The following is a 40,419-nucleotide window of genomic DNA, read 5'->3' on the forward strand; positions in this document are numbered from 1 at the left end:
TGGTTGCTGCCGCCCCCCGGGCCGGGGCGCAGACGGCCGGCCCGGCCCGGGGGGCGAAACGAGGCCGGCGCAAAGGGCGATTGCCCACGTGGCCCGGCACCGGCCCGTCTGCCGGATGCAACCTATCATGCGACAGGGCCTCGCGCTGGCCAAGGGCTCTGCGTCGACCCGGCTGGACGGCGGCATCGACGGTCGGCCGGTCCATCCCGCCGCCCCGGTCGATCGTCACACTGCGTCGGGTCATATCGCGCTTTCCGGATCCGGTCCCTCCCCGGTAGTGCCCTGGTTGTGGAGGCCGCCGTCCACGCCGATGGCCTTCGCCGTGATGTGGCAGGCGCCGGAGGAGGCGGGGAGCAGATAGGTCGGCGCCGGGTCGACAGGGGGCCCCGGCGGCCAAGCGGCCTGCGCCCCGCATCAATTCGGCGTGGGCCGTATTGCCCGCCCGGCAGCGCGATGACCGGCGCATTGAAGCCGGTGTCGACCCACCCGGGGCAGACCGTGTTGACGGTGATCCCGTCGGGCGCAAGTTCCAGCGCCAGTGCCAGCTCCGTCCCGAACGCGATCACGCCGCCCTTCGATGCCGAATAGGCGGTGCTGCCCGGCCCGCCGCGCTGACCCGCGATAAAGGCCGTGTTGATGATCGCGCCGCGAGCGGAGCGCCGCAGGTGGTCCACCGCCGCCCGGCACATCAGAAAGGTCCCGCGCAGGTTCACCGCCATCAGCCTATCCCAGTCCTCGACGGTCGTCTCGGTGACGCGCCCCACGACCTGCAGCCCGGCGACATCGACCAGGCAATACAGCCCGCCAAGCGCCGCCGCCGCGTCGCCCACCATTCGCGCCACATCTGCCCCGGACGAGATGTCGCCCCGGGCCCAGTGCCGCGCCCCGATGGCCTTCGCCGCCGGTTCCACACGGTCGGACAGATCCACCGCCGCCACCTGCGCCCCGGCCGCGCCGAAGATCCGGGCGACCTCCTATCCGATACCCGAGGCGCTGCCCGTCACCAGAACCCGCAGCCCCTTGCGGTCATCATCGCCCATCACCGCCTACCTGCGCACGGTGAAAGGGCGGCCGGTCGCGTCCGCCTCGTAAAGCGCGGCGATGAAGGCAAAGTTGAACCGGATCCCGGTTTCATCGAGCGCGGCGGACGGCCGCCCGGCGATCCGGTCCAGAAACGCCAGCAGCGGCTGGTGATGGAAATGCGGATGATCCCCCCATCGGAATGCGCTCGACCTCGGCCGCCACGGCGCCGCCGGTGTCGACATAACGGGTGACCTCGGTCCGGTCGTCCTCGTAGGGCGGCAGCCCGCGCCAGCTGACCCCGCCCTGCGTCCCCTCGATGCTGAGCTCCGACAGGGCCGGGCCGTTCACGCCATTGCCCCGCTCGTAGAGCAGCGGCAACAGGGTGCCTTCGCCCAGATCCAGGGTCATCATGGCGACCACATGGCTTTCGACCTCGACCGGAACGTCGGGCGGGTCGTCGCGACCAGCCACGCGCCGGGTGACCGAGCGGTCGACCGTGACCGCGACCGGCGCCAGGACATCGAACAGCATGGCCAGATCATAGACGGACCAGTCCATCGCCAAGCCGCCACCGGCCCGCTCTCGGCTGAGGAACCACCTGCTCCGGAGTTGGTACTCCAGCCCCGGTCGGACCCGCTGAATGCGGTGGATCATCCGCGCGAGGCCGAGCGCGCCCAGCGCCTGCCGGCCCAGCATCTCGCGCACCCGCGCCGCGGCCGGCTGATTGTTGAACCGGATGGCGCAATCGCCCAGCAGCCTGCCCACCCGGGCGGCCGCTTCCAGGATAATTTCGACCTCCGACAGCGTCCGGCCCACCGGCTTTTCGCACAGGACGTGGTATCCGGCCTCGAAGGCCCTGACGGCCATGGGCGCGTGCAGCCAGGGCGGAACCGCCACGATTGCCACGTCCTGCCCGCCGGCCCCGGCCGCCCCCAGCATCGCGTCGACATCCGCGAAAAGCTGCGCCGTCGGATGCTCGGCGGCAAAGCTCTCGCGCGCCGCGTCGGCGGGATCGGCTGCCAGGACCTCCAGCCCCTCGACTGTCGCCGCCGCGGCCGCATGGTGACGCGCGATCGCACCCGCGCCGATGATCAGAACCCGTTGTGTCACGTTGTCCTCACGCCGCAAGCTCGCCGAAAAGCCCGGCGACATAGGCCGCGCTTGCCCGGTGCGTCTCGACCGGGTCGCGCTCGAACGGGGTCGCCTCCTCGTAGCAGTTCTCCAGCACCATCAACGGCGTCACCCCCGCAGCGGTCAGGTGTGCGACGATGGCCCCGTGGTCGATATCGCCGTCCTCGAAGGCCTCGGCCCAGACGCCACCGTGGCTTTGCCGCAAGTGCAGCTCCGACACGCGCGGCCCGTAGAGCCGGATGATATCCTCCAGCGCCACCTGGGAATCGCCCGCGCCGCGCCAGACCCAATGCAGGTCCAGGCACAGCGACACCGCCCCCGGATCGGTCGACGCCAGCATGTGGTGGAACTCCCGGGCCGAGGCCCGCATCTCGGGGGCATGGGTGTGATAGAGCAGCGCCGCCCCGCGCTCCCGCAGGGACCGGCCAAGCGCCTCGAGCGCATGGGCCTGGGTCCGCAATTGCGCGTCATCCTTGAGGGCCCCGTCCGGCAAGGGGTCGGGGTTGAAGATGAACCGGGTCACGCCGTGGGGCATCAACGCGTCGCAAATTGCCAGGGCGGAGTCGGTCGAGGCCTGCGCCAGCACCTCGGTATGGAACGCGCCGAAGACATAGGCCGACCGCATTTCGAGCCCGGCCGCCGCGGCATCCCGCGCCAGGTCCGGGACCTGATCGGCGGAGCGCACCGCGTCTTCCCAGCCGGTCAGGCCCGCGGCCCCGGCCTGGGCCATGGCCTGCGGCCGATCATAGTCCTGCCCTCGCAGCCGGGCGATCTGGGTCCAGCCGTAGACATTGGTGCCGATGAACATTCAGGGGTTCCTTCTTGTGTGGACGCCGCCCGGGGATCGGGGCTGACCGGGGCCGCCTTTGCCGTCTTGGGACGTCTGGTGACTTGCTGCGCTCGGGCGCGTGTTCGCCGGACCGGACGCGGGGCGTCCGGGGGCATGGCTCAACCCTGACGCCGCGGCCCTCGCCGCGATCCGCGTCCTGCGCCATGCCGTCCCTGCATTGGGCATCGTCATCTTTCGTGTCGCCGTTGCGACGGCCCGCCCGGCCCTCAAATCCTGGCCCCGTCGTCCGGGTCGAACAGCGAGACGCCCTCGATGTCGAACCCGACATGAACCCGGTCATCCAGGGCACCGGCGATCTCGGGGTTGACCCGCGCGGTCAAAGCCTGGCCATCGAGGTCGAGCAGAACGAGCGTGTCGGCACCGTGCGGCTCCAACCCCGTGCGCCGGGCCTCGAGAGCCTCCAGGCCCGCGGCCTGCCCCACAAGCACCCGCTCGGGCCTGACCCCGAGCGTCACCGGCCCGGGGGACGGTCCGGCGCCCTGCGCGAACTGGTAGCCGTCCAGCCTGACGCTCTGCGTGCCGATATGGGCGACCGGCGCCCCATCCGCGGCCGTCTTGAGCGTCGCGTCGAGAAAGGTCATCGCGGGCAGGCCCACGAAATCGGCCACGAACCGGGTCGCGGGCCGCCGGTAGAGCTAGTCCGGCGTGCCGATCTGCTGAATGACGCCGGCGTTCATGACGGCGATCCTCGTGGCAAGCGTCATCGCCTCGATCTGGTCATGGGTCACGAACACGAAGGTGACGCCCAGCCGCTCGTGGAGCGACTTGATTTCCTTGCGCATCTCGGTGCGCCGCTTGGCATCGAGGTTCGACAGGGGCTCGTCGAACAGGAAGAGCTTGGCGCGGCGCACCAGGGCGCGGCCGATGGCGACGCGCTGGCGCTGCCCGCCCGACAATTCCCCCGGTTTGCGGTCCAGCAGATGCCCGATCTGCAGAAGGTTCGCCGCCCAGGTGACGCGCTCTTTTATCTCGGCCTTGTCCGCGTGCGCGACCTTCAGCGCAAAGGCCATGTTGGTGCGCACCGTCATCGTCGGATAGAGCGCGTAGGACTGGAACACCATGCCGATTTCCCGGCGGCTCGGCTCCAGTTTCGTCACGTCGCGACCGTCGAAAGAGATCCGCCCGCCCTGCACGTCGTCGAGCCCCGCGATGGCGGACAACAGCGTGGACTTGCCGCAGCCCGAGGGGCCCAGAAGAACGATGAACTCTCCGTCCTCGATATCGAGAGAGATCCGGTCGAGGACCGTGAGCGCACCGTAGCGCCGAACCAGATTGTCGATGTGAACCTTGGTCATGGATCAACCCTTCACCGCGCCGGCGGTGACGCCGCGCACGAAATACTTGCCGCTGAAGAGGTAAAGCAGCAGCGGTGGCAGCGCCGTCAGCAGCGTCGCGGCCATGTTGACATGATGCGCAGGCACGCCGGTGGCCGAGGTCGACGTCAGGGACGCGACGGACACGGTCATCGGCTGCCAGTCGGCCCCGGCGAAGATCAGGCCGAGCAGGTAATCGTTCCAGACCCCCGTGACCGAAATGATGCCGGCGACGATGATGACGTTGAGCGACATCGGCAGGATCACCAGGAAGTAGATCTGGAAGAAACTCGCGCCGTCGACCCGCGCCGCCTTCACCAGCTCTGCCGGCAGGCCGAGGTAGACGTTCCGGAATATCAGCGTGAGGATCGGCAGCCCGAAGAGAACATGCACGATCACCAGGGCGGTCAGCGTCTGGTGGATGCCGCCCACGGCGAACATGCGCACCAGCGGATAGATCACAATCTGGTAGGGCACGAAGGCGCCGACCAGCAGCAGCGCCAGCACGATGCCCGCACCCCGCAGGTTCCACATCGCAAGCGCGAACCCGTTGATCGACGCGATCAGCAGTGACACGGAGGTGGCCAGGACGGTGATGACCACCGAATTCCAGAACCGTCCGCCGATGCCGGTGCAATCCCGCCCGATGCAGGCGCTGGTCCAAGCCTCGACATGGGCCTCGAAGTCGGGGGTCTGCGGCAGCACGAAGATCGAGCCGGCCCGGGCCTCGTCCAGGTCCTTGAGCGAGGTCAGGAACACGATCACCAGCGGGATCGCGAAGAACAGCGCGGTCGCGATCAGGAAGCCATAGAGGCCCAACCGGCCGATCAATGCCGGAGACTTCATGTCGCCCTCCAGTACCGCCGGATGACGGAGATCAGGCCGAAGATGGCGATCACGGTCAGCAGCAGGACCGTGGCCGCGGCCGACGCCAGCCCGATACTCGACCGTTCGAAGTAATGGTCCACGATGAACTTGGCGGGGACATCGGTCGAGAAACCGGGCCCGCCGCCCGTCAACGCGACGACAAGGTCGTAGCTGCGCACGACGTTCATCCCCAGAAGGACGAGGCAGGTCGCGATGACCGGGCCAAGCATCGGCAGCACGACATTGACATACATCCGCCACTTGGGAATGCCGTCCACGCGCCCGGCCCGCCAGATCTCGGGATCGATCGCCTGAAGGCCTGCGAAGATGATGACCATCGTCAGCCCAGAGGAATGCCAGACCCCCGCGATCACCAGCGTGAAGATCGCGAGGTCCGGGCTCGACAGCAGGTCGAGGGTGAAGGTCTCGAAGCCGAGCCCCTGGACGAAATCCTGCAAGCCCGTCGTCGGGTTGAGCAGCCATTTTCACACAAGCCCGGTCACGATGAAGCTGAGGGCGATCGGGTAGAGAAAGATCGTCTGAAAGAAATTCCGGCCGTGAATGCCCTGGTCGAGGGCGACCGCGAGCAGCAGACCGAAGGCAAGGCCGACCGAGATGTACAGCCCGCCGAAAATGAACAGGTTGGCATAGGCGACATACCACCGCGCGGTCGAGAATAGCCGCTCGTACATGTCGAACCCGACCCAGCGGTTCACCGGCAGGATCCGCGACGGCGTGAAGGACAGGCCCACGGTCCAGAGGATGGACCCGTAGTAGCCGACCACCGTGAACAGGATGGTCGGCAGCAACACGAAGCGCGCAACGGTCTGGGGGCGCAGGATCATCTTGAATGGCCTCGTTGAAATGTCCGCGCAGCGCGTCGGCCGGACCGATCCCTGTCCGTCCTGTCGATGCGCCGCCCGGACAGCCGGGAGGACCTCAGAAATCGTCGAAGACGATGGAGGTATAGTTTTCGGCCGCATCCTGCGGCGACACGCCGGGGTCCGACCAGAAGTTCATCAGCAGGTCGCTGATCTGCCCCTGAGCGTCACCGCTGAGCGTCGCGTTCGGATTGGGCACGCCGCGCCCCTCCTGCATCCCCTGCGCGATGGCCTGCGAGCATTCGGGAAGCTCGATCGAGCTCGCCGAGGTCAGGGACGGGATCGAGCCCTTCTCGATCGAGAATTGCACCTGCACCTCGGGCGTCAGCAGGGCGCGGATGAAATCGTCCTGCCCTTCGGACGGCGCCCCGAGATCGGGGAACCTGAACCCGGTCGCCCCCGCGATCCAGGTATCGCCACCGGCGATGTTGCAGCCCCAGTCCGTCCCGTATTCCTCGCCCATGGCGACCAGCTCACCGCCGGCCCAGGTCCCCATCACGAAGATCGCCGCCTCGTCGTTGGCAACGAGGTTGAGCGTGTCGGTCCAACTGCGATTGACGTTGCCGTCATCGGCGAGCTCGGACAGCGTCCGTATGATCTCGAACGCCCGCGTCACGTCGGCCTCATCGAAACCGTCGCGATCATGATCGAAGTAGAACGCACCGAAGCCATCGACACCGAGCAGCGAGGTCTGGATCGAGTATTGCAGAAGATTGAGCTGCCAGCCCTGCGCGCCCACGGCAATCGGGATGATACCGGCGTCCTGCAGCGCAGGCGCCTGTTCCAGAAAGCCCTCCCAGTCCGTCGGCGGCTCCAGCCCGGCCGCCTCGTATGCGCGGACCGAGTACCACATGACGTTCTGCGTCTCGACGGCGATGGGCACGGCGTAGAGTGCGCCGTCCGGCCCGCTCGCGATATCGACGGCGAATTGTGGAAGGGCGTCGATCGGCCCCTCGTCCGCCACGAAACCCGAGATGTCGCGCAAGACCCCCTGCTCGCCCAGGTCGGCGGCTTCCTTGCCGATCGACAGGAACATGGCTCCGGGCGGGTTGCCACCGCCGATGCGGGACGTGAACAGGGCCCGCGCACCCGACGCGTGGTCCGGCGGCACGATTTCAACCCAGGTGGTTCCGAGCGCCTCGACTCCGTTGGCAAGGGCCTGGACGGCCGCGGCCTCCGCGCCCGAACTGAGCCAGTGAATGACCTCGACCTCGTCCGCCTGCGCCAGCGGTGCGCCGAGCATGACCGCCGCGACACCGGCGCATCCCATCAGTCTTGTTTTCGATTGCATGACTTCCTCTCTTCGAGCGCGAGCGCCCATCCCGGCAGTCGTTGCTTCTCTCCGTCTGCCGGCCCCGTGTTGAAGCCGGATCATTCCCGCGACAAATGGGTTTCACATCAAAAAACATCGGATTTGCGCATTTCGTGGGGGTGCCGTGGGAAATCCCTTGGAAATCGGTCGATTTTCCGGGGCATGCACATCAGTCTTGATGTGAACCGCATCAAGGCCTTTAGACGCCGGGCCGGCCCGCGGCCAGCCTTCGGCGCCAATTGCCGTCCGCATCCGGGACCCGGTCGGAATGCCGCTGCCGGTGGTTCCTCGGCCCTCTGTCGAACATGAAAAGATCGGCGGCTTGCAAGCCCGCGGCCCCCGAACACTGGCCGAAAGGCAAGGGGTCTGCGATGACACGTGGCGGAAGACGAAGAGCGACGATCCCAGACATCGCCCAGCGCGCCAATGCCTCGACCGCGACCGTCGACAGGGTCCTCATTTCCCGGGCCGGGGTCAGCAACGCCAACCGCCAGCGCGTCCTGTGCGCCGCGAACGACCTGGGATACCTGCCGGTGGAAGACCAGATCGTGCTGCCGGCACGCAGGTCGCGGTTGGAGTTCTTCCTGCCCAGAAGCACGCAGACCTTCTTCGGCGAGGTGAAAGTCGCGATCGAGACATTCGCCGCCACCCTGCCGCTGGTGTCGTCGGTCAGCGTGCACGAGTTGGACAATCTCGACCCCCGCACTCTCGAGGCGGCCGTCAACGAGTTGTCGGTCGAAACGCTGGGCGTCGGCATCGTCGCTGTGGACCACCCGCTCACGCGGCAGATCATCCGCGATCTCGACAGGTCGAACGTCAAGGTCATCACGCTGGCGTCCGACCTTCTGTCCACGCACCGGGCGGCACATGTGGGGCTGAACGACCGGGTCGCGGGTCGGACCGCGTCGCTGGCAATGGGCCGGTTCGTGCGTCGCGCGGCCGGAACCGTGGCGCTGTTCATCGGAGATCCCGCGTTTCACGGCCAGCGAGAGCGGGAACTGGGCTTTCATCTAGTCATGGAGACGGATTTCCCCGGCCTGACCATCCTGCCCGCGATCGCGACGAAATCGGACAGCGCCCTGAGCGCCCGGATTACACGGGGGCTGCTCGAAGAGCATGACGACCTCGTCGGCATCTACTGCATGGGCGGCGGCCGCAGCGGCATCGCCTCGGTCATCGAAGAGCTGCCGCCGGCGCGCAGACCCTGCGTCATCATGCACGACCTGTCAGAGCCGATCCGGCGCTATCTGGCCAAGGGGGTCATCGACCTGATCATCGACCAGAACGCCAAGTTGTTCGGCGAACAATCGGTCATCCGCCTGCTCGGCACGATCGCCGCGACAGAGCCGTTCCTGCCCGAACACTACATAGAACCGCGCCTGATCATGCGCGAGAACATCCCCGCCCCCTAGAGTGCCGAAAGGGCCCCCGGAAGAGGGCTTCGCGCCGCGTCCGTCCCAGGGCCACGCGTTTCGGTGAAACTCCTCTTGCCGTCCGCGCCGGCGCGGCTTGACGGGATCCTTTTCCGACCGACGGATCCTGCGGCGCAGGTCCGGGCCCGGCGCCTAGAAGTCGATGATCCGCCTGGCTTGATCGACGATCTCGCGGACGATCTCCTTGGCCGGTCGGGATTTGGTCACCAAGCCGACACCCTGGCCTGCCCACATCGGCAGCGGCTCGATCTGGCCTTTCAGCCCGGCGAACGCGACGGCGCTGGCGTAGCGCGGGATCTCGACACCATCGGGACGCGTGGCCAGAACATCCCCTTCTCCAGGGCGCTCGCCGAGCGGGGGCCGCCCGGCCGCCTCCCACAGGTCGGAGGTGCTGTTCTTCAGGGCCCTGTGGGGCGCGTTTGGCCAGACGAGATCGTAGAGGTCGTCGTAATGCGCGGTATCGTCCTCGGACGCGGCGAGCAGGCGCTCCAGGTACACCGGATGCGTCTGCGCCTCGGCGGCGGCCAGGAAACGGGTGCCGATCCAGGCGGCGGACGCGCCGAGCGCCATGGCGGCGGCGAGCCCGCGGCCATCGGCGATGCCGCCCGCTGCGATGACGGGAACGTCTCCGACGGCGTCGACCACGGCCGGCACAAGCGCCATGGTCGAGACCTTTCCCTCGACATGCCCGCCGGCTTCCCAGCCCTGGGCACAGATCGCGTCCGCGCCGAGGGCGGCGGCCCGACGCGCCCCGGCAGAGGTGCCGACCGTGATGATGACCTTGGCCCCCTGCGACTTTGCCCGCCGGGTGAAATCTTGCGGGTCGCCCCAGAAGATGGAAATCACCTCGACGCCCTCTTCCAGGCAGACGTCAAGCTGCGCGTCGTCGCGGAAGTCCATGTTCAGGTTCACCCCGAATGGCTTGTCGGTCAGCGCCCTGATGCGGCGGATCTGCGCCCGCATCCTGTCGGGCGCATCGGTCAAGAGCGGCGCCAGCCCAAGCCCGCCCGCGTTGCTGACAGCCGCGACCAGCTCGGGCGGGGCGACGCGGCCCATGGGCGCGAGAACGATTGGCTGACTGACGCCAAATCGAGAGCAGAACGCGTTGGCCATGACAGATCCTCCGGTGCGCGACAGGGCCAGTATCTGCGGGAATGCCCCCGCGGGGCCAGAAATTTCAAAGGACCGTCCCCTTGGGCCGCGCACCGGTCATCCCCGGAAATGCCGGACCATCGCGGCGACCCCCTCGGCATAGGAGGTCGGCGCGAACTCCGGAAAGCGGGCGCGGAATTTCGCATCCGACATGACGTAGTCGGTCCTGTATTGATAGCTCATCTCGTGGACCTCCCGGATCAGCGGCGCCACCAGCCCGAGGCCGCGCAGGACGATGCCGGGGATTTGGGTGACCTTCAGCGACGTGCCCAGCGCCGCGTTGAAAAGCGCTGCCATCTCCGACACCTTGACCGGCGGCCCGACGGGCAGGTGGAATTCCTGGCCGAATGCGCCTTCGTCCTGCCCGAGCAGGGCCAGGGCGCGACCCATATCCCTGGAATAGGCGTAGGTGTGGACCGGGCCCTCGGGCATCGCCACCCTGGGGGGCCTGCCCTGCAGCATGTTCTCCAGAAAGCTGATGTAGAACGGCGAATTCACCGCGCCGGGTCCGTAGAAATCCGCGGCGCGGCCCACGGTCACCGGCACCCGGCCCGCCCGGTCAGCCGCCATCACGATCTCGACCGCGGTCTTGCGGGCCCGGCCCTTTTTCGACGGCGGACACCGGGGGGTGTCTTCGTCGAACGGCACCGGAAGGGGCGCGGGGCCGTAGAGATAGACGTTGTCGAAATAGACGATCCGGGCGCCCACAGCCTCGCATGCGCTCACCAGCGCGGTCGAGATCGCGGGAAAGCCCGTTGTCCAGAGGGCCGCGTCGTAGGGCAACCCGACGCAATCGTAAACGACATCCGCCCCGTCGAGGGCCCTGACGAGGGCCGCGGCGTCGGTGGCGTCGGCGTCGGCCCGGGTCAGCCGGCGGGCGTCGAGCCCCTCGGCGCACAGGGCGTCCGCCGTGGCGCGGCCGATGGCGCCGTCACCGCCCAGAACAGCGTGAAAGCCCATCTCAGGCCTCCTTTCCGAAAAGCGCCATGCCCACCATCATGAAGCCCGCGGCGAACAGCCAAAGGTGGATCGACAGGGTGGAGATGAAGATGCTCGCCTCCATCCCGAACAGCTCGATCACCGGAGAGGCCAGGATCGGGGCCACGAAAAGGCCGCTCCAACCGAGGATCCGGGGCAATCCGCCATTGCGCAGGATGATCAGCGAGACCACGACCAGCCAGCCCACCGTGAAAAGCGAGACGCCGAGGATCTCGCCGATCGCACCGCCCCAGGCATTCACGGACGACTGGATCAGGTCGATGGTCTGGCGCATCTCGGGTGTCGCAGCCGCATAGGTCTCCGCAAGAAAGGTCGACGCCGTCAGCCACCGGATGATCCCGATCGCGCGGGCCAGCGCCCAGGCGCAGATCAACCCCACCGCCACGACGAAGAGCGGCCCGACCTGCTTGTCCCGTCCCAGCGCCAGCCAGGCGATGGCGGGTCCGATCAGGACCCAGGCCAGGGAATAGACCAGGTAGATGCCGTAGCCGAGGCGAACCTGCCCGAGTTGCCCGTCGATCAGTGGAAGCGCCTGCGACGGCGCAAAATCGAGGCTTTCGGGCCAGTTGATGGCCGCGCCGAGGATTGCGACGGGAACGAACAGCAAGGCCGCCTCGGCGAGCACGAGACCGCCGATGACAAGATATCCGCGAGAGGTGTTCATGGCCGTGCTCCGAGTGTGTTGCGTTGCGCTTTATCCCTGCTACCATCCATCAAATTTGCAACGATACAGCCAATATCGCAATCAGGAGTTCCATATCTGAAATGGCGCGACCGCAAAGGCTTCCCAAGCTCCAGCTCATCCAGTCCTTCGCCCAGGTGGCCGAACACGGCTCTCTGGCGGCGGCGGCCAAGGCGGTCGGCGGCAGCCCCGCGACGCTCAGCCGCCATGTCTCCAGCCTCGAAGCGGAGCTTGGGGTCACCCTGTTCGAGCGGCGTGGAGACGGGCTGGCGCTGACCGCCTCGGGCGCGGCGCTCTTTGCCCATGCGGCGGATGTCACCGCGGCGGCCAATCGGTTTGCCGCGGCCGCGTCCGGCCAGGATCAGGGCCTGGACGGGACCATCCGCATCTAGGCGTCCCGGGGCGTCGCCGGCTTCGTGCTGCCACCGATCCTTGCCGACCTTGCCGCCGCTGAACCCGGGATCGACTTCGACCTGGTGCCGAGCGACAGCGAAGCCAACCTGCTGCGGCGCGAAGCCGACATTGCCGTGCGGATGTTTCGACCCAGGCAATCAAACCTCATCGTGCGCAAGCTCGGGAACCTCGGCTTCGGTCTGTTCGCGGCGACCTCCTACCTGGAGCGCCGGGGCATGCCCGAAACCGTCGCGGACCTCGCGGCCCATGACATGATCGGCGACGATCGAAACGGGCAGGTCGTGTCGGCGCTTCGCACCCTCGGCCTGGAGATGGACAGGGAAGGCCTTCGCTACCGGTGCGACGACCGCTACGCGGCCTGGCAATTGCTGAGGTCCGGCTGCGGGATCGGTGTCGCGCAACTGGCCCAGGGCACGGCGGAGCCCGGCCTTGCCCGGGTCCTGCCCGAGACGGCCGTCTTTTCCATGCCCGTCTGGCTCGCGTCCCACAGCGAACTCAGGACCAGCGCCCGGGTCCGCCACGTGTTCAGCTTTCTGGCCGACCGGCTGGCGCGCGCCCTGATAAGCTGAAGGCGCCGCCCAACGGTGCCGCGTCTTGGCTGTCGCCAGGCCCGCGCCCGGACCGCGTCGGCCCTGCCCCCGCCCCGACGGACCAGACCATTACGACCAGGGCGTGACGAGGTATTTCTCCCCCGTCTTCATTTCCCGGTAATCGGTCACGGCCTCCCTGGTCAGCATCTCTTCGAGATTGACGCTCTGCTTGTAGTGGCTCGCGAAGGTCGTCGTGAGGTTGTCGAGCACCCGCTTGCGCATCCGGCCCACCGTCTCGCCCCCGGCGGATTGAAGGAACGGGAACAGCAGCCAGCCCGACAGGGTCCAGCCGAAGCCATAGCTCGGAGACAGGATCGTCTGGCCGGTGTCCAGCCGACCATAGATGAACATCCGCTTGGGCTGGTTGGAGCCATAGCGCGAATAATCCGTCATCCGGCTCACCGCCACCTGCTCCATCGCCCTGAAGGCCGTGTCCACCGACTTGCCACCGCCGATGGGGTCGAAGCCGTAGAAGGCGCCCGTGTCGTCGATCGCCGAGACCAGCCGGCTCATGAAGTCGTCCTTCGAGGAATTGACCACATGGGTGGCCCCGAGCCCGCCAAGCAGCTCGGCCTGGCTGTCCCGCCGGACGATGTTGACCAGGCCGATGCCGTCCTCCTTGCAGATGCGGGTCAGCATCTGGCCCAGGTTGGAGGCGCCGACCGTGTGCAGGATCGCGTCCTGCCCGTCGATCTTCGCGTTCTCGACAAAGCCCAGGGCGGTCATCGGATTGACGAAGGCGCTGGCGCCCTCCTCGGCCGAATGATCCCCCAGCGGCAGGCAGGCAGAGGCGTCGGCGATGCAGTACTGGCTGAAGGCGTTGCCCGGGACACAGGCGACGCGCTGTCCGGCCAGCGCCTGCGCCGCGTCCCCGTTCCCGGCCGCGACAACCGTGCCGGCACCTTCGGTCCCGGCCGGCAGTTTCATCCCGTGCCGCGCCTTGGACCCGGTATTGTAGGGTTCGGGCACGGACGCAACGAACTTGCCCTCGGAAAAACTGGCGTTCTCCAGGTCCGCTCCGCCGACCAGGATCGCCAGGTCGGTCGGGTTGATCGGCGCCGCCTCCATCTTGACGAGCACCTGGGTGCCCGTCGGATCGGGAAAGCTCACCTCCTCGACCGCAACGGTCAGCGTTCCGTCGGCCTCCAGTGTCGTGAACAATTGCTTGCCGGTGGTTGCCATTTCGGGGTCTCCAGATTTCCGTGTCGCGATGTCAGGATCCCGGCAGGTGCCAAGATCGGAACCTCGGTCCTGATCACCCGTATACCGCGTCACCTAGCCCCATTGAATGGTCCGTCGAACCGACGAGTGCCATCTACGCGTCCTGCAGTCAGCCGGTCCGCGCTGCCGATGCGTCCGGTCACCGAGCTGCGCCGAAGACGCCCCATGCACCTGCCCGTTCGAAGCCGCCGGCCCCGCCCGACGCGGACCTGTCGACGCACCAGTGGTGTGGTGCGGCAAACGGCGCCGCGGTTTTTCGCGCCGCGCACCTGTTCACTTGGAGGGGTCTCGACAATGCCAACACACTCGGATCTCGATTCCAGGCGCGCGGGGCAAAGCCACGAGCACGACAGGGGCCGATGGAGTCGGTTGATCGCAAGGGAATTCCTCGACTGGCTTGCCCCGAAACACGCGGCCGATTGGCTGGAGATCGTTTGCGGATCCGGCGCCCTGACCTCGGCCATCCTGCAGGGGCATGCGCCCAATTCGATCCTCGCAACCGACGCGTCCGAGGACTTCGTCGCCCACGCGCGCAAGACCGTCACCGGCCCCAGGGTGCGTTTCGAGACGGCCACAGCCCAGACCCTGCCTCCGGAGGATGACAGCGTCGACATCGTGACATCGGCCCTCGTCCTGAACCTTGTGCCAGACCGTCGTGCGGGTCTGGTCGAAATGCAGCGTGTTCTGAAACCCGGGGGTGTTCTGTCGTTCCATGTCCGGGACCATCCGGGCGGAGGCATCGGTTTCATCGACGCTTTCCGGAAGGCTGCGGCCTCCCTCGATCCAGACGCGGGCGGGTTCGACGGAGGGTGCACGATTTCCCTTCTGCACGCCCGAGGCCCTGCGCGATACGTGCTCGGAAGCGGGTCTGCCGGATGCCGTGATAGCCCCGATCGAGATCGTGACAGAGTTCCAAATTTTGAAACGTTCCGGCACCCTTTCAGCTTGGGTGCGGGCCCTGCGCCCGGCGATTGCATGAGCATTGCCGAAGACCATCGCAACGCGCTCGGGATGCGCCTTGCCGAAAGGCTCGATCACGGCGGCCCTGTGCGAATGGCCGCGCGGCCCTGTGCGAATGGCCGCGCGGGCATGGGCGATGGCGGCAGGGACTTGAGGGGCGCAGTCCTGCCGGGACGCGTCTGCCACCGCCCGTCATGCGCCCCAAGACACCGGTCCGCCCCCTGGTCTCACAGCAAGAGATCGTAGTCGTAGGCTCCGATGATGCCCGCCTGGTCGAACACGAAATAGTCCACGGTTTCCGAGGTGTGCCACATTTCGGCATCCAGACTGGTTTCCTCCTGCACCGATACGTCGAACGTCATCGCCGTGCTGCCGTTGCCGCGCACCCAGGCCGTATCCCTGCCGGCGAAGCTCGACAGCATGGCGATCGCGTTGACCCCGCCGGCCGGGCCTTGGCCAAGGTCGACCGTCGCGTTCAGGTGGCCGACACCGGACGTGCTGCCCGCTTGCCAACCGACATCGCCGGCCGTGCCGCTGCCCTGCTCCATGGCGAGCCAGCCGATCGTCTCGGTCGCGTGAGTGTCGTTGAGGGCCTCTTTCTCCTGCATCGTCAGCCGGAAACCGTCCGCGTCGGCGTCGCGCTGGCGGGTTGTCACGAAGGCGGTGTCATTCGCCGTCTGGACCTGGCTGAGGATGACAGGGGCCTCGTCGAATTCGGCGTCGAAGGTGACCGGCTCGAACCCCTGCCAGGACAGCTGGCTGCTTTCGAGGGTGCCGGCCTCGAGGATCGTGCCGTCCGGCAGGATCCATGTTCCCGCCTCGATCACGATGTAATTCACCGTCTCGTCGGCATGCCCCCCACCCGCGGAGGTCGGTTCCTGCAGCTGAAAGGTCAGTTGGTTGCCGCTGACGTCGCTGACGCGCACGTCGACCGGATCCGCCGCGTTCTCGGTCGCGACGAAGGCGATCACGACCGGGTTCTCGTAGCTCCGCTGCAGCGTCAGCACCCGCACCTCGTCCGACAGGGCGAAGGTGCCGGTCTCGGCGACATTCCGCAGCGGCGCCGCAGAGAGCGCACCCGCCTGGTCGAAGACGAAATAGTCCGCGGTCTCGGGCACGTGGTCGGTTTCGGGATCCCCGCTGGTGTCCTCTTCCGCGGACAGCTCGAAGCTGGTGTTCGTGCTGCCGTTGCCGCGCGCCCAGGCCGGATCCTTGCCGGCGAAGCTCGTCAGCATGGCGATCGCGTTGGCCCCGCCGTCCAGGCTTGCGCCAAGCTCGACCGTTGCGTTCCCGTCGCCGACGCCCGACGTGCGTCCCGCGAGCCAGCTTACCTCGCCGGCCGTGCCGCTGCCCTGCTCCATGGCGAGCCAGCCGATCGTCTCGGTCACGTGCCTGTCGTTCTGTGACTCTTCCTCCTGCATCGTCAGCTGAAAGCTGTCCGCATCGGCGTCGCGCTGGCGGGTTGTGACGAAATCGCGGCCGTTGAACGTCTGCACCTGCGAGAGGACCACCGGCGCGCTGTCGAACTCGGCGTCGAAGGTGATCTGCTCGAAGCCTTTCGATGAGGTCTTGTTGCTTTCGATCGTGCCGGCCTCGAGCAAGGTGCCGTCCGGCACGATCCATGTCCCCGCCTCGACCACGAGGTAATTCACCGTCTCGTCGGTATGCCACACGTTGAGGAAATTCGGCTCCTGCAGCTGCAGGGTCAGCTCGTCGGCGCCGACGTCCCGCATGCGCACGTTGACCGGCTGCATGCCGTTCTCCGTCGCGACGAAGGCGATCACGACTGGATTGTCGTAGCTCCGCTGCAGGCTCACCGTCTGCAGGACATGGGTCAGCGACAGGATGCCGGTCTCGCCGAAGATATCCGATTGCGCCTCGACGGCGCCGATGCCGGGTGCCCCGTTCATGACGCGAGTCTCAAAGCGCACTCGACCGGACGGGCCTCGGTTGTGTCCTCGTCGCGGTCGAGGTCGACGCCGTCCGACGAACCTGCGCCGATGGATCCCGCATCGGTCAACGGGCTGTCCTCGATGGGTTTCATTGCCCTGACCAATCCGCCATTGCTCACAAGCGGCCCCGGCATCGGGACGCCGCTGTCCCCAGCTTCGTCGCCGCCCGGATCGTTGTCCATCTCGGCCTTTGTCCCGAGGAAACCGGCCTCGCAGAGATGGACACCCCCGCCCGCGCCGAGAGGGGCCCCGCTTTCGCGCACGGTCGGGTCGAAGAGGTAGACCGACACCCCGTCCATGGCGATGATCGTCCCGCCACTGCCCCCGGACCCAAAGCCCGGCATGGCAGAGTTCGCGGCATTCCCGCCGTTCAGCTTCAGGCCACCCGGCCTCACGTTCGAACCGGACAAGGCGCTGGCTGATCTGTCCGGCCTCATGATCCGGCCTCATGATCCGGCAGAGGGGGTTGCCGTCGATCGTGACCTTGGCCCCGGCGGCAACGACGATCCGGAAACGATCGCTGATCTCCAGCTGGCCGTGTTGAGGGTCGATGGTCGCGCCCGACACCGAAACGGCAAGATTGATCCCGTCGCTCTTTGTTGAACACGCGCTTGGGGGGGAGGGTCGAAAAGATCCCGATCGCCTCGCGCAGGGACCTATCGCAGAGACCTATCGCAGGGACCTCGCGCAGGCACAGGCGCCCGCTCGCGAGATCGATCCTGGATCCGATCGGCGGCGGTCGGTCTCAGGTCCCGATCGGCGTGGGGCCGGTTGGCATCGTGCCGCCGGGCGTTGCCGGGGCGTCCCCTGCCGTGGGCGGATTGGCGACGATCCGGAAGGCCTTCGAGGCCGGCAGATCGCGCCAGAAGGCGAGCGTGGAATATTTCTCGAACAGGTCGGGCGGCAGGATCGTCGTGCGCGGGCGCGGCGCCACTTCGGGATGCACCCGGTGCAGCCCGTCAAGCCCCAGCCCCGAATCGAATGTCGGCGCGTCGAAGTCCACCGCGCTGAAATCGTGCTCGAACGGCTGCTCGCCGAGGAAATCATAGACGAGCTTGAAGACCTCGGCCGGCCTGTTGACGAGCAGGTCGTATTCCAAGATCACGATCCGCTCGGCATAGTCCGAATAGCACGCCTCGCGCAGCGCGTGCCACGGATAGCCCACAAGCCGGTTGGCCCCGGCCAGGGCCTCGACCCGCGTGTAGACCGTCGAGCGTTCGCCGGGCGCGTTGAACAGCCGGGTATGCTCGAACGCGTTCTGGCGGAACTGCCGCTCCATCGAATCCATGATCCACGAGACATCGCGCACGAGGCAGATCACCCGCGCGTCCGGAAAGACCTGCATCAAGGCCGGCAGGTTGGCCGTCCAGGCGCGGTTGGTGTCGAAGATCACCTCCTCTGTGTGCTCGGCGTAATAGCTGTCGAACAGGCCGCGCAGCAGCCGTGCCCGCTGCGTATGCGTGACCGTCGTCGACAGTTCCGTGCCGGCGGACACCTGCGAGATCATCCCGTCGAAGAGGCTGGCGATCGGGCTGGACATTCCGGCATGAAAGCGCGGGTTCTGCCGAAGGATCGCCGCGGTCAGCGTGGAGCCAGACCGCGGCAACCCGGAAATGAAGTGGTATCGGCGCTCTGGCATGGTGTCTCCCGGGGTGCACCGCCCGAGTCTTGGCGGCGCGACGTTCCCCCGTCAACAGCGCAGGGCCGGATCTCGGGCGGCCGGCCAGTTGAATCAATCGGTTGGTGAAGACCTTGCGGATACGCGCACGACCGATCCGACCAGCGGCCCGGCCGGGCATCGCGCCGCGTGTCTGTCACAGGGACGTCGCCGCGCGTGGCCCGGCACCGCATGCTTGCATTGTCCCCGGCTGGGGGCGCGGGCAGGTCGTGCCCGCCCGGCGAGGCCCACGGGCCGGTCGCGCCAGACGGCTTGTCAGCTGAAAAGGACCGTGGGGAGCCATGTCACCAGCCCCGGAAAGATCATGATCAGGACGATGAGCGACAGCATGCATGCGATGAACGGCAAGACCCCGAATATGACATCCCGCACGTCCGAACCGGGCTCGCGTATCCCCTGGACGACATAGAGGTTCATGCCGACGGGCGGCGTCACCAGCGACAGTTCGCACATGACCACGACGAAAATGCCGAACCAGACCGGGTCGATCCCCTGCGCCGCGACGATCGGAGCGACGATGGGCACGGTCGTGATGAGCATCGACAGCGTTTCCATGAAGCATCCCATGGCGAGATACAGAACGACAAGCAGCAGGATCGTCGCCACCGGCCCGCCGGAGGTCTGTTCGACCCATTGCGCCACGGCCTGCGGAATGCCGATCAGCCCCAGGATGAAGTTCAGGAAGAACGCGGCCACGATCAGCAGCGTCACGATGCCGGTGATCCGGACGGTCGAGACGAACGCAGCGGACAGGACGGCCCACGTGAGCCTGCCCCGCAGCGCCGCGAGGACGACGGCGGACACCGTCCCGAGGGCCGCCGATTCCGTCGGCGTGGCGAAGCCGGAGTAGAGCCTGCCCATCACCACCGCGAAGATCGCGCTTGCGAAGACGTTGGTGTGGACAAGCCCGCCGGGCAGCCGCGCCATCCAGGCGGCGAGGGCGGCATAGAGCCGGTCGGTAATACCCGATCGAAGGAGGAGTTCCCCCATCAGCACGAAAATCGGCATCGAGACGAGCAGGTAATTGTTCGACGTGGACCACGCGAGATCGCCGATGTTCATCACCACGGGCGCCCCGAAGGTCAGGAGCGCCCCGGCCACGCCCAGCAGGGCCATGACCGCGGAAACGTGCAGCCCAAGAAGCGAGAAGCCCACGAGGCACCCGATGTAGATGGCGGCGAGCATGGCGGGATCGATCATCGCGGCGGCTCCCGGCCCGACTGCCGCACGCGGGCCGCCTCGATCTCGGCGGCGGTCTGGGACCTTGCGCCCGCGATCTCGACCAGTTTGCCTGCCGCGTCGACCCGGCCGCGGGACAACAGATACAGGACCGAGCCCAGGCGCCACAGGATCGTGGCCGTGAACGCCGCCAGAAGGACAAGCCAGATCCCCTGGGGAATGACCAGCGGTGTCCGCAATGGCGTCGGGGCGAGTGCGCCCAGCTCCCAGGATCGCAGCCATTGCGCGGTCGCCCGCCAGGTCAGAAGCCCCGCGAAGGCGGCCAGCGCGAGGTGGGACAGGATGTTGACGGCAAGCCTGGGCAAGCGGCCCACGCGCGACAGGACCAGATCCACCCGGATATAGGCGTTCGCCGAATAGGCCGCGATGAAACCGACTGCCGACACGATGGCATAGACATAGCCACCGATCTCGTCGACGCCCGCCAGGGAATGGTCGAAGACCTTCCTCAGAAGCACTTCCACCGCGGTCAGGAACGCAAGGCCAGGCAAGGCGGCCCCGGCGGCAATCGAGACGAGTTCAAGTGTCCGTTTCACGTCTCTCTCCGCCGGGGCCGGGTCATCATCATTCGATGCTAAAGCCGGTCGTCGCGCCCACGGTCTCGTTCCAGATCGCCGTGCAGCCCGGGTAGGCCGCCTCGCATTCCTCGGCCCAGCCCGGCAGGACGACCTGTTCCACGGCCTCGATCAGCAACGCCTCGTCCGCGGCACCATACTCCGACAAGGTCATGTCCGCAGGCGTCCCGATCTCGCAAGGCTCTGCGCCGGTGGAGCAATCGACACCGTCCTGCGTCGCTTGTTCGGCGACCGACCACATCCGGGCCTCCATGTCGGCGAAGAGAGCGGCCATCTCCGCCTGCTCATCCTCGGACAAAGCCTCCCAGAAATCGCCATTGGCGACATGCAGCTGGATCGCCCAGCTCATCGGCAGGGAATAGAGCGTGTCCGTGACCTCGAACCAATTGGCCTCGTTGCCTGACAGCGAGGCGGTGACCGCGCAGTCGATCACGCCACGCTGGAGGCTGGGATAGACCTCCGAGAAGGCCAGCGTCACACCGGTCGCACCGAAATGCGATACCAGGTCATTGAGCGCGGAGGAAAAGACCCGGACCTTCTTGCCTTCCAGGTCCTCCAGCCCGTCCAGCGGGCCGCTGCAGAACAGCATCTGCGCCGGATAGGGCCATATCGCGAGCACCTCGCCGTCGAAGCGTTCGCGCACCCGCTCGGTCAACGGGGCGCGGTAGGCCTCGATCGCGGCATGATCCCCGGAAGATCCAGTCCGAGGACGAAAGGATCGTCGCCCGAGACATATCCCGGCGAGATCGCCATCACCTGGAAGGCGCCCGATTGCAGTTGCCGGAACGCGTCGAACCCCTGCAGACCAAGCTCGTTTATCGACCGGAACCGAACCTCGTAAGCCCCGTCGGTCGCCTCACCCAGCCCCTCGAAGAACGGCTTCTCGATCTGGCTGTTCTGGTATTGGTTGGAGAAGCCGCCGATGGCGTTCAGCGCCGTCTGTGCGACGCCTGCGGCCGGTGCCAGGGCCAGACCGGCAACGAGGCAGGTCGGAAGGGTATGAAGTTTGCGCATGGAATATCCTTTCGGGAACGTCATTTCGGCAGGCGTGCTGCCGGTTCGGTGATCTGGTCGAGAAAGTCCGCGAGGGCCCGGTCGAAGGCCGCAGGATCCTCGAGCATGGGGGAGTGGCCGCAGGTCTCGAACACCACCAGACGGGCGTCGGGCAGGCCCTCGCGCAGCGCCTCGGCGTGGCCGATGGGGCGACCGACATCCTGACGGCCATGCAATATGAGCGCGGGCGCGTGGATCTCGCCGAGCCGCGGCAGCACGTCCGTGTCCATGAGGCTCTGCTGCACGTCGATCATGGCCTCAAGCGGCGCGGTCAAGGCTCTGGCGACATAGGCGTCGAAGAAGCCGGGCGGCGGCGGCCTGTGAAACCAGTTGGCGCTGATATCCGTCATCAGGCGGGTCGAGACGCCCTCGCTGCGCAGCCGGTCCAGCAGGGTCTGCCCCACGCCATGCTGTTTCATCGAGGGACCGGTGCTGACCAGGACGACCCCGCCGAACGCGTCCGGCGCTTCCAGCGCGGCCAGCTGGCAGACGACCCCGCCCATGGAGTGGCCGACGATGACGGGCCGGACCAGCTCCAGCTCCGCGGCGAACCGGACAAGCCGGCGGGCAAAGCTGGCCACGGTGTAGCCGTCCGGAGGCGGCTCGGAGCGCAGGAAATTGTTCAGGGCATAGCCACGGTAGCGGTCGGGCAACCCCTGCATCGTGACATGCCAGAGCTCCGAAGGGCTGCCGAACCCGCCATGAACAAAGATCACGGCAGGCCCCTGCGTTCCGGTCCTGTCAAAGCAGACGCGGGCGCAGTCGATGTCGATGGTGCAGTCGGTTTCCATGCTGTCCCTGTCGTCCTGGGCATTGATCTTTTGCAGTGTCGCGCATTTTCAGTCTCACGAGGGTTCCAAGTTCAGCGAAAACCGAGAATTATGGAGACCGATTATCACTGAATGAGACAGCTGCCGCGATGGTCGAACGCAGGGCGAAACGCTTTCCCGAGATCGGCGACCGCCTGCGGGCCTACCGCGTCGCCACCGACCGCAGTGTCGACGACATCGCCAACCGGCTCGGCGCCAGCCGGGCAGCCGTCTACCGTTATGAAAAGGGCGAGGTGGTCAAGATCGAGACGATCGAGCGGCTCGGTCGCCTCCTGGGGGTTCCGCTGACGGTTCTGCTGGGCGTCGAGATCGAATTCGTCTCCAACGGACAGGTCTTCTTCGAACGCCTGAGGCAGATCGAGGAACAGGCCCTTTCAAAGGTCGTGGTCTACGGACCGGTCGCCTATGTCCTGACCTCGGACGAATACGACGACGTCCTGCGCCAGGCCCTGCGGGAAACCTACGCCGAGGAGGCCGCCGCCACGCCGCAGGGCCTCGACAGGCTGATGGCCTGCCTCAAGCAACGAAAGCAGGCCTACAGGGGACACCGGACCGGGATCGTCAGCATCTCTTCGCTGGCGGAGATCGAGCGTTTCCTGGCCACGGGGCTGGTGGCGCGGACCGGGGTCCGGTCCAATGTGTCACGCGCACGCCGCGCACACGCCGTCCGCGAGGTCCGGCACATGGCCCATCTGCTGCGTCATCCGCCAATGGGTGTTCAGATCGGCATCCTGACAGGCGGGCTGCCGGTGAGCGGGTTTCAGATCGTGCGTCAGCGCGATCGGATCCGTGTCGTCACAAGCCCGTTCCGGATCGGCGACCTGCCCAACATCCGTGTCGGGGTCGCGTCGATCAACGACATGCCGCACGTCGTGCAGATGCACGAGGAACTGGCCAATGAATTGTGGACAGAGGCAATGATCGGCGGCCCCGCCGCGGACATTCTCGAAGACCTCGCCGAAGCGGCCGAACGGGATGACCTTGCCCGGAACTGATCGCGCTCAGCGGGGCCGGTGCCGGCCGGTCGTGCCAAGGCCCTGCCCTCTCGGTGACGGTCATTGCCCCCCTCGCCTAGACCCGTCCGACCCCTGAAAAACGGTCAGGCCAGGCACGAGCGGGACCTGCCCGAAGTGCCGCCGGCGCGGCGGAGGGCGTCACGCCCCGTCGCAGGAGTGCCGTCTTCCCCGCGGGGAATACGCACGCTCCGCCAGCGGTTTACGCAACACCCCGCCGCATGCCCCCTCGATAGGTCCGGGATCGGCCCGGCAGGGTCCGGCACTGGACGTCAGAACGATACTTACCCAAACAGCTATCTTTTTCGTTGACCAAGGCGCGGGTCGCCATTACTTAGCCATATGGCTAGCAATCTCGATCACTTCTTCTCCGCCCTCGCCGATCCCACCCGGCGCGCGGTGATCGCCCGGCTGACATCCGGCCCCGCCTCGGTGTCGGAGCTGCACGCGCCCCACGACATGGCCCTGCCCTCCTTCCTCAAGCACCTCGGCAAGCTCGAATCCGCGGGGATGGTCCGGTCCTTGAAGATCGGCCGCGTCCGGATGGTCCATATCGAAGCGGTCCCGATGGCCGAGGCCGAAGACTGGCTCAAGACACAACGGCGCATCTGGGAGGGCCGCCTCGACCGGCTGTCCGCCCTCGCCGAGCACCTCGAAAGGAACGGCGACCATGGCTGACTACGAGACCCTCACCCTGGACCGCGCCATCCGCTGCGCCCCCGACCGGCTGTTCCACGTGATCACCGACCGCGACCTGCGCCAGAGGTGGTCCGGCCCCGACGACGAGAGCGTCGTGATCATCGACCACTACGATTGCCGGCCCGGCGGGCGCGAAGAGACCCGGTGCGGGCCGAAAGAGGCCCCCGAGTTCAACACCACCAGCCTGTTCCACGTGGTCACGCCGGAGTTCATCTCGCTGACCGAGACCCTGGCCGTGGGCGGCGAGACGATGTCGATCGCGCTGTGCGGCCACGAGATTTCGGCAAGCGCCACGGGCAGCGCCCTGCGCGTGACCTTGCAGATCACGAGCCTGGTCGGGGCGGAGCTCTACGACGATTATCGCGGCGGCTGGTCCGGCGCCCTGGACAAGCTCGCGACGCTGGCCGCGGACCCCGACCGGGTCTGACGGGCCGGGCCGGGATGGCGGAACGCATGTGCGAGGGCAAGTGGCGGAGGGGCTGGACCTTGCGCCGACCCTGCTCCACACCGGCCAGGATCCTTCTATCAAGACGCCTGGAACGTGCGCTCCGCGATGAGCGCACCCGCCAGCCACGTGGCCGCCCGCACACCGTCGATCAGCCTGACTTTGGTCGTCCGCTGCAAGATCTCTCGGTGGCGGGACGTGCCGGCACAGCCGAGGATGATACTGTCCGCACCAGCCGCCTCCAGGTCATCGATCCTTGTGCGCACGCGGGCCAATGTCGCGTCTGAGCCGTCTTCCAGCACCTGTGGACTGAGACCGCAGGCCATAACCGGCAGCGAGACTTCGGCAAATCCGTTCTGACGGATGTTTCCTTCCAGGACGGGTATCGCCACGTCGACGGACGTCAGCACGGCAAAGCAGGTGCCTTGCAGCGCGGCGAAGTGATACGACGCCTGCCCGATCCCCAGGACCGGGCATTGCGCCCGTGCTCGGACCTCGGCAAGGCCGGTGTCATCGAAGCAGGCGACGATCATGGCCTGGGCCCCCCAATCCGCTGCGGTCGGCACCATGTCCGTCAGCCAGGGCACGACGGCGTCGCCATCGACTGGACCCTCTATCGTTGCGGGTCCGGTCGTGTTCGTCCAACCGACGATCTCCGCTTCGGGAAAGACATCCTGTGCGGTGGCATCGATGCTTTCGGTCATCGAACTCGAAGAGTTCGGGTTCATGAAAACGATCCTCATGGCGCTAACGCTCCACTTTCGAGATCTGCAATTGATTTCAATGAGGTGACGCTTTCTCGCGTGCCAGTTCGTCTGCGTATCTGCCGATGCCGGAGAAGATGTCCGTCCGAGGGCGCCAGCCGAGATGCTGCCTTGCCACGTCGATCAGCAATCGTGCGGACAGGGCGTCGTCCGGCGGCGGACCGGTGCCGACGCTGCTCCGTGCTTGCCCCAATCGGGCTTTGACGATCCCGGCAAGATCCTCGAACCGCGGACAGAGGCTGTCGGAAAGGTTGAAGGCCATGCCCGATACCCCCCGGGCGGTCAATGCAGCGCAGACCGCGTCGGAAACGTCGTCGACCCAGACGAACTGACGCGTCCATCCGCTGCCATACTCAAGCCGCGTCTGCCGACCTTCCAGCGCGTCGGTGATCATGCTCCGGATGACGCAGGGGTCCGCCGCCGTGGTCCATAGACCCAAGCGGGGCGGAGTATGACGATGTCCAGGCCGTGCTCGGCAGCATAGCAACGTGCGACGAGTTCGCCGCCGATCTTCGAGCAGCCGTAGGCGTCCCTCGCGACAAGCGGGGCGTCCTCGCCGACCGTCGGCCCGGTCGCGTTGCCATAGACCGACGCGCTGGAGACCAGGACAATGCGCCCGACTCCGGTCAGCCGAGCGGCCTCGAAGAGGTCGAGCGTGCCGTGTTCGGACAGGAAGCGCGCGATCCTGTCGACGCCGCCTACGTCGAGAATGCGGGCCGTGAAGGCCGCATCCGCGGGGCGGTCGGCCAGGAGGTCGGTTGGAACGACGGGCAAGCCGCCGGCCTGCAGCGCAAGAGTGACGCTGTGTCCGATCAGACCGTAGGCTCCGGTCACCAGGACCGGCTCGTTGCTGCGCAGCTCGGTCATGGCCGGATGTCCCCGGGCATTCGTTTCATAGAAACACGTCCCCCCCATTCGGCGACAGGGTCTGCCCGACGTAATAGTCGCCGCCCGACGACGCCAGAAGGACAGCGGTGGGGGCGATCTCGGCCGGTTGCCCGAACCGGCCGATGGGCAGTTGGGCCATCTTCCAGGCCTGCCATTCCGGCGACAGCGCGTCGGTGAGAGCCGTCTCCACAGGACCGGGAGCGATGGCATTGACCAGAATGCCGTCCTTGACGACTTCCGCGGCCAGCGCGCGGGTGAACCCCACAACCCCGGCCTTCGAGGCGCTGTAATGGGTCAGGCCGGGGGCCCCTTTGTAGGCGAGCTGGGAGGCAATATTGATGATCCGGCCCCAGCGGCGCCGTCGCATCCCGGCCAACGCCAACTGGGACAACAGGAACTGCGCGCGCAGGTTCACCGCGATCATCTTGTCGAAATCGGCCACCGAGATTTCGTCGAACGGCTGGTCACCGCCGGTCCCGGCGTTGTTGACGAGGATGTCCACTGGCCCGAATGCCGCTGCCGCCTCCCACAGCCGTGTCAGGGCAACCGGGTCGGCGACATCACCTTGAACCGAGGCCACGCGACGGTCGAGCGCCGCAATCCGGGATTCGACCAGGCGCGCACCCTCCGGGTCGTCATGATGACAGAAGACGACGTCTGCGCACTCTTCTGCGAAAGACACGGCGATCGCTGCTCCGATGCCGCGGCTCCCGCCGGTGACAAGGGCAGTCCTGCCCTTCAACTTCTGCGTCAAGTCATCACCTCCGATCGCTTTCCGGCATCCATTCAAGCGCACGCCGGATCAGGTGCCGGACGAAGACATTGCTTGCGGCGGCCAGCGCGAGCACGATCAGGGTCACCAGCGCCATGCGACCCGTGTTGCTCATGAACTGTGCAAAGGTCAGGATCCGGCCAAGGCCGCTGTCGATGCCGATGTATTCGCCGGCGATGACCGCGGACCATGCGAGGCCAAGCACGAGCAAGGCACTCGACATCATCTCCGGCAGGATCGCCGGCACGATTACGCGCGCAAAGATCTGGAGCCGGCTCGCGCCCAGTGTCCTGGCGTATTCGACATAGCGGGCCGGAACGTTCGACACGCTGTTGACGGTGCCGACAAGCAGCACCGCGCCGGTGGCCATCGCAACGAAAGAGATGACCCCTGCCGTGTTCGTGCCGACCCAGAACTGAAACAGCGGGATCATCGCCAACAGCGGCACCATCCGCATGACCCCAAGAGGCATGTAGGCAGCCCGGCGCACGAACGGCGACCACGAGAGCACAAGCCCGAGGCCAACCCCGAGAACGGTGCCGAGGAACACCCCCGCGAGAAGCCGAAGGACGGTAAGCGAGGTGTGCCAGCCCAGCGCCAGGAACGCGCCGAGATAGGTCTGCTCGCCGCCCAGGGAGGTGATGGGAGCCCAGAACGGAAACTTCCAGTAATCGGACATCCCAAGCAGGCTTTCGCCAAGAATGTTCCCGAAAGACGGCACGAGGGGTGTCTGGGCCAACACCGTCTTGGGGCTGAGCCACGCGGCGATCTCCCAACCGGCGACCAGCAGGACGACCGTGGCAATGCCAATGCGATGTGACCGCAAGAAAGCGCCCATGCCGGTCATGCCGGTCATGCCGGTCCCTCCGGCGTCCCGGCCGACAGACCGAGGCGACGAACGATCTCGCGGGTGATGGCAAGCGCCTCGGGCGAACTCCTCTCGTCCTCGAGGCGCGGACGCGGCAACGGACAGTCGAGATCGGCGAGGATCCCACCATCCGAAACGATCAGGATCCGGTCGCCGAGCACCAGCGCCTCTTCGATGTCATGCGTGACAAAGACGATCGTGGTTTCGGTTTGGCGCCAGAGATCGAGAAGGACCGAATGCAACACGGAGCGGGTCACGAAATCCAGTGCGCCGAACGGCTCGTCCATGATCAGCGTCTCGGGCTCGGTCGCGAAGACCGTCGCAAGCGCGACACGCTTGCGCATCCCGCCGGAAAGCTCACGGGGCCATTTGCCCGCAGCATCGGCAAGACCGACGGCGGCAAGCCATTCCTGCGCCTTCCGGCTCCGCTCCTGCTTGGGCATCGAGCGTGCGCGCAACCCGAATTCGACGTTGTCCTGCACCCGAAGCCAAGGAAAGACCGTATCCTCCTGAAAGACCATTCCGCGGTCTTCGCCCGGCCCCTCGACCGCTTTGCCACCTACCGTCAAGGATCCCTGGCTGGGCTTGACCAGCCCGGCGAGCGTGCGGACGAGCGTGGATTTTCCGCCCCCCGACTTGCCGACGATGCAGACGAACTGGCCGGCCGGGATCCGGAGCGTGATGTCGTTCAGCGCCAGCTCATCGACATTCGGGTCATACCGGACCGATACGCCGTCAAGATTGATGCCGTCCATGCTCATCTCGCGGCTCCGGACAGGTTCGCCACGCTGGCCCACCTGAGCAGCCGGGCCCGTATCGCCAGCAGGGTTCCATCGACCAGAAGCGCAAGAACCGCGAGCAGCGCGACCACCGCCATGATCCCCGTCAGGTCATAGACCGAGCGCAGTGCGACGATGACCCGTCCCGAGCCGTATTGCCCACCCAGCATCTCGGTCGCGGCAGCGATGCCCCAGTTGCCGGCAAAGGCGATCCGCAAGCCGCCGAAGATCTCTGGCAGCGATCCCGGAAGTCGGACCCGAAGAAAGCGTGTTGTCGCGGATGCGCCGAGCGTCGCCGCGTATTCGCTGAACGCGGGTGACAGGTTGTTCACACCGCGCAGCGTGAAGACATAGAGGATCGCCGCCGAATAGATCGCCACCTGGACGACCTGTGCCGTGCCGGACAGGCCGAACCAGATCAGGAAGAATGGCGCCAGAACGATGATCGGCATGGTCCCGAAGAGCGACATGATCGGCCCCAGGACCTGTCCGATTTCGCGCCTCTCGGCGCTTGCCAGGCCCGCGGCAATCCCGACTGCGACACCGATGACGCCCCCCGTCAGGACATTCCTTGCAGTGAAGAGGAGGTGGGGAAGATACCCCCCGCTTGGCAATCCGATCCCCGGCAAACGCTCGCTCGACACAAGATTGAAGATCGCATTGCCCGCAACCTGGTGGGGCATGGGCACGCGACTGCCGACAATGAACGAGATCAGGTACCACCCGCCAAGCGAGACAAGGACGCCGAAGACGACTGCCGGATCGACAGCGCGTCGGTATCGCCTTGTCCTGCTCAGCAAGCGGTTTGCCCGGGATCGCGAAGGGGAGATGAGTGCCGTCTCCATCTGATTAGGTGAGCGAAGCTTCCAGGAAACGCACGGCGTCGAGGAAGTTGTACTTCGTTGCCCAGGATTTTCCTGCCTCCGCCAGCACCAGCTTGTCGCCGCTCAGACCGGCCTGATCCGCTTCGACGGCAAGCATCGCGGCCCTGGCTTTCAACTCCACGGCCTCCTGCCAGAATTCCTTGGCGACGAACAACTCGTCCAGGTCGTACTCGCCAGGCGCGATCGCGCCATCCGCGATGAACTTCTCGATCTGGTCCCGATAGACGTTGACGTAGTTCAGCGCATAGTCCGGATCGGTCCAGATGCGTTCTTGAGCCTCCCATGTGAAGAAGGGGTCGAGCTCTTCGAAGATGAACTTGATGGCGTCCGCATCCAGGGAGGACCCGTTCGCCGCGTTCACATAGGGCACCTGCTTGTTCAGCTCGGCCATCTGGTTCGGGCCGAAAATGTCGGCCGTCGTCCGGTACATGACCGAGTTGAACCGATGGATCGCGTCGCGGTTGGCATCAATGTAATCGGTGGTTGCGGCGAAGCCGTCGAAGTTGAGAAGTTTCTTGACCACCTCCGCGCCTTCACCGGTCGCCAGCCGCACCATTTGCCGGGTGCTGATCAGCGGGCGCCAGTTGGCCTGGAACTGAAGCTGATAGATCTGGACCGCGCCAGCCGGGGAACTGAACGGGACACCGCCCGAGACTGCCAGCTGTACGGCGTTGGGATCCTCAAGGCTCACAAGCTCGGAATCCTCCAACGTCATGTCTCCGAAGGCGTAGACGAATTCGAGCCATGGCCGGGTCGAGATCGTCGGCGGCACGGTCAGTTTCTGGCCCCGCAATTGATCGACCGTCAGCTTGGCCGCTTCGAGGAATTCGTGCCCCTCGTCGACAAAATCGTCGAGCGTCTTGAACCCGGAATCAGGGCCGGTGAGGATCGTATTGCCCTGCCAATAACTGTGGATGAGGAAGGGCTTGATGTTGATGATCTTGTCGAGCGCCGGCGTCAGCACACCCACGAAGATCGTGCTGATGTCGACCTCGTCGTTGTCGAGAAGCGGTACAGTCTGGTTTTCGAAGACGATGCGCCCGTCGGCGGGGTCGAGGTCGATGCCGACCTCGTCGAAGTAGCCGTTCCGGACACCGATGATCGGCCAGGTATGGTTGGTGTAGGACACCATGGAGAACCTCGCGGTGACCGCCGGAATCTCGGGAGCCAAGGCCAGCGCTTGCCCGACCGTCCCCGGCAAGAGGTTCAGTGCTGCCGGCGCGGCCACCGATCCGCCCAGAAGCCGAAGCATCCTGCGACGGTCGAGCATCTGGGGCTTTGTATATGTGAACATGTATATTCCCTTTCCTCCTGATCGGTTGCGTCTCGCGCGATTTGCATCGCTGGCCACGGCCCCTGCTCCAGGGACCAAAAAACCCGTTCTGATGGCTTGCCGCTCAGTCAGGATGGTTTTCAGCATTGGGTCAATCATCATGATTCATATGATTTTTTTGGTGGTTTTGACCGGTTTTCGGAAATTGTCGTGTCAATGAATCAGCCTGCGATCCGATGTCGGTTTTATCCGACCAAACGACCTGCCACGCCCGAAACCGGGCAAGAACAGAAAATTCCGACACGTCCGCGGATGCGCAAGATATAGAAGATTCTTGCCCCCGATCCCATTTTTTGAGCGCAAAGTGGTCGAGGACGGCCAGTGGTCGGCTTGCAGACAGGGTCGAACGGGCCGCTGCTCGGCATCCTCGCGGATCAGATCCCGGGGCGGAGTTGGCGAAAAACATGCTCGAAAATTTGCCGACCCGTTCAACAAATGTGCTTCTGGTCAGAGTTGGCCAAGGACCCGTCGTCAGTCGTTGCAATACCAGGGCAACTGTTCCAGCTTTCCTGTGTCGAAAGATCAGGTATTGGCGCACGGTTGAAAAAGGACGTCTCGAAATCGATTGCTGCCCCAGTCGCAGAGTCTCTTCAGCGGCTTGGCAACGATATGCGCATCGCCCGTCTGCGACGGAAGCTCACCTTGCGGCAGATGGCGCTGGACCTCGGCGTTCACCGCACGACCTACGGCAGATTGGAAAACGGCGACCCCGGCGTATCCATGGGCTTGTATTCACAGGCGCTGTTCCTGCTTGGTCTCGGCACGCCATTCGATGACCTCGCCGATCCGAACAATGATACGGAAGGCCAGAGGCTGGACGTGTCCAGGCTGCCCCGGATCCGGGACGCCGGCCTGTCTGCAGCGCGGCTCCGCCCAGCCATCGGGTCGTCTGACGAGCCTGTGCTGCGTATCGGTGTCCTGGGCGTCATGTCCGGGCCGGCTGCTGCCTGGGGGCTCGTCAGTCGCTACTGCGCCGAGGCGACGGCCGAGATGTACAACGACGCCGGCGGTGTCGAGATCGGCAAGCAGAAATACCGGATCGAAATCGTGAGTTTCGACGACCGATTTGATCCGTTCCGATCAACCGCCGGGGCACGCTGGCTGACCGAAGAGAAGGGCATCAAGTATGTGATCGGCCCGAATGTCGAACAGACGATCACCGCCGCGATTCCCATTGCCGAGCGCAAAAGCGCGATGCTGTTTCCGTATTCCTTCACCCGGTCGCTCTACAGCCTGCCACGAGAAAACTCGGTGCTGGCGCAAGTGGCGGGGTATCAGGCCGTTCCGATCATCTACGACTACCTGAAGCAGACCAAGGGCGCGGAGTCGATCAGTATCGTCGCCCCGAGAACGCCCGAGGGGCTGCGCCAACGCAACGACACCGTGTCGATCGCCGGCCAATGCCGATTGCGCATGCTGTCCTGCGAGGGCACTTATGTTTCCGGCAGCGCCGATATCGAAGAGGCGCTCGGCAGGGCATTGAGAACAACCCCGGATATCCTGGCGCTTTCGAATGTCGCGCCAAACGACGCCACCCGGCTGATACGCCGCGCACGCGAGCTGGGATTTGGCGGGTATATCACCACGGAATCCGCGCAGGACGTCGACTTGCTGACCCGCACGGTCGGATCGGATGGGGACGGCCTGATCATGCTTGGCGGCGCAAGCCCGCCCGACAAGCGGACCCAGCGGATGCGGGACTTCATTGCGCGGTTCAATCGCCTGGCGGGGGCATGGAATGACGAGGCGGGAACCAAGGCGCACACGCTCGAGATCATTCTTGGCACGTTGCAGATCGCAAGCGAACGGGCACTCCATGATACGAGCCTTTTCAAGGCGGCGATTCCCGATTTCTCGTCAGACAACCCTTTCTTCTCGGGGCGGACACAACTCAACTACCGGGGCAGTTCGCACTTCAATCAGAAACGACAGATCGCACTGCCGCTGGTCGTCAACGAGATCAGCGGAGGCAACCTGAAGACCTTGTTGGTGCGTCAACCCGAGGAATACATGGTCTGACGTGGTGTCGGGGACCCTACTCGACCCGAGCCGTGCCGAAACTGACCTGCCACGGCGTCTTTCCTCCACCATCGATCGGAGGCCGGCCGCGGCGCCGAGCCGCGCAGGCCCCAACCGCGATCCGGTCGGGGCTGGTTGAAGGGTCAGTGGCAGGTCAGGACAGCGACCCCGTGGTTGCGGTCCTGCCCAACATCCCGACCACCGGCCGACGGGAACGGGACCGAGCTCAGCGACCTTCTCCACCGTCGGTGAAAACGACGAAGACCTTTCCAGCCTGCACCTCGACCCGATAGGTATTCAGGTTGATGCACGCGGGCGCGCGTTTGGCCGCTCCCGTTCGGATGTCGAAAACGCCGTTGTGGCGCGGGCACTCGATCTCAAAACCCTGAAGCAGACCATCGGCGAGCGAGACGTTCTCATGCGTGCAAAGGCCGTCGGTCGCAAAATATTCATCGTCTTCGGTCCGGTAGACAGCGATCACCTGACCGTCGTGGGTCACCTCGAAAATATCGTCGAGTTCGATGTCGCCGACCGTACAAACCTCCAGGCGCTGCTGCTCTGCCATCTGTTTCTGGTCCTTCTGGTTCATCTTGCCTTGGGAAATCTGTGCAAAGATCGGATCAAGCAGCCGTTTGAGCGGCGGCCGGCAGGGGCCGCACGACCCGGTAGCTCGGGTCTTTCAATTGCCTCAGCAAGGTTGGGACGATTTCCCGATACGTGGCCAGGACGCTTGGGTAGGCCGGCGGGCAATCGTGCGCGATCGCGCGATGAAGCGCAGGCAGATTGTAGTAGGGCACCATCGGATACATGTGATGCTCGATGTGGTAGTTCATGTTCCAGTAGATGAACCGCCCCACGGGGTTCATGTGAAACGTGCGACTGTCCAGCCTGTGATCCAGCACATCGTCAAGCAGACCCGCATGTTGGGTCAGCGCCAGCGCCTGAATCAGCCATACACCGTAGATCCTCGGCAACCCCACAAGAAGCGCCGGCACGACCGATCCGGTCGCGAAACATGCAATGACGACACCGGCCAGGATCAGCGTCCAGACGATTGCGGTCCGCTGCACCAGAGGCCGCTCCATTTCGGGCACGAAGACCTTTTCCTCGTCCGACAGGTGGCCCGAGGCATGGCGCAGCATGTCATATAGGCTGGTCGGAAATTCGATCAGCCCAGCAAAAGCGATGATCTGACGGGCGATATCCGGGGGCCGATGATACACCTGTTCCGGGTCCAGACCGACAATGTAGGTGTCCGTGTGATGGCGCGTATGCGACCATCGGGACACGACCGGATTGCGCATTGCCAGGAAAGACGAAATCTCGAAGAGAATCGCGTTGAGCTTTCGGTTCTTGAACGGTGTCCCATGGAGGCATTCGTGCCACCGGGCTTCGCCGGCGGACGCATAGAGAACGCCGTAGACCGCGAAGAGCGGGATCGCCAGCCATGGCTGGTCAAGAAAGGCCACGCCCATCCCCCCGGTCAGCAACAACAGACCGAACCAGATCATGGTGTCACGCACACCCGGCCAATCGCGCCGCTTCATCAACTCCTTCAGCTGCTTGCGCGGCACTGGGGTCCGGTACCAGTCCGCACCCGCAAGTCCCAGCTCGCGCGCCTCTTCGCCACGCGGCCCGACCACGGAATATTCGCTCGCCCTGATCGGTCCTTCCAACTGCCTCGGCACGATCGCGCCCTCCAACTTCACATTTATCAATCTTAGATTAATAACTGAACCGACCGACGTCAAACTTCAAGAAGCTACGCGAAGATCACGCGAAATGTGATCCTTACCACATGTCCGGTCCGGCAGACGAGAGGATTTTTTACACTTCTTTTCATGTGTTTGGGGATTTTTCCCGCTGCGGGTCGCCTCGACCTGGCACGTCGGGACAAGCGCCATGGACCGAGAATCATGTTTTACAATTTACTTTTATTAAGCATCGCGCTACCAAGTTCCCGAACATCAGGGAGGTTCACTATGACAGCTATCTTCAAGGGCGCGGTCTGCGCCGCCGCCATGGCCGCCAGCCTGCTTTCGGCCGGCATCGCGGCTGCGCAGGATCGGCCAATCGTCGGGTTCATCACCAAGACGGAAGGCAACCCCTTCTTCGTCGCGATGCGCCTTGGTGCGGAACAGATGGCCGAAGAGCTCGATCTTGATCTGCGCTCCTTCGCGGCACGCAGTTCCGATGACAACGAGAGCCAGGTTCAGGCCATCGAAAATCTGATCGCTGCTGGCGCCATCGGCATTGCAATCGTGCCCAACGACGAAGCGGCGATCGTGCCGGCTGTCGAGCGCGCCCGCGAAGCGGGGTTGCTCGTCATATCCCTCAACACCGCGCTGGTGCCTGCCGAGGCTGCCGACGCGACATTCACGACAGACAACCGGGCGGGCGGCATCCTGATCGGCGAATGGGCACGGGCCCATCTTGGCGACGCGGCCGACACCGCGCGGATCGCCATGCTTGACGCCGCCGAGAACCAGGGCCTCGTCGATGTCGAGCGTGACCAGGGCTTCATGGAAGGCTTCGGGATCGACGTGAAAGACCCCAACCGCTGGGGCGATGAGGAAGACGAGCGCATTTGCGGTCACGCGATGACTCTGGGGTCAGAGGCCGGTGGCCGGACCGCGATGGAAACCCTGTTGCAGCAATGCCCGGACATCACGGTCGTCTATACGGTCAACGAACCTGCCGCTGCCGGCGCCTATCAGGCGTTGCGTGCGGTCGGAAAGGATGACGGGTCGGTGACGATCGTGTCTTTCGACGGTGGCTGCCCCGGTGTTGCGGATGTCGCCGACGGAGTTATCGGCGCAACCACACAGCAATATCCGCTGTTGATGGCCTCGATGGCGCTCGAGGCGATCAAGGAGTTTGCTGAAACCGGTGAGCGGCCCGAGCCGACACCAGGGCTTGATTTCTTCAACACCGGGACGACTCTGGTCACCGACGCACCCGTGGATGGCGTAGAGTCGATCGACACAACCGCCGCGATGGAAATCTGCTGGGGCTGAATCGACCCCGACCCGGACAGGTCGGGTCGAACAGGACCAATCTGACCGGGCGTGGCGTCAAACGCCGCGCCCGGTTGCTTGCCAATCCAGCGAAAACAGGTGGAGCGACCGTGACCATGAGATGCGAAAAGCAGACGAGGCAGGGGTGGTGATGGAGTTTCAACTTCAGAGAAAAAGCAAGACACGTGCCTTCCGCAACTTCCTTCACCGCTATCCGACTGTCATCCCCGCCGTCACGCTGGCAATTGCTGTCGGCCTTTTTGCCCTTATCGTCGGCGAGCGGTTTTTCAGCCCGTTCAACCTGACCCTTGTCATGCAACAGGTCACGATCATCGGCCTGCTCGGCATTGCCCAGACACTGGTGATCCTGACCGCCGGCATCGATCTTTCCGTCGGCGTGATCATGATCCTGTCCTCGGTCGTCATGGGCCGCGTATCGGTGACCTATGGCCTGCCCGTCGAACTGGCGCTGTTTCTGGGCCTCGCCACAGGGTTCCTGTGCGGGCTTTTCAACGGCCTCCTCGTCGCGTTGATCCGCCTGCCCCCGTTCATCGTCACCCTGGGAACCTGGTCCGTCTACGGCGCGATCATCTATCTTGTCTCGCGGTCCGAAACGATCCGCGCCCAGCAGATCGAGGACACCGCACCGTTCCTTCAGTGGACGGGCAACATGATCAGGCTCGAAGGCGGCGCGGTGATCACCTACGGCACGATATTGTTGCTCGTGGTCGCCGCGGCGGTCTGGTACCTGCTGAACCGCTCCTCCTACGGCAGACACATCTATGCGACGGGCGACGAACCCGATGCCGCGCGGCTGGCGGGGATCAAGACCGCCCGAACGCTGATTTTCGTCTACGTCCTTTGCGGAGTTCTTTGCGCACTGGCCGGTTGGGTCCTGATCGGGCGCATTGGCGCGGTGTCGCCCCTCGGCAACCAGACAGCCAACCTCGATGCCATCACGGCGGTCGTCATCGGCGGGACCTCCTTGTTCGGCGGCCGGGGATCCATCATCGGAACGCTCATGGGGGCGCTCATCGTCGGCGTATTCCGCAACGGCCTCGCGCTGGCCGGGCTGGACGTGCTTTGGCAGGAATTCAGCGTGGGCTTGCTGATCATAGCCGCGGTCACAATCGACCAATGGGTCAGAAAGATGTCGGCATGAAACCGCAAGCGATCCTCGAGGCCCGGTCCCTTGAAAAGTATTACGGCAGCGTCGTCGCGATGGACGGCGCGGATTTCGACCTGTACCGCGGCGAAATTCTGGCGGTGATCGGCGACAACGGTGCAGGCAAGTCCACCCTGATCAAGGCCCTGAGCGGCGCAGTCATTCCCGATAGCGGGCAGATCCTGCTTGATGGCAAACCGGTCCATTTCCGCTCGCCTCTCGATGCGCGCAACGCGGGAATAGAAACGGTCTACCAGACGCTCGCCCTCTCCCCGGCGCTTTCGATCGCGGACAACATGTTTCTTGGCCGTGAATTGCATTCCGGCGGGACATTCGGGCGCATGCTGGGGAACATGAACATGCGACAGATGCGCAATCAGGCGCGTGACATGCTCAATGAATTGGGGCTCACCACGATTCAGGACATCAATCAACCGGTCGAGACCCTGTCAGGCGGCCAACGCCAAGGCATCGCCGTGGCCCGGGCGGCCGCATTCGCATCACAGGTCATCATCCTGGACGAACCGACTGCGGCCCTCGGCGTCAAGGAAAGCCTGCTGGTCCTGAAACTGATCCGCGATGTGCGGGATCGCGGCATCTCGATTGTGCTGATCTCACACAACATGCCCCATGTGTTCGAGATTGCCGATCGCATCCACATCCACAGAATGGGTCGACGGGGTGCCGTCGTAGACCCGAAGAAGATCACCATGTCCGATGCCGTCGCGATCATGACCGGGGCGCTGACGGTAGACGACACCGCCGAGAAGCAGGCCTGACCGCAAGGCCGCGAAGAGAGTCCAGGCACTATCCGGCGGACCCGGCGAGAAACGGCAAGGTCTGGCTGCCGTCGGCCGGATCCACATCGGGCTCGGACGTGTCGTCAGATGTGGACCAGATCCGGCGTGCAAACGGCACGATGGCGGCGCCGACCGCCCTTGCCTGATCGCCCACCTCGCCCGTGTGAAGCTCTGGCACAACGAGGTATCGATCAGGGTGCTCCCGCATCAGGGCGCGGATTTCAGCCACGACAGCGGCAAGCAAATTCGTTGGCAAGGCGCCGTCGATGATCACAGCTTCAACGTCGATGATGCTGGCGATCCCCACGATTGACTGCATGATGGCGTCAGACGCATCATGTTGCCATTCGTCAATGAGATAGCGAAACTTTTCGTCAAGACCCGCGAGATCGCTGACCCGGGTGACTGGCGCACCTCCGGACTGCATGTGTCGGATCAGCCCGTAGACCGATGCCCGGCGGACAAGACTTTCAAATCCGTCCGGATTTTTTTCGACGGATGAAAGCCTGGAGGGGGTAACCGGAAACGGACCATAGTTCGCAGCCAATCCCTGTGGCCCGGGCAGCAGATCTCCATCCAGAATGAGACCCCCACCGATAAATGTTCCAATAAAGACGTAGAAGAAATTTTCGACTGACTTGCCAAGACCGATCTCGTTCTCGGCCAAGGCAGCAGCGTTGGCGTCGTTGGCCTCGAACACCGGAAAGTCATGCCAATCCTCGAACAGTCCACGGGGATCAAACTTTGTCCATTCTTTCGCAATCCATGCTGGATAGCCCAATTCCTCACCACGGAAACCAAAGTACTTCGGACTGCAGATGCCGATACCGATAACTCGATCTTGACGCACCTCGGCGAATTCGGAAATCCAGGTTGAAATGCGCTCCCGGATATATTCCATGATCACATTTACTCGTGGAATATCATAGGGAATCGTCTCGGACCGGACCACATTGCAGTTCAAGTCAAGCATCACGGCCTGAACGGACCGTCGGCCAATGTTGATGCCAAAACTGAAGGCCGCGTCGGGTGCGATACCGTAAAGATTCGACGGGCTGCCTATGGCGCCCCTCCGTTTTGCCTTGACTTCGAGATACCCCGCCTGAACCAGCTCTCGCACGATTGCACTGCTCGCCGGATGCGACAGGCCCAATGTGCGGGCAATATCGGCGCGGGACAGAGCGGTGCCGCGCCGGCAAAGATTGAGGATATTGCGCGCGTTGGAGATCCGCGTGCGCTTTGGGTTTTGCCCCTTGGTTCTTTTCCTCAAGTCCGCCTTCCCACGACCTCCGCCTTTCGGCCGATGATCGTCTTCAACTCCTGCAAAGCGTGAACACCGGGCGGCTACAAGCGAGAATTGCCGGTGGGCCCGGTTGAGGGACTCTGCTCAATCCAAAGCCGCTGCGACAAACGCGTCAAAGGCTTCGTCCTCAATAGGTACCGTATGTTCGAGCGCAGGGTAACCTTTGTTGTCAACGTCTTCGCGAAACGCCCGGAATGCGGCGATACGCGCCTGCTGTATCCTGTCAAGCTCCGGTCCCAGGTCGCCATATGACTTTGCGTGGCGCGGCTTTCGGTTCACGCCATACCCGCAGACATCTTCGGTGAACAGATACTGGGCATCGGCATACGGTCCGGCCCCCATTCCGAACAGCATCAGCGACGTGTGCTCTGACAGGAATTTGGCTATTCGGTCCGGAACCACTTCAAGTTCAGCGCCGAAAATGCCGATCTCCTCCATCCGTTTCGCATGAGCCCAAAGGGTCAACGCTTCTTCAGTCGTCTTGCCAACCGCCCGCCACCCGGTCCAGGTTATGTAGGACGGAACAAGTCCGATATGTCCAACCACCGCCAGGTGATTGTCGCAAAGCGCTTTCTGGATGTCGTATGAGGCGACGCAATAGAAGCAATCAGCCCCAATCGCAGCCAGGTCGAAAGCCTCGCGCAGATAATCTTCTGCCGTCACCAATCTCTTGCCCGGGTCGCCCAGAGGCCCCAACGGCAGCCCGACCTGCACGAAACAGCACCCGGCCGCCTCCCGCATTTCAGGCGTCCACCGGCGGCCCTCGATCGACAATATGTGGATCCCGGCCGCCTCCGCCGCCGCCGCTTCCTCTGGTGTGGCAACATAAAGCATGGACAGTTGCTGTCCTTGCGCCTTCATCGCCCTGATGTCCTCGACATGAGGGCGGTCGTGGAAAAGGTCCATCGCTTTCTCCTAAGCGCATGCTGTGCCGATCCAGGCCCCGATTGAGCGTGCGCGACGTATGGCGGCCCGACAGGTGCGGGGCAAGCCTGGCCAAATTGCACCATTATCCCGCTCCTTGTCCATGAAAGTGATGCCCGTAGCAGGACCTGCGACGGAAATCGGCGAACGCGAAAAGCGAAGCATGAGCGCCTGTCGCTCATCCGGATCGTCGAGAAGCTGCGATCCCAGGGCAACACCCGCGGTCATGATGCTGTCCGGCGACAAGCGGCCTTGCGGAACTGGGCAGAGCGAGAGGCGTCTGCGGCGCCCTGCGGCCCACTGACCGTTGATCCAGGCTGTCAATCAGCATCTGATCGTGGTGCCCCCTCATCGGCGTCCGGTATTGATCCCTCCGGAGCTGAGCTGGTCCGGCGCTGCGCAGTCCTCGTGTGACGCAGCGATGCGTCGGGCGGTCGAGGAGCGCAGCGGTCATCTTCGCGTCGCCGAAGACGGTCGGCCATTCGCCAAAGGCGGGATTGGTCGTGGCGATGATCGAGCTCCGCTCGTGGGGCTTGCCGATGAGGTGGCGTGACGCGGGTTCAGGAAACGGTCCACTGGGCCGTTTCCCCG

At 65.0% G+C, this 40,419-nt stretch carries 44 protein-coding genes and 2 pseudogenes; 12 read left to right on the forward strand and 34 right to left on the reverse strand.

Annotated elements, in window-relative coordinates:
- Positions 1-125: 125 nt before the first annotated feature.
- The 9 genes from ROA7023_RS14100 to ROA7023_RS14130 all read right to left on the reverse strand — a co-directional run bounded on the left by ROA7023_RS14100 (position 126) and on the right by ROA7023_RS14130 (position 7,356).
- Entirely contained in the window at positions 126-962 is an 837-nt protein-coding gene (locus ROA7023_RS14100; RefSeq protein ID WP_085879681.1) for an SDR family NAD(P)-dependent oxidoreductase, read from the reverse strand.
- 169 nt (positions 963-1,131) lie between these two features.
- Positions 1,132-2,133, reverse strand: a complete 1,002-nt coding sequence (locus ROA7023_RS14105; RefSeq protein WP_159458522.1) for a Gfo/Idh/MocA family protein — start codon at positions 2,131-2,133, stop codon at positions 1,132-1,134.
- A gap of 7 nt (positions 2,134-2,140) precedes the next feature.
- Positions 2,141-2,962 carry a sugar phosphate isomerase/epimerase family protein gene (locus tag ROA7023_RS14110; protein WP_085879683.1) on the reverse strand — a complete coding sequence of 274 codons (822 nt, stop codon included), beginning with the start codon at positions 2,960-2,962 and terminating at the stop codon, positions 2,141-2,143.
- A 248-nt stretch (positions 2,963-3,210) separates the two neighbouring features.
- Positions 3,211-3,612: a TOBE domain-containing protein gene (locus ROA7023_RS25560; RefSeq protein WP_306372494.1), complete on the reverse strand. Its 402-nt coding sequence runs from the start codon at positions 3,610-3,612 to the stop codon at positions 3,211-3,213.
- Between the two features lie 27 nt (positions 3,613-3,639).
- A complete protein-coding gene (locus ROA7023_RS25565) occupies positions 3,640-4,299 on the reverse strand; it encodes an ABC transporter ATP-binding protein (RefSeq protein WP_306372495.1) in 660 nt (219 codons plus the stop codon).
- A gap of 3 nt (positions 4,300-4,302) precedes the next feature.
- Positions 4,303-5,163, reverse strand: a complete 861-nt coding sequence (locus tag ROA7023_RS14120) for a carbohydrate ABC transporter permease (RefSeq protein ID WP_085879684.1) — start codon at positions 5,161-5,163, stop codon at positions 4,303-4,305.
- Complete coding sequence (locus ROA7023_RS25155) at positions 5,160-5,642, reverse strand: carbohydrate ABC transporter permease (RefSeq protein WP_234992235.1); 483 nt, start codon at positions 5,640-5,642, stop codon at positions 5,160-5,162. Before ROA7023_RS25155 ends, ROA7023_RS14120 begins: the two co-directional genes overlap by 4 nt.
- 27 nt (positions 5,643-5,669) lie before the next feature.
- Positions 5,670-6,029, reverse strand: a complete 360-nt coding sequence (locus tag ROA7023_RS25160; protein WP_234992237.1) for a carbohydrate ABC transporter permease — start codon at positions 6,027-6,029, stop codon at positions 5,670-5,672.
- A gap of 94 nt (positions 6,030-6,123) precedes the next feature.
- Entirely contained in the window at positions 6,124-7,356 is a 1,233-nt protein-coding gene (locus tag ROA7023_RS14130; RefSeq protein WP_159458523.1) for an ABC transporter substrate-binding protein, read from the reverse strand.
- A 392-nt stretch (positions 7,357-7,748) separates the two neighbouring features.
- Here ROA7023_RS14130 and ROA7023_RS14135 point away from each other — a divergent pair, with 392 nt between their 5' ends.
- Positions 7,749-8,789 carry a LacI family DNA-binding transcriptional regulator gene (locus ROA7023_RS14135; protein WP_085879686.1) on the forward strand — a complete coding sequence of 347 codons (1,041 nt, stop codon included), beginning with the start codon at positions 7,749-7,751 and terminating at the stop codon, positions 8,787-8,789.
- 153 nt (positions 8,790-8,942) lie between these two features.
- On the opposite strand, the gene ROA7023_RS14140 is transcribed toward ROA7023_RS14135, so the two are convergent.
- The 3 genes from ROA7023_RS14140 to ROA7023_RS14150 form a co-directional block, all read right to left on the reverse strand.
- The gene (locus ROA7023_RS14140; protein WP_085879687.1) at positions 8,943-9,923 is read right to left on the reverse strand and encodes an NAD(P)H-dependent flavin oxidoreductase; all 981 of its coding nucleotides are present in this window, start codon (positions 9,921-9,923) and stop codon (positions 8,943-8,945) included.
- 96 nt (positions 9,924-10,019) lie between these two features.
- Positions 10,020-10,922: an NAD-dependent epimerase/dehydratase family protein gene (locus ROA7023_RS14145; protein ID WP_085879688.1), complete on the reverse strand. Its 903-nt coding sequence runs from the start codon at positions 10,920-10,922 to the stop codon at positions 10,020-10,022.
- Position 10,923: 1 nt separating this feature from the next.
- Positions 10,924-11,625 carry a DUF4386 family protein gene (locus ROA7023_RS14150; protein WP_085879689.1) on the reverse strand — a complete coding sequence of 234 codons (702 nt, stop codon included), beginning with the start codon at positions 11,623-11,625 and terminating at the stop codon, positions 10,924-10,926.
- A 101-nt stretch (positions 11,626-11,726) separates the two neighbouring features.
- Between ROA7023_RS14150 and ROA7023_RS14155 the strand changes: the two genes are divergently transcribed.
- Together ROA7023_RS14155 and ROA7023_RS14160 are read left to right on the forward strand one after the other, a co-directional pair.
- Positions 11,727-12,035: a LysR family transcriptional regulator gene (locus tag ROA7023_RS14155; RefSeq protein WP_085879690.1), complete on the forward strand. Its 309-nt coding sequence runs from the start codon at positions 11,727-11,729 to the stop codon at positions 12,033-12,035.
- A gap of 21 nt (positions 12,036-12,056) precedes the next feature.
- Positions 12,057-12,626: pseudogene (locus ROA7023_RS14160) on the forward strand (LysR substrate-binding domain-containing protein); the annotation flags it as partial.
- A gap of 90 nt (positions 12,627-12,716) precedes the next feature.
- Here the strand turns inward: ROA7023_RS14160 and ROA7023_RS14165 are convergent.
- Entirely contained in the window at positions 12,717-13,829 is a 1,113-nt protein-coding gene (locus ROA7023_RS14165) for a zinc-binding dehydrogenase (RefSeq protein WP_085879692.1), read from the reverse strand.
- A 333-nt stretch (positions 13,830-14,162) separates the two neighbouring features.
- Between ROA7023_RS14165 and ROA7023_RS25685 the strand changes: the two genes are divergently transcribed.
- Positions 14,163-15,074 (forward strand): class I SAM-dependent methyltransferase, encoded by a 912-nt coding sequence (locus ROA7023_RS25685; RefSeq protein ID WP_370739230.1) that lies wholly within the window; start codon positions 14,163-14,165, stop codon positions 15,072-15,074.
- On the opposite strand, the gene ROA7023_RS14175 is transcribed toward ROA7023_RS25685, so the two are convergent.
- Positions 15,056-16,738: a hypothetical protein gene (locus tag ROA7023_RS14175; RefSeq protein WP_085879693.1), complete on the reverse strand. Its 1,683-nt coding sequence runs from the start codon at positions 16,736-16,738 to the stop codon at positions 15,056-15,058. The genes ROA7023_RS25685 and ROA7023_RS14175 overlap by 19 nt on opposite strands.
- Positions 16,735-17,124, reverse strand: a complete 390-nt coding sequence (locus ROA7023_RS14180) for a hypothetical protein (RefSeq protein WP_085879694.1) — start codon at positions 17,122-17,124, stop codon at positions 16,735-16,737. The genes ROA7023_RS14175 and ROA7023_RS14180 overlap by 4 nt, the downstream gene beginning before the upstream one ends.
- Between ROA7023_RS14180 and ROA7023_RS14185 the strand changes: the two genes are divergently transcribed.
- Positions 17,123-17,383 (forward strand): hypothetical protein, encoded by a 261-nt coding sequence (locus ROA7023_RS14185; protein WP_085879695.1) that lies wholly within the window; start codon positions 17,123-17,125, stop codon positions 17,381-17,383. The genes ROA7023_RS14180 and ROA7023_RS14185 overlap by 2 nt on opposite strands.
- A gap of 142 nt (positions 17,384-17,525) precedes the next feature.
- Here ROA7023_RS14185 and ROA7023_RS14190 read toward each other — a convergent pair whose 3' ends face one another.
- The 6 genes from ROA7023_RS14190 to ROA7023_RS14215 form a co-directional block, all read right to left on the reverse strand.
- Positions 17,526-18,419 carry a sulfotransferase family protein gene (locus ROA7023_RS14190; protein ID WP_085879696.1) on the reverse strand — a complete coding sequence of 298 codons (894 nt, stop codon included), beginning with the start codon at positions 18,417-18,419 and terminating at the stop codon, positions 17,526-17,528.
- Positions 18,420-18,713: 294 nt separating this feature from the next.
- On the reverse strand, positions 18,714-19,658 hold the full coding sequence (locus tag ROA7023_RS14195) for a TRAP transporter large permease subunit (RefSeq protein ID WP_085879697.1): 945 nt from the start codon (positions 19,656-19,658) through the stop codon (positions 18,714-18,716).
- Complete coding sequence (locus ROA7023_RS14200) at positions 19,655-20,233, reverse strand: TRAP transporter small permease subunit (RefSeq protein ID WP_085879698.1); 579 nt, start codon at positions 20,231-20,233, stop codon at positions 19,655-19,657. Before ROA7023_RS14200 ends, ROA7023_RS14195 begins: the two co-directional genes overlap by 4 nt.
- A 28-nt stretch (positions 20,234-20,261) precedes the next feature.
- A complete protein-coding gene (gene dctP, locus ROA7023_RS14205) occupies positions 20,262-20,927 on the reverse strand; it encodes a TRAP transporter substrate-binding protein DctP (RefSeq protein ID WP_085879699.1) in 666 nt (221 codons plus the stop codon).
- Positions 20,924-21,286 (reverse strand): type 2 periplasmic-binding domain-containing protein, encoded by a 363-nt coding sequence (locus ROA7023_RS14210; protein WP_085879700.1) that lies wholly within the window; start codon positions 21,284-21,286, stop codon positions 20,924-20,926. Before ROA7023_RS14210 ends, dctP begins: the two co-directional genes overlap by 4 nt.
- A gap of 20 nt (positions 21,287-21,306) precedes the next feature.
- A complete protein-coding gene (locus tag ROA7023_RS14215) occupies positions 21,307-22,116 on the reverse strand; it encodes an alpha/beta fold hydrolase (protein ID WP_085879701.1) in 810 nt (269 codons plus the stop codon).
- 128 nt (positions 22,117-22,244) lie between these two features.
- Here ROA7023_RS14215 and ROA7023_RS14220 point away from each other — a divergent pair, with 128 nt between their 5' ends.
- The 3 genes from ROA7023_RS14220 (at position 22,245) to ROA7023_RS14230 (ending at position 24,294) form a co-directional block, all read left to right on the forward strand.
- Positions 22,245-23,150 carry a helix-turn-helix domain-containing protein gene (locus tag ROA7023_RS14220; protein WP_085879702.1) on the forward strand — a complete coding sequence of 302 codons (906 nt, stop codon included), beginning with the start codon at positions 22,245-22,247 and terminating at the stop codon, positions 23,148-23,150.
- Between the two features lie 360 nt (positions 23,151-23,510).
- A complete protein-coding gene (locus ROA7023_RS14225; protein ID WP_085879703.1) occupies positions 23,511-23,846 on the forward strand; it encodes an ArsR/SmtB family transcription factor in 336 nt (111 codons plus the stop codon).
- A complete protein-coding gene (locus ROA7023_RS14230) occupies positions 23,839-24,294 on the forward strand; it encodes an SRPBCC domain-containing protein (RefSeq protein WP_085879704.1) in 456 nt (151 codons plus the stop codon). The genes ROA7023_RS14225 and ROA7023_RS14230 overlap by 8 nt, the downstream gene beginning before the upstream one ends.
- A 98-nt stretch (positions 24,295-24,392) precedes the next feature.
- Here the strand turns inward: ROA7023_RS14230 and ROA7023_RS14235 are convergent, their stop codons facing one another.
- The 8 genes from ROA7023_RS14235 to ROA7023_RS14270 form a co-directional block, all read right to left on the reverse strand.
- Positions 24,393-25,055, reverse strand: coding sequence for an aspartate/glutamate racemase family protein (locus tag ROA7023_RS14235; protein ID WP_085879705.1), 663 nt, complete (start codon positions 25,053-25,055; stop codon positions 24,393-24,395).
- Between the two features lie 37 nt (positions 25,056-25,092).
- The gene (locus ROA7023_RS14240; RefSeq protein ID WP_085879706.1) at positions 25,093-25,470 is read right to left on the reverse strand and encodes an NAD-dependent epimerase/dehydratase family protein; all 378 of its coding nucleotides are present in this window, start codon (positions 25,468-25,470) and stop codon (positions 25,093-25,095) included.
- Positions 25,467-25,943 carry an NAD-dependent epimerase/dehydratase family protein gene (locus tag ROA7023_RS14245; RefSeq protein ID WP_159458524.1) on the reverse strand — a complete coding sequence of 159 codons (477 nt, stop codon included), beginning with the start codon at positions 25,941-25,943 and terminating at the stop codon, positions 25,467-25,469. The genes ROA7023_RS14240 and ROA7023_RS14245 overlap by 4 nt, the downstream gene beginning before the upstream one ends.
- Before the next feature lie 25 nt (positions 25,944-25,968).
- The gene (locus tag ROA7023_RS14250; protein WP_085879708.1) at positions 25,969-26,718 is read right to left on the reverse strand and encodes an SDR family NAD(P)-dependent oxidoreductase; all 750 of its coding nucleotides are present in this window, start codon (positions 26,716-26,718) and stop codon (positions 25,969-25,971) included.
- A 4-nt stretch (positions 26,719-26,722) separates the two neighbouring features.
- Positions 26,723-27,592 (reverse strand): ABC transporter permease, encoded by an 870-nt coding sequence (locus ROA7023_RS14255; RefSeq protein ID WP_085879709.1) that lies wholly within the window; start codon positions 27,590-27,592, stop codon positions 26,723-26,725.
- Positions 27,589-28,365: an ABC transporter ATP-binding protein gene (locus ROA7023_RS14260; RefSeq protein WP_085879710.1), complete on the reverse strand. Its 777-nt coding sequence runs from the start codon at positions 28,363-28,365 to the stop codon at positions 27,589-27,591. The genes ROA7023_RS14255 and ROA7023_RS14260 overlap by 4 nt, the downstream gene beginning before the upstream one ends.
- Entirely contained in the window at positions 28,362-29,066 is a 705-nt protein-coding gene (locus tag ROA7023_RS14265; protein WP_159458525.1) for an ABC transporter permease, read from the reverse strand. Before ROA7023_RS14265 ends, ROA7023_RS14260 begins: the two co-directional genes overlap by 4 nt.
- 166 nt (positions 29,067-29,232) lie before the next feature.
- Positions 29,233-30,561: an ABC transporter substrate-binding protein gene (locus ROA7023_RS14270; RefSeq protein ID WP_085879712.1), complete on the reverse strand. Its 1,329-nt coding sequence runs from the start codon at positions 30,559-30,561 to the stop codon at positions 29,233-29,235.
- Between the two features lie 579 nt (positions 30,562-31,140).
- Here ROA7023_RS14270 and ROA7023_RS14275 point away from each other — a divergent pair.
- Positions 31,141-32,619 (forward strand): ABC transporter substrate-binding protein, encoded by a 1,479-nt coding sequence (locus ROA7023_RS14275; RefSeq protein WP_159458526.1) that lies wholly within the window; start codon positions 31,141-31,143, stop codon positions 32,617-32,619.
- Between the two features lie 226 nt (positions 32,620-32,845).
- Here the strand turns inward: ROA7023_RS14275 and ROA7023_RS14280 are convergent, their stop codons facing one another.
- A complete protein-coding gene (locus ROA7023_RS14280) occupies positions 32,846-33,184 on the reverse strand; it encodes a Rieske 2Fe-2S domain-containing protein (RefSeq protein WP_085879722.1) in 339 nt (112 codons plus the stop codon).
- Positions 33,185-33,239: 55 nt separating this feature from the next.
- The gene (locus ROA7023_RS14285; protein ID WP_200812520.1) at positions 33,240-34,322 is read right to left on the reverse strand and encodes a fatty acid desaturase; all 1,083 of its coding nucleotides are present in this window, start codon (positions 34,320-34,322) and stop codon (positions 33,240-33,242) included.
- A gap of 279 nt (positions 34,323-34,601) precedes the next feature.
- On the opposite strand from ROA7023_RS14285, the gene ROA7023_RS14290 reads away from it, so the two are divergent.
- The 3 genes from ROA7023_RS14290 to ROA7023_RS14300 all read left to right on the forward strand — a co-directional run bounded on the left by ROA7023_RS14290 (position 34,602) and on the right by ROA7023_RS14300 (position 37,580).
- Positions 34,602-35,636, forward strand: a complete 1,035-nt coding sequence (locus ROA7023_RS14290; RefSeq protein WP_085879714.1) for a substrate-binding domain-containing protein — start codon at positions 34,602-34,604, stop codon at positions 35,634-35,636.
- Positions 35,637-35,787: 151 nt separating this feature from the next.
- Positions 35,788-36,798, forward strand: a complete 1,011-nt coding sequence (locus tag ROA7023_RS14295) for an ABC transporter permease (RefSeq protein WP_200812521.1) — start codon at positions 35,788-35,790, stop codon at positions 36,796-36,798.
- Positions 36,795-37,580: an ATP-binding cassette domain-containing protein gene (locus ROA7023_RS14300; RefSeq protein WP_200812522.1), complete on the forward strand. Its 786-nt coding sequence runs from the start codon at positions 36,795-36,797 to the stop codon at positions 37,578-37,580. Before ROA7023_RS14295 ends, ROA7023_RS14300 begins: the two co-directional genes overlap by 4 nt.
- Before the next feature lie 28 nt (positions 37,581-37,608).
- On the opposite strand, the gene ROA7023_RS14305 is transcribed toward ROA7023_RS14300, so the two are convergent.
- From ROA7023_RS14305 to ROA7023_RS14315, 3 genes and pseudogenes are all read right to left on the reverse strand, one after another.
- Positions 37,609-38,871 (reverse strand): ROK family transcriptional regulator, encoded by a 1,263-nt coding sequence (locus ROA7023_RS14305; protein WP_085879717.1) that lies wholly within the window; start codon positions 38,869-38,871, stop codon positions 37,609-37,611.
- A gap of 117 nt (positions 38,872-38,988) precedes the next feature.
- Entirely contained in the window at positions 38,989-39,810 is an 822-nt protein-coding gene (locus ROA7023_RS14310; RefSeq protein WP_085879718.1) for a 3-methyl-2-oxobutanoate hydroxymethyltransferase, read from the reverse strand.
- A 433-nt stretch (positions 39,811-40,243) separates the two neighbouring features.
- Positions 40,244-40,419 (reverse strand): annotated as a pseudogene (locus ROA7023_RS14315) (ATP-binding protein); the annotation flags it as partial.

The organism is Roseisalinus antarcticus (assembly GCF_900172355.1).
Classification (GTDB): domain Bacteria; phylum Pseudomonadota; class Alphaproteobacteria; order Rhodobacterales; family Rhodobacteraceae; genus Oceanicola; species Oceanicola antarcticus_A.

Excerpts from the sequence above, each read along its gene's own strand:
- ROA7023_RS14155 (WP_085879690.1), top strand. The coding sequence starts at position 11,727 with ATGGCGCGACCGCAAAGGCTTCCCAAGCTCCAGCTCATCCAGTCCTTC.
- ROA7023_RS14290 (WP_085879714.1), top strand. The coding sequence starts at position 34,602 with ATGACAGCTATCTTCAAGGGCGCGGTCTGCGCCGCCGCCATGGCCGCC.
- ROA7023_RS14150 (WP_085879689.1), bottom strand. The coding sequence starts at position 11,625 with ATGAACACCTCTCGCGGATATCTTGTCATCGGCGGTCTCGTGCTCGCC.
- ROA7023_RS14220 (WP_085879702.1), top strand. The coding sequence starts at position 22,245 with ATGGTCGAACGCAGGGCGAAACGCTTTCCCGAGATCGGCGACCGCCTG.
- ROA7023_RS14185 (WP_085879695.1), top strand. The coding sequence starts at position 17,123 with ATGGCAGAGTTCGCGGCATTCCCGCCGTTCAGCTTCAGGCCACCCGGC.
- ROA7023_RS14295 (WP_200812521.1), top strand. The coding sequence starts at position 35,788 with ATGGAGTTTCAACTTCAGAGAAAAAGCAAGACACGTGCCTTCCGCAAC.
- ROA7023_RS14310 (WP_085879718.1), bottom strand. The coding sequence starts at position 39,810 with ATGGACCTTTTCCACGACCGCCCTCATGTCGAGGACATCAGGGCGATG.
- ROA7023_RS14270 (WP_085879712.1), bottom strand. The coding sequence starts at position 30,561 with ATGTTCACATATACAAAGCCCCAGATGCTCGACCGTCGCAGGATGCTT.
- ROA7023_RS14180 (WP_085879694.1), bottom strand. The coding sequence starts at position 17,124 with ATGCCGGGCTTTGGGTCCGGGGGCAGTGGCGGGACGATCATCGCCATG.
- ROA7023_RS14145 (WP_085879688.1), bottom strand. The coding sequence starts at position 10,922 with ATGGGCTTTCACGCTGTTCTGGGCGGTGACGGCGCCATCGGCCGCGCC.
- ROA7023_RS14120 (WP_085879684.1), bottom strand. The coding sequence starts at position 5,163 with ATGAAGTCTCCGGCATTGATCGGCCGGTTGGGCCTCTATGGCTTCCTG.
- ROA7023_RS14255 (WP_085879709.1), bottom strand. The coding sequence starts at position 27,592 with ATGACCGGCATGACCGGCATGGGCGCTTTCTTGCGGTCACATCGCATT.
- ROA7023_RS14245 (WP_159458524.1), bottom strand. The coding sequence starts at position 25,943 with ATGACCGAGCTGCGCAGCAACGAGCCGGTCCTGGTGACCGGAGCCTAC.
- ROA7023_RS25160 (WP_234992237.1), bottom strand. The coding sequence starts at position 6,029 with ATGATCCTGCGCCCCCAGACCGTTGCGCGCTTCGTGTTGCTGCCGACC.
- ROA7023_RS14225 (WP_085879703.1), top strand. The coding sequence starts at position 23,511 with ATGGCTAGCAATCTCGATCACTTCTTCTCCGCCCTCGCCGATCCCACC.
- ROA7023_RS14135 (WP_085879686.1), top strand. The coding sequence starts at position 7,749 with ATGACACGTGGCGGAAGACGAAGAGCGACGATCCCAGACATCGCCCAG.
- ROA7023_RS25685 (WP_370739230.1), top strand. The coding sequence starts at position 14,163 with ATGCCAACACACTCGGATCTCGATTCCAGGCGCGCGGGGCAAAGCCAC.
- ROA7023_RS14110 (WP_085879683.1), bottom strand. The coding sequence starts at position 2,962 with ATGTTCATCGGCACCAATGTCTACGGCTGGACCCAGATCGCCCGGCTG.
- ROA7023_RS14300 (WP_200812522.1), top strand. The coding sequence starts at position 36,795 with ATGAAACCGCAAGCGATCCTCGAGGCCCGGTCCCTTGAAAAGTATTAC.
- ROA7023_RS14140 (WP_085879687.1), bottom strand. The coding sequence starts at position 9,923 with ATGGCCAACGCGTTCTGCTCTCGATTTGGCGTCAGTCAGCCAATCGTT.
- ROA7023_RS14130 (WP_159458523.1), bottom strand. The coding sequence starts at position 7,356 with ATGCAATCGAAAACAAGACTGATGGGATGCGCCGGTGTCGCGGCGGTC.
- ROA7023_RS14190 (WP_085879696.1), bottom strand. The coding sequence starts at position 18,419 with ATGCCAGAGCGCCGATACCACTTCATTTCCGGGTTGCCGCGGTCTGGC.
- ROA7023_RS25565 (WP_306372495.1), bottom strand. The coding sequence starts at position 4,299 with ATGACCAAGGTTCACATCGACAATCTGGTTCGGCGCTACGGTGCGCTC.
- ROA7023_RS14230 (WP_085879704.1), top strand. The coding sequence starts at position 23,839 with ATGGCTGACTACGAGACCCTCACCCTGGACCGCGCCATCCGCTGCGCC.
- ROA7023_RS14195 (WP_085879697.1), bottom strand. The coding sequence starts at position 19,658 with ATGATCGATCCCGCCATGCTCGCCGCCATCTACATCGGGTGCCTCGTG.
- ROA7023_RS14210 (WP_085879700.1), bottom strand. The coding sequence starts at position 21,286 with ATGCGCAAACTTCATACCCTTCCGACCTGCCTCGTTGCCGGTCTGGCC.
- ROA7023_RS14215 (WP_085879701.1), bottom strand. The coding sequence starts at position 22,116 with ATGGAAACCGACTGCACCATCGACATCGACTGCGCCCGCGTCTGCTTT.
- ROA7023_RS14240 (WP_085879706.1), bottom strand. The coding sequence starts at position 25,470 with ATGATCACCGACGCGCTGGAAGGTCGGCAGACGCGGCTTGAGTATGGC.
- ROA7023_RS14260 (WP_085879710.1), bottom strand. The coding sequence starts at position 28,365 with ATGAGCATGGACGGCATCAATCTTGACGGCGTATCGGTCCGGTATGAC.
- ROA7023_RS14265 (WP_159458525.1), bottom strand. The coding sequence starts at position 29,066 with ATGCCCCACCAGGTTGCGGGCAATGCGATCTTCAATCTTGTGTCGAGC.
- ROA7023_RS14280 (WP_085879722.1), bottom strand. The coding sequence starts at position 33,184 with ATGGCAGAGCAGCAGCGCCTGGAGGTTTGTACGGTCGGCGACATCGAA.
- ROA7023_RS14235 (WP_085879705.1), bottom strand. The coding sequence starts at position 25,055 with ATGAGGATCGTTTTCATGAACCCGAACTCTTCGAGTTCGATGACCGAA.
- ROA7023_RS14175 (WP_085879693.1), bottom strand. The coding sequence starts at position 16,738 with ATGAACGGGGCACCCGGCATCGGCGCCGTCGAGGCGCAATCGGATATC.
- ROA7023_RS14165 (WP_085879692.1), bottom strand. The coding sequence starts at position 13,829 with ATGGCAACCACCGGCAAGCAATTGTTCACGACACTGGAGGCCGACGGA.